At 42.5% G+C, this 57,671-nt stretch carries 52 protein-coding genes and 3 pseudogenes (1 of these 55 cut by a window edge); 31 read left to right on the top strand and 24 right to left on the bottom strand.

From position 1 onward, the window contains the following. From FW774_RS14440 to FW774_RS14400, 9 genes and pseudogenes are all read left to right on the top strand, one after another. Positions 1–1,204, top strand: the 3' portion of a protein-coding gene (locus FW774_RS14440; RefSeq protein ID WP_149348908.1) for a DNA polymerase/3'-5' exonuclease PolX. 449 nt of this gene lie to the left of the window's left edge; only the last 1,204 of its 1,653 coding nucleotides appear in the window; its start codon lies beyond the left edge, outside the window; its stop codon occupies positions 1,202–1,204. Between the two features lie 5 nt (positions 1,205–1,209). Continuing rightward, positions 1,210–2,196, top strand: coding sequence for a glycosyltransferase family 9 protein (locus FW774_RS14435; protein ID WP_149349054.1), 987 nt, complete (start codon positions 1,210–1,212; stop codon positions 2,194–2,196). 8 nt (positions 2,197–2,204) lie between these two features. Beyond that, positions 2,205–2,699, top strand: a complete 495-nt coding sequence (locus FW774_RS14430; RefSeq protein WP_149348907.1) for a SixA phosphatase family protein — start codon at positions 2,205–2,207, stop codon at positions 2,697–2,699. 98 nt (positions 2,700–2,797) lie between these two features. Next, complete coding sequence (locus tag FW774_RS14425; RefSeq protein WP_149348906.1) at positions 2,798–3,139, top strand: DUF6883 domain-containing protein; 342 nt, start codon at positions 2,798–2,800, stop codon at positions 3,137–3,139. Further along, complete coding sequence (locus FW774_RS14420) at positions 3,136–3,354, top strand: DUF4926 domain-containing protein (RefSeq protein ID WP_149348905.1); 219 nt, start codon at positions 3,136–3,138, stop codon at positions 3,352–3,354. The genes FW774_RS14425 and FW774_RS14420 overlap by 4 nt, the downstream gene beginning before the upstream one ends. 203 nt (positions 3,355–3,557) lie before the next feature. Continuing rightward, positions 3,558–3,656, top strand: a pseudogene (locus tag FW774_RS20910) (hypothetical protein); the annotation flags it as partial. A 160-nt stretch (positions 3,657–3,816) separates the two neighbouring features. After that, positions 3,817–3,915, top strand: a pseudogene (locus FW774_RS20905) (hypothetical protein); the annotation flags it as partial. Positions 3,916–4,148: 233 nt separating this feature from the next. Then, positions 4,149–4,397, top strand: coding sequence for a hypothetical protein (locus FW774_RS14405; RefSeq protein WP_149348903.1), 249 nt, complete (start codon positions 4,149–4,151; stop codon positions 4,395–4,397). A gap of 48 nt (positions 4,398–4,445) precedes the next feature. Further along, positions 4,446–4,859: a PIN domain-containing protein gene (locus FW774_RS14400; protein ID WP_197739867.1), complete on the top strand. Its 414-nt coding sequence runs from the start codon at positions 4,446–4,448 to the stop codon at positions 4,857–4,859. Positions 4,860–5,189: 330 nt separating this feature from the next. Here FW774_RS14400 and dprA read toward each other — a convergent pair whose 3' ends face one another. Genes dprA through FW774_RS14380 form a run of 4 tightly spaced genes read right to left on the bottom strand, consistent with a single transcriptional unit; the run spans position 5,190 to position 8,542 of the window. Beyond that, the gene (dprA, locus tag FW774_RS14395; protein ID WP_149348902.1) at positions 5,190–6,281 is read right to left on the bottom strand and encodes a DNA-processing protein DprA; all 1,092 of its coding nucleotides are present in this window, start codon (positions 6,279–6,281) and stop codon (positions 5,190–5,192) included. Further along, on the bottom strand, positions 6,281–6,910 hold the full coding sequence (gene rsmG, locus FW774_RS14390) for a 16S rRNA (guanine(527)-N(7))-methyltransferase RsmG (protein WP_149348901.1): 630 nt from the start codon (positions 6,908–6,910) through the stop codon (positions 6,281–6,283). Before rsmG ends, dprA begins: the two co-directional genes overlap by 1 nt. Further along, positions 6,900–7,511 (bottom strand): RNA polymerase sigma factor, encoded by a 612-nt coding sequence (locus FW774_RS14385; protein ID WP_149348900.1) that lies wholly within the window; start codon positions 7,509–7,511, stop codon positions 6,900–6,902. Before FW774_RS14385 ends, rsmG begins: the two co-directional genes overlap by 11 nt. Further along, positions 7,502–8,542, bottom strand: a complete 1,041-nt coding sequence (locus tag FW774_RS14380; protein ID WP_242457840.1) for a glycosyltransferase — start codon at positions 8,540–8,542, stop codon at positions 7,502–7,504. The genes FW774_RS14385 and FW774_RS14380 overlap by 10 nt, the downstream gene beginning before the upstream one ends. A gap of 210 nt (positions 8,543–8,752) precedes the next feature. Between FW774_RS14380 and tgt the strand changes: the two genes are divergently transcribed. The 5 genes from tgt (at position 8,753) to FW774_RS14355 (ending at position 15,910) form a co-directional block, all read left to right on the top strand. After that, positions 8,753–9,883: a tRNA guanosine(34) transglycosylase Tgt gene (gene tgt / locus FW774_RS14375; RefSeq protein ID WP_149348898.1), complete on the top strand. Its 1,131-nt coding sequence runs from the start codon at positions 8,753–8,755 to the stop codon at positions 9,881–9,883. 128 nt (positions 9,884–10,011) lie between these two features. Continuing rightward, complete coding sequence (locus FW774_RS14370) at positions 10,012–11,109, top strand: LptF/LptG family permease (protein ID WP_187774909.1); 1,098 nt, start codon at positions 10,012–10,014, stop codon at positions 11,107–11,109. Positions 11,110–11,195: 86 nt separating this feature from the next. Beyond that, complete coding sequence (locus FW774_RS14365; protein ID WP_149348897.1) at positions 11,196–12,107, top strand: DMT family transporter; 912 nt, start codon at positions 11,196–11,198, stop codon at positions 12,105–12,107. Positions 12,108–12,766: 659 nt separating this feature from the next. Then, positions 12,767–15,619, top strand: coding sequence for a TolB family protein (locus tag FW774_RS14360; RefSeq protein ID WP_149348896.1), 2,853 nt, complete (start codon positions 12,767–12,769; stop codon positions 15,617–15,619). 6 nt (positions 15,620–15,625) lie between these two features. Further along, complete coding sequence (locus FW774_RS14355) at positions 15,626–15,910, top strand: hypothetical protein (protein ID WP_149348895.1); 285 nt, start codon at positions 15,626–15,628, stop codon at positions 15,908–15,910. A gap of 483 nt (positions 15,911–16,393) precedes the next feature. Here FW774_RS14355 and sucC read toward each other — a convergent pair whose 3' ends face one another. Beyond that, positions 16,394–17,584, bottom strand: a complete 1,191-nt coding sequence (sucC, locus tag FW774_RS14350; protein WP_149348894.1) for an ADP-forming succinate--CoA ligase subunit beta — start codon at positions 17,582–17,584, stop codon at positions 16,394–16,396. A 322-nt stretch (positions 17,585–17,906) separates the two neighbouring features. On the opposite strand from sucC, the gene FW774_RS14345 reads away from it, so the two are divergent. From FW774_RS14345 to FW774_RS14330, 3 genes are all read left to right on the top strand, one after another. After that, the gene (locus FW774_RS14345) at positions 17,907–18,806 is read left to right on the top strand and encodes an AraC family transcriptional regulator (RefSeq protein WP_149348893.1); all 900 of its coding nucleotides are present in this window, start codon (positions 17,907–17,909) and stop codon (positions 18,804–18,806) included. A 90-nt stretch (positions 18,807–18,896) separates the two neighbouring features. Next, a complete protein-coding gene (locus FW774_RS14340) occupies positions 18,897–19,133 on the top strand; it encodes a hypothetical protein (RefSeq protein WP_149348892.1) in 237 nt (78 codons plus the stop codon). A 469-nt stretch (positions 19,134–19,602) separates the two neighbouring features. Then, positions 19,603–22,455: a sugar-binding domain-containing protein gene (locus tag FW774_RS14330; protein ID WP_149348891.1), complete on the top strand. Its 2,853-nt coding sequence runs from the start codon at positions 19,603–19,605 to the stop codon at positions 22,453–22,455. A 13-nt stretch (positions 22,456–22,468) separates the two neighbouring features. Here FW774_RS14330 and FW774_RS14325 read toward each other — a convergent pair whose 3' ends face one another. Next, positions 22,469–22,576 (bottom strand): hypothetical protein, encoded by a 108-nt coding sequence (locus FW774_RS14325; RefSeq protein WP_149349052.1) that lies wholly within the window; start codon positions 22,574–22,576, stop codon positions 22,469–22,471. 36 nt (positions 22,577–22,612) lie between these two features. After that, the gene (locus FW774_RS14320; RefSeq protein ID WP_149348890.1) at positions 22,613–22,987 is read right to left on the bottom strand and encodes a VOC family protein; all 375 of its coding nucleotides are present in this window, start codon (positions 22,985–22,987) and stop codon (positions 22,613–22,615) included. An 85-nt stretch (positions 22,988–23,072) separates the two neighbouring features. Here FW774_RS14320 and FW774_RS14315 point away from each other — a divergent pair, with 85 nt between their 5' ends. The 3 genes from FW774_RS14315 (at position 23,073) to FW774_RS14305 (ending at position 26,290) form a co-directional block, all read left to right on the top strand. Then, on the top strand, positions 23,073–23,882 hold the full coding sequence (locus tag FW774_RS14315) for a hypothetical protein (protein WP_149348889.1): 810 nt from the start codon (positions 23,073–23,075) through the stop codon (positions 23,880–23,882). Positions 23,883–23,972: 90 nt separating this feature from the next. Further along, positions 23,973–24,911 carry an ABC transporter ATP-binding protein gene (locus FW774_RS14310; RefSeq protein WP_149348888.1) on the top strand — a complete coding sequence of 313 codons (939 nt, stop codon included), beginning with the start codon at positions 23,973–23,975 and terminating at the stop codon, positions 24,909–24,911. A gap of 65 nt (positions 24,912–24,976) precedes the next feature. Further along, positions 24,977–26,290, top strand: a complete 1,314-nt coding sequence (locus tag FW774_RS14305) for an ABC transporter permease (RefSeq protein ID WP_149348887.1) — start codon at positions 24,977–24,979, stop codon at positions 26,288–26,290. A 69-nt stretch (positions 26,291–26,359) separates the two neighbouring features. On the opposite strand, the gene FW774_RS14300 is transcribed toward FW774_RS14305, so the two are convergent. From FW774_RS14300 to FW774_RS14255, 10 genes are all read right to left on the bottom strand, one after another. Continuing rightward, entirely contained in the window at positions 26,360–27,865 is a 1,506-nt protein-coding gene (locus FW774_RS14300; RefSeq protein WP_149348886.1) for a M20/M25/M40 family metallo-hydrolase, read from the bottom strand. A gap of 5 nt (positions 27,866–27,870) precedes the next feature. Further along, entirely contained in the window at positions 27,871–29,481 is a 1,611-nt protein-coding gene (locus FW774_RS14295; RefSeq protein WP_149348885.1) for a T9SS type A sorting domain-containing protein, read from the bottom strand. Between the two features lie 76 nt (positions 29,482–29,557). Beyond that, positions 29,558–30,235 carry a hypothetical protein gene (locus FW774_RS14290; RefSeq protein ID WP_149348884.1) on the bottom strand — a complete coding sequence of 226 codons (678 nt, stop codon included), beginning with the start codon at positions 30,233–30,235 and terminating at the stop codon, positions 29,558–29,560. Next, positions 30,236–31,420 carry a hypothetical protein gene (locus FW774_RS14285; RefSeq protein WP_149348883.1) on the bottom strand — a complete coding sequence of 395 codons (1,185 nt, stop codon included), beginning with the start codon at positions 31,418–31,420 and terminating at the stop codon, positions 30,236–30,238. It lies immediately after the preceding gene. 39 nt (positions 31,421–31,459) lie between these two features. Further along, positions 31,460–32,785 carry a DUF4302 domain-containing protein gene (locus FW774_RS14280; RefSeq protein WP_149348882.1) on the bottom strand — a complete coding sequence of 442 codons (1,326 nt, stop codon included), beginning with the start codon at positions 32,783–32,785 and terminating at the stop codon, positions 31,460–31,462. Between the two features lie 13 nt (positions 32,786–32,798). Continuing rightward, positions 32,799–33,674, bottom strand: a complete 876-nt coding sequence (locus tag FW774_RS14275) for a substrate import-associated zinc metallohydrolase lipoprotein (RefSeq protein WP_149348881.1) — start codon at positions 33,672–33,674, stop codon at positions 32,799–32,801. Positions 33,675–33,682: 8 nt separating this feature from the next. Beyond that, complete coding sequence (locus FW774_RS14270) at positions 33,683–35,146, bottom strand: RagB/SusD family nutrient uptake outer membrane protein (RefSeq protein ID WP_187774908.1); 1,464 nt, start codon at positions 35,144–35,146, stop codon at positions 33,683–33,685. A 10-nt stretch (positions 35,147–35,156) separates the two neighbouring features. After that, positions 35,157–38,756: a SusC/RagA family TonB-linked outer membrane protein gene (locus tag FW774_RS14265; protein ID WP_149348879.1), complete on the bottom strand. Its 3,600-nt coding sequence runs from the start codon at positions 38,754–38,756 to the stop codon at positions 35,157–35,159. 19 nt (positions 38,757–38,775) lie between these two features. After that, positions 38,776–39,747, bottom strand: a complete 972-nt coding sequence (locus FW774_RS14260; RefSeq protein WP_187774907.1) for a FecR family protein — start codon at positions 39,745–39,747, stop codon at positions 38,776–38,778. 92 nt (positions 39,748–39,839) lie between these two features. Then, positions 39,840–40,430 carry an RNA polymerase sigma factor gene (locus tag FW774_RS14255; RefSeq protein ID WP_187774906.1) on the bottom strand — a complete coding sequence of 197 codons (591 nt, stop codon included), beginning with the start codon at positions 40,428–40,430 and terminating at the stop codon, positions 39,840–39,842. A 122-nt stretch (positions 40,431–40,552) separates the two neighbouring features. Between FW774_RS14255 and FW774_RS14250 the strand changes: the two genes are divergently transcribed. Continuing rightward, a complete protein-coding gene (locus FW774_RS14250) occupies positions 40,553–41,488 on the top strand; it encodes an exopolyphosphatase (protein WP_149348876.1) in 936 nt (311 codons plus the stop codon). Here the strand turns inward: FW774_RS14250 and FW774_RS14245 are convergent. From FW774_RS14245 to uvrA, 3 genes are all read right to left on the bottom strand, one after another. After that, positions 41,478–42,362, bottom strand: a complete 885-nt coding sequence (locus FW774_RS14245; RefSeq protein WP_149348875.1) for a polysaccharide lyase family 7 protein — start codon at positions 42,360–42,362, stop codon at positions 41,478–41,480. The two genes, FW774_RS14250 and FW774_RS14245, sit on opposite strands and share 11 nt — an antisense overlap. A 235-nt stretch (positions 42,363–42,597) precedes the next feature. After that, positions 42,598–42,924 carry a DMT family transporter gene (locus FW774_RS14240; protein ID WP_149348874.1) on the bottom strand — a complete coding sequence of 109 codons (327 nt, stop codon included), beginning with the start codon at positions 42,922–42,924 and terminating at the stop codon, positions 42,598–42,600. Positions 42,925–43,231: 307 nt separating this feature from the next. After that, positions 43,232–46,042 (bottom strand): excinuclease ABC subunit UvrA, encoded by a 2,811-nt coding sequence (uvrA, locus tag FW774_RS14235; protein WP_187774915.1) that lies wholly within the window; start codon positions 46,040–46,042, stop codon positions 43,232–43,234. 235 nt (positions 46,043–46,277) lie between these two features. Between uvrA and FW774_RS14230 the strand changes: the two genes are divergently transcribed. Continuing rightward, on the top strand, positions 46,278–46,865 hold the full coding sequence (locus tag FW774_RS14230; RefSeq protein WP_149348873.1) for an RNA polymerase sigma factor: 588 nt from the start codon (positions 46,278–46,280) through the stop codon (positions 46,863–46,865). Positions 46,866–46,990: 125 nt separating this feature from the next. On the opposite strand, the gene FW774_RS14225 is transcribed toward FW774_RS14230, so the two are convergent. Continuing rightward, the gene (locus FW774_RS14225) at positions 46,991–47,197 is read right to left on the bottom strand and encodes a hypothetical protein (RefSeq protein ID WP_149348872.1); all 207 of its coding nucleotides are present in this window, start codon (positions 47,195–47,197) and stop codon (positions 46,991–46,993) included. A gap of 46 nt (positions 47,198–47,243) precedes the next feature. Further along, complete coding sequence (locus FW774_RS14220) at positions 47,244–47,747, bottom strand: DinB family protein (protein WP_149348871.1); 504 nt, start codon at positions 47,745–47,747, stop codon at positions 47,244–47,246. 212 nt (positions 47,748–47,959) lie between these two features. Between FW774_RS14220 and FW774_RS14215 the strand changes: the two genes are divergently transcribed. From FW774_RS14215 to FW774_RS14180, 8 genes are all read left to right on the top strand, one after another. Next, a complete protein-coding gene (locus FW774_RS14215; RefSeq protein ID WP_149348870.1) occupies positions 47,960–48,289 on the top strand; it encodes an ArsR/SmtB family transcription factor in 330 nt (109 codons plus the stop codon). A 1-nt stretch (position 48,290) separates the two neighbouring features. Continuing rightward, complete coding sequence (locus tag FW774_RS14210; protein WP_149348869.1) at positions 48,291–48,779, top strand: SRPBCC domain-containing protein; 489 nt, start codon at positions 48,291–48,293, stop codon at positions 48,777–48,779. Between the two features lie 224 nt (positions 48,780–49,003). Beyond that, a complete protein-coding gene (locus FW774_RS14205; protein ID WP_149348868.1) occupies positions 49,004–49,387 on the top strand; it encodes a DoxX family protein in 384 nt (127 codons plus the stop codon). A gap of 36 nt (positions 49,388–49,423) precedes the next feature. After that, the gene (locus FW774_RS14200; RefSeq protein WP_149348867.1) at positions 49,424–50,002 is read left to right on the top strand and encodes a YdeI/OmpD-associated family protein; all 579 of its coding nucleotides are present in this window, start codon (positions 49,424–49,426) and stop codon (positions 50,000–50,002) included. A 10-nt stretch (positions 50,003–50,012) separates the two neighbouring features. After that, positions 50,013–50,579, top strand: a complete 567-nt coding sequence (locus tag FW774_RS14195) for a DUF4256 domain-containing protein (protein ID WP_149348866.1) — start codon at positions 50,013–50,015, stop codon at positions 50,577–50,579. A gap of 59 nt (positions 50,580–50,638) precedes the next feature. Next, the gene (locus FW774_RS14190; RefSeq protein ID WP_149348865.1) at positions 50,639–52,288 is read left to right on the top strand and encodes a murein L,D-transpeptidase; all 1,650 of its coding nucleotides are present in this window, start codon (positions 50,639–50,641) and stop codon (positions 52,286–52,288) included. 65 nt (positions 52,289–52,353) lie between these two features. Beyond that, positions 52,354–53,457: a PorT family protein gene (locus FW774_RS14185; RefSeq protein WP_149348864.1), complete on the top strand. Its 1,104-nt coding sequence runs from the start codon at positions 52,354–52,356 to the stop codon at positions 53,455–53,457. Between the two features lie 329 nt (positions 53,458–53,786). Further along, on the top strand, positions 53,787–54,710 hold the full coding sequence (locus FW774_RS14180) for a Dyp-type peroxidase (RefSeq protein ID WP_149348863.1): 924 nt from the start codon (positions 53,787–53,789) through the stop codon (positions 54,708–54,710). Between the two features lie 116 nt (positions 54,711–54,826). Here the strand turns inward: FW774_RS14180 and FW774_RS14175 are convergent, their stop codons facing one another. Continuing rightward, positions 54,827–55,930 (bottom strand): D-TA family PLP-dependent enzyme, encoded by a 1,104-nt coding sequence (locus FW774_RS14175; RefSeq protein ID WP_149348862.1) that lies wholly within the window; start codon positions 55,928–55,930, stop codon positions 54,827–54,829. A gap of 148 nt (positions 55,931–56,078) precedes the next feature. After that, a pseudogene (locus FW774_RS14170) lies at positions 56,079–56,834 on the bottom strand (fumarylacetoacetate hydrolase family protein); the annotation flags it as partial. Here FW774_RS14170 and FW774_RS20790 point away from each other — a divergent pair. Further along, positions 56,765–57,625: an HAD-IC family P-type ATPase gene (locus tag FW774_RS20790; protein ID WP_149348860.1), complete on the top strand. Its 861-nt coding sequence runs from the start codon at positions 56,765–56,767 to the stop codon at positions 57,623–57,625. The pseudogene FW774_RS14170 and the gene FW774_RS20790 overlap by 70 nt on opposite strands. Positions 57,626–57,671 lie beyond the last annotated feature (46 nt).

Genomic DNA, 57,671 nt, shown 5'->3' with positions numbered 1-57,671 from the left:
CAGCAACGGCTGCTTTTTATATGCACAAATTGAAGCTTACGCAACCGATTTACTGCAAGCACTGAAAGCCAGGCTAAATACCGAACAGGTTGCATTCACCGGGCAGTTCAGGCGTTGTTGTGAGGTAATCACCTCGCTGGATATACTTATTGCCGGTACAGAAATGCCTGCTATTGATGACCTGTTTCCCGATGCTGAAATTAGTCTGAAAGGCGATACCGAATTGCAGATAACAACTATTTCAGGGCTAAATACCTGTATCAGAACCTGTCCGGCCAACGAGTTCAAATACCAGCTTTTTGTACAAACGGGCAGTGAAGAGCATGTACAGGAAGTTTTAAAACGCATCAGTACGCCTGTACAGTTGTTGAGCGAAGCTGAAATCTATAAAGCCGGGGGGCTGGCATATATTGAGCCTGAGCTACGCGAAGGACTAACCGAAATCCGCGAAGCCGAAAACGGCACGTTACCGCAGCTAATTACATTTGCCGATTTGCAGGGAACCTTGCACAATCACAGTACCTGGAGTGATGGTGTGAATACCATTAAAGAAATGGCGCTGTTCTGTCGTGATGAATTAAAATTACATTACCTGGGCATATCAGACCACTCCAAATCGGCGTTTTACGCAAACGGCTTAACCGAAGAACGCGTACTGGCCCAGCAGAAAGAAATTGACGAACTAAACCGTGAACTTGCCCCGTTCAGGATATTTAAGGGTATAGAATCTGATATTTTATTTGACGGTTCGCTGGATTACCCGGATGAAATCCTGGCTACCTTTGATTTTGTGGTGGCATCAGTACATTCTGTATTGAAAATGAACGAGGAAAAAGCTACCAGTCGCCTGATTAAAGCTATTGAGAACCCATTTATTACCATTTTAGGGCATCCTACCGGAAGACTTTTATTGAGCCGTAGCGGATACAGCATTGATTACAAAAAGGTAATAGACGCTTGTGCCGCTAATGGCGTAGTTATGGAGATTAACGCGAATCCGCTTCGCCTTGACCTGGACTGGCGCTGGCATCGCTACGCGACAGAAAAAGGTGTATTATTATCGATAAATCCTGATGCTCACCGTACCAGCGGATTTTATGACATGCACTATGGTATTCTGGCTGCCCGAAAGGGTGGTGTTAGTGCATCAAACTGTTTAAACGCATTTTCGTTGGATAAGATAACGGCGTTTTTCAATCGTTAGAAGTGATGAAGATATTGGTGATACGTCTAAGTTCTATGGGAGATATTATTTACACCACCCCCATAGTGCGTTGCCTTAAAAAGCAGCTACCCAATGCCGAAGTTCACTTTCTTACCAAGCCTGCTTTCAGTTACCTGTACGATAACAATCCTTATGTTGATAAGCTGCTTCTGCTGAAACCATCCCTAAAGGAAACGATTGAAGAAATTAAAAGCGAGCATTATGATTACCTGGTCGATTTGCACCGGAACCTCCGGACAAGTATCATTAAACTGCAAACACGTATTCCTTCAAGCACGTATAATAAACAATCACTGCTAAAGTGGCTTAGCCTGAAATTCAAAAAAAACCTGGTTCCACCGGTGCATTTAGTTGACAGGTATTTTAAGGCTGTAGCTCCCTTAGGCATTATAAACGACAATAAACCGATTGATTATTTTTTCAAACAGGAGCATAACCTTTCAACACTGCTTCCCCCGGCTTTTTCAAACGGTTATATAGCTTTTATCATTGGGGCAACTCATTTCACCAAAAGGATGCCTAACGAAAAAGTGATTTCAATTTGTAACCGGCTAAATTATCCTATTGTGCTGTTGGGAGGAAAAGATGTTGTGCATAATGCCCGTGAAATCGAAGAAAAGAGTACTGCTTCCATTTTTAACGCATGCGGCACACTAACATTGGATGAATCTGTATTCCTCGTTTCCCAAGCAAGCACTGTTATTGGTTTTGATACCGGGTTAACGCACATAGCCGAAGCTTTTAATAAGCCCATTGTTTCCATCTGGGGCAGTACCGTACCCGAATTATTGGGCGTACAACCCTATAAAGTTGATCGTGTTTTGGAAGCTGGTGTTACATTGCCCTGTCGCCCCTGTTCTAAATTTGGCTTAGCGAAATGCCCCAAAGGACATTTTAAGTGCATGTGGCAGATAGACGAAAAAAACATCATAAATTTTGTAACCACTACAGTTAATCCTGCTTCTTTATAACTCTGATTATGAAAAAACTTCTCATTATACGTCATGCTAAATCCGACTGGGATAACATGGAATTATCTGACTTTGACCGTCCGCTCAATCATCGTGGTGAGAAAAACGCTCCCGAAATGGCTCAACGGTTACTCAAAAAGCATATTATTCCGCAGCACCTGGTGAGTAGTCCGGCGCTACGGGCCATTAGTACCGCCCGCTACTTTGCGGATATTTTGGGTATCAACCCGGAAGAAATTCAGCAGGAAAAGGCCATTTATGAGGCTTCATTCACAATCTTGCTTAACCTGATTAACACGTTTGATAACCGGTTTGATTTTATCGCGTTGTTTGGTCATAACCCCGCGGTAACCAACCTGGTTTACCATTTATCGGGCAAGCAGGTATACAATATGCCTACATGTAGCATGGCGCTCATTGAATTTCCTTTTGATGAATGGGAATACATCAGCGGCAATACGGGCGACTTGCTTTGGTTTGATTTTCCGAAGAGTAATGGGTAAAGGCCTGATTGAGTCGTTTTTTAAAAGGTAAAATTGAGGGCTTCGCCGTTAAAAATCTCATAGTCTCTTATTAAACAGAATAGTTTTTAAATTTGAGAATGAGCTTATTACCGAATTACGAATTAGCCGAAATACCTGATGAAAAAATTTATGATCATTGTTTAAACCCTTACCACGAAAGAGGGCAACATAAAGCAAAAATATTTAGGCAGGTTTTCGGCATTACCATTGAACATGGCGAACTTTTAAAAATGGCAATATTCGCTCAATTGGGTAAGTTTGAAGTAACAGCTATTCGAAAAAACAGCTTTGGCGTAATATACACTGTACCGTTAAAAATTTCTATATTTGATAAAGAAGCCGAAATAATAACAGCACGGATTGTTGAAAACAATAGCTTAATACCACGATTCTTAACCTGTTATGCAGATAAAAAATGAAAGACGAGACAATAAAAATATTGGATATAGTCGCCCTATTAAAAGATTTGCCCAATGAAAAATTATTGCGTGGGCAAATAGGTACTGTAGTAGAACGCTACAGCGATACAGATTTTGAAGTGGAATTTTCTGACAACAACGGCAAAACCATTTTTATGCTCACTCTTAACACAGGCGATATTATGCTGCTGCATAATGAGCTTGTGAGCGCATAATAATTTTGGTTGGTTTCTTTTTTAAAGGTAAATCGTTTAAAAACCTCATAGTCTCCACAAAATCTAATTATAGCACTGCCACTGCCATTTAAACCGAATGGTAGCGGATACCGGCCTTGTGACCAATGCCCCGGTTCGTGTCTTCACGAACCGGAAAGAAAGCTCCGTGAAGACACGAAGCTTGGCTTGGCGATACAGACTTTGAAGTAGAGTTTTCTGATAACAATGGTAAAACTATTTCTATGCTCACTCTTCACACAGGCGATATTATGCTGCTGCATAATGAGCTTGTGAGCGCATAATAATTTTGGTTGGTTTCTTTTTTTTAAAAGGTAAAATTGAGGGGCCTTGCCGTTAAAAACCTTATAGATACCTGCTTACCCAATGCCCCGGTTCGTGTCTTCACGAACCGGAAAGAAAGCTCCGTGAAGACACGAAGCTTGGCCTGGCGATACAGATTTTGAAGTGGAATTTTCTGACAACAACGGCAAAACCATTTCTATGCTCACTCTTCACACAGGCGATATTATGCTGCTGCATAATGAACTTGTGAGCGCATAATAATTTTGGTTGGTTTCTTTTTTTTACAAGGTAAAATTGAGGGGCCTTGCCGTTAAAAACCTTATAGATACCTGCTTACCTAAGGATTATCAAGGCTCTTTATTTATACTTCGAGGAAATTCTTAAAGACTGCTATTTCTTATTTTCCTGAAAGAAAAATTGTATATTTACGAGACAGGAACAAATTTTCTGTTCACAGATTTATCGGGTGTAAAAAAAATAACAGCCGTATTATGACAACAATAACCATTACAAAAGGCACAAAACAAGGTGTTGATGCCTTGCTGAACGAAGCCCGGAGATTAGGGTTAGAAGTTTCTGTTTCAGAGGAAAACAAGGAAAAAACGCCTAAAAAACTAACCTATTATCAAAAACAAAAGCTGATAAAACAACTTTCGCAAGAAACCAACCGCAACTTAACAAAGCGCCTTTACGCCGAACACGGAATGCCCTATCCTGATGATAGTAATAACGGACAGTAATATTTTTACAGTGCGTTAATCACACCCAAAGGCGCAGTAGCAGAAGTATTGTTGGAAGGACGCACCATACAGTTTATTGCACCGAGTCACCTTATCGACGAAATTAAAGAACATACAGAAAGACTTACAAGCGCTATCGGCAAAACGCCAAAAGAAGTTTCAGCGATGTTTAAAAAACTTTTGAATGGAGTTAAAATAATTGAAATATCAGCAATTCCCAATGAATACATCAGATTAGCCGAAGACATTGTAAAAGATATTGACCCTGATGACGTTTTCTTCGTAGCATTCCATTTCTACAAAAAACACAAAATATGGATAGGAGACACAAAACTTGTCCTCGGCCTTAAAGCCAAAGGATATAACATCTGCGTAACCACTGCACAACTGAAGCGTAGGCTTTACAAAAAACAAAGAAGTAAGTTCCTGCTTCCGGTAAAACTATGCTATCCCGCCCGGTAGCGCTAAGCTCCGGCTTAGGTTTATAGGTCATTACCGCACAGACAGCGTTCTGAACGCTGTCTGTGTTGTACCGACAGTTTACAGCACTGTCCCTGCCATTTAAACCGGATGGAGCGGATACCGGCCTGCGACTAAGGCCTTGCAGGCGTATGAGCGTACAGCCGGACTACCGGTATCAACAATTACAGAACCCTGCTTTTCTAAAGAAATAATAGCATAGGAACCAGCGCCACTCCTCTCCTCCACAGGAGTCTTTTGGATAAAGGGAGAGAGTTAGTACCTATACTATCGTCTTGTTTCTTGTCTCTTTGTTCCTGCTTCTATCTCCCGTCAGTTCGCCAGGCGATAAATTTTACCGGGCATGGCAATGATAATTTCCTGCATTTCAAGTTCCAGGATAAGCATGGCCAGCTTGTTTTGAGGGATATTGGTTTTTAGCGCCAAATCATCAATACCGATCAACCCACTGGCTTCGATACAATCGACAATGGTTTGCTCGTCGCCTGACAGGTTTAGATTCAGTACTGGTTTCGGCTCAGGTTTTTGTTCCGGCAGTGTCCAACCTAAAATATATTCCAGGTCTTTTATCCCCGAAATGAGCGCAGCCCGGTTGGTTTTAATCAGGTAATTGCACCCGGCAGAATATTCATGATAGACATCGCCGGGAAACGCGAATACATCGCGATTGTACGAATTAGCCAATTCGGCGGTAATCAACGCTCCGCCTTTCAAAGCGGCTTCCACCACGATGGTGGCATCGGCCAGACCGGCAATAATCCGGTTTCGCTTGGGGAAATTTTCCCTGTCGGGATTTGTACCCGACATAAATTCGGTAAGCAATGCGCCATTTTCAAGCATTTTTACAGCTAAATCACGATTTACTGCCGGGTAAATGCGGTCGAGCCCATGACCTAAAACCGCTGCCGTTTGTACATGATGTTTGATGCAGGCCCGGTGTGCCAGGCTGTCAATTCCATGCGCTAATCCACTAATTATCAAAACATTAAATCGCTGTAAATCTTCAATCAGCTTATCACAGATTTCGCGACCGTAAGCCGTGGCATTACGGGTTCCGACTACGCTTATAATGTGCTTGGCATTAAAATCCACATCGCCCTTGTAATAAAGCAAAACGGGCGTATCATAACACATCCGCAAACGCTGCGGAAATGCTTTATCAGCATAAAAAAGGGTCTTGATACCGTTCTTCTCGACAAAAGCTACCTCTTCTTCGGCACGGGAAAAACCTTCTTTTTGCACAATGGCCTCGGCCAGTGGTTTCCGTATTCCGGCATCCAGCAAATCTGCCTTTGGCGTATTAAAAATCGCTTCGGCATTACCAAATCGCTCCACGAGCAGCCTTGCGGTAACAGCGCCACAGCCCGGCAAACCGGTTAATGCTATTTGGTGAAGCAACGACATCAGTAACGGGGGATGTAAACAATATATTTGGTATCAAAAAAATCTTCGCTAAAATAATCAGAAAGTGGAATCAGCTGTGCTTTCAGCCCACTCTCGGCGATTTCTTCCTGCAAGTCTCCCCCTTTCAGGTATAATATCCCGTTAGGAATAGCATTTTTAGATTCTTTGCTGAATTTATGCTGAATCCAGGGGTAAAAATCGTTAAGTCGCGTTACCGCCCGCGATACAATGAAGTTGAATTTATCGTTTACCTGTTCGGCCCGGGAATGGGAGGCTTCGACATTTTTAATTCCGGCCCCAGAGATTACTTCCTGCACTACCTTAATTTTTTTCCCGATAGAATCTACCAGATGAAAACGGGTTTCGGGGAAAAGAATGGCCAGCGGAATACCGGGAAAACCGCCGCCTGTACCTACATCCAGTACTTTTTCACCGGGAAAAAACGATACGAATTTTGCAATGGCCAGCGAGTGCAGAATATGATGCAGGTATAAGCTGTCCATATCTTTGCGGGATATGACATTAATACGGGCATTCCAGAAACGGTATAATTCATCCAGTTGTGCAAACTGTGCTTTTTGGGTTTCTGTGAGATGCGGAAAATAATGAGCTATCAGTTCAGAAGTCACTTCGCGGGTTCTTCTTTTTACGGTTCAATATATTAAATAACAGGTCTCTGGCTCTGAAAAGTTGCGCCTTGACGGTCCCTAAAGGCAAATCTAATTCCTTTGCTATAGCCTCATACGATAATTCATCGTAATAACGCAATGTAATAAGCAGCCGGTAACGGGTAGGCAATTTATCAATAATCAGCTTTAACTGCTCAGCCTGCTGCTTCCGGATAGAATGTTCTTCCGGATTCAGGTCATTGGTTTTAATTTGTACCGGAACAAAATCAGAGTCATCGGTTTGTGCATCAATCGATACCAGATGAAGCTTTTTCTTCCGTAAAAAATCGATACAATTATTGGTAGCTACTTTAAAGAGCCAGGTGCTGAATGCAAAATCAGGTTTATATTTATCAATATTTTCAAAGGCTTTGCCAAACGTTTCAACGGTAAGGTCCATAGCATCATCGCGATTGTTAACCATTTTAAGCGCCATAAAATAAATAGCGTCTTTGTAGCGCTGCATAAGCTCTGCATACGCTTTCTGGTCTCCTTCCCGGGCCTTTTGTACCAAATTAAAATCATTTTTCGCGTTAGACGAAAAACCGGGGTTTACTTCCATTGAACTTTCTTCTTAAATACCGAAACAATACCGAGAGTAAGGACATAAAAATAGTAAATGATGTCTAAAAACAACAATCCATAAACTAAATCTTTATAATGCAGCTGTTTCAGCGCCTTCCCGTAAATAACAAGCTGGCTGATAAACCGGATGAGGAATATGCCCAGCAGAACCCACCATTGAGCTCTTAAAATAATTAAAATGACCAGGAATATATAGAAAAATACTGCTGATAATACCTGGAGTGTCAAAATGCGTTTATGTTCGGTACGATAGGCTTTGCCAGCTCCCTGGTGTCTGATTTTTTGTTTAAAGTAAGCCGAATATAATGTCTTGGCATCGCTGTAAACAAAGGCTTCTTCTTCGGTTTCAACCGCGGTATTGCCGGCATTGGCATTCTGATTGACAAACAAATCATCATCGCCCGAAGGGATATGCATGTGTGCAGCAAAGCCTTTATTTCTGAAAAATAAGGATTTGCGGTAAGCCATATTCCGCCCAACTCCCATGTACGGGTTTCCGGACAGGGCAAATGATAAATAGTTTAGTGCCGTAATAAATGTCTCGTAACGGATGATGGCATTTAGTAAGCCCTTGGCTCTACGATATGGCGAATAGCCGAGCACAATTTCCGTGTTGTCTCTAAAATTGCGCTGCATTTTGGCAATCCAGTTGGGCGATACGGGTTCGCAATCGGCATCAGTAAACAATAGTATCTCGTTTTTAGCGGCTTTAATGCCCAGTGTAACCGCGAATTTTTTACCATGCTTAAACCGGGCATGCTCCGTGATAGTGACGGTTTTAAGATGCGGATAGCATTGTGATAACTTGCGAAGAGTCTCATCAGAACTATCTGACGAACAATCATTTACTACAATAACTTCAAAATCAGGATAATTTTGTTCCAATACCGACGGCAAATAGCGTTGCAGGTTATGCTCCTCGTTACGGGCACAGATAATAACCGACACGGGATTAAACACCGTAACCGCTTGCTCCGCCGGTTTGTACGCCGCCAGTTTTGACTGCACAACCACAATAAAATACAATTGAATCAGGAAACAAAGCTGGAATAAAATGAAAACAACAATATAGCTATACTCTGTCAAAGCGTTGTGAGATTAAGACGGCAAATTTCTGATTTTTAACGAAACATTCAGCGATGTTGAAAAAATATAAACATGCCCGCCGCCCATATTTTTCATATTTTTGCAGGCCGCTATCGCGGTTAGCGTTTATACATGAAGTTTACACTACAGGCCACAGATAAATTCAGTAAAGCCCGTGCCGGCGAAATCATTACCGGGCATGGCACCATTAATACCCCTATTTTTATGCCTGTAGGCACAGCCGGGTCAGTCAAAGCGGTTCATCAGCGTGAATTAAGGGATGATATCAAGGCGCAGATTATCCTGGGTAATACCTATCACTTGTATCTCAGGCCCGGGCTGGATGTTTTGGAACAGGCCGGTGGATTACACCGTTTTAATGGCTGGAATAAACCTATTCTTACCGATAGCGGCGGCTACCAGGTGTATTCATTAACCGAGGTACGCAAAATTCGCGAAGAAGGTGTCACATTTCGCTCACATATTGACGGCTCAAAGCACTTATTCACGCCCGAAAACGCCATGGATATTCAGCGCACTATTGGAGCCGATATCATTATGGCTTTTGATGAATGTACACCTTACCCCTGCGATTATCAATACGCCCGCCGCTCAGTTGATATGACGCACCGTTGGTTAAAACGCTGTTGCGAACGCTTTGATACCACGGCACCGAAATATGGTTATGAGCAAAGCCTCTTCCCTATTGTACAAGGTTCGGTTTACAAAGACCTGCGAATAAAGTCTGCCGAGACCATTGCCTCGTTTGAACGTGATGGAAATGCAATTGGCGGCCTGTCTGTCGGCGAACCTGCCGAAGAAATGTATGCCATGACCGAAGTAGTTTGCTCGATACTACCCGAAAATAAACCGCGTTATCTGATGGGTGTAGGCACACCGGTAAACATTCTCGAAAATATCGCCTTGGGTATTGATATGTTCGATTGTGTAATGCCCACCCGGAATGCCCGGAACGGCATGTTGTTTACCAAAAATGGCATTATCAATATCCGCAACGAAAAATGGAAAAATGATTTTTCGCCCATAGAGAAAGACAGCGATTTGTTTGCTGACCGCGAATATAGTAAGGCATATTTACGTCACCTGGTACACGCTAAAGAAATTCTGGGGGCGCAGATTGCAACGCTTCACAACCTGCACTTTTACCTGTGGCTGGTTACCGAAGCCCGTAGCCAGATTATTGCCGGCGATTTTTATGAATGGAAAAATAAAATGGTAAGACAATTGGCGCAACGGTTGTAGCGTGAAAATTTCAAAATTAAAAGTCAAAAATCAAAAACTGCACAACCGAATGAATGATTGCCAAAGAGTAATAACATGAACCAGTCTTGCATAAACTTTTTACTTTTGACTTTTAACTTAACGCAGGGATGAGCAATTTTGACTGGCATATAAAAACTATCGACTGGTATATTATCAAAAAATACCTGGGCACGTTCATATTTACCATGGCCGTGTTTACGGTGGTAATCGTCATCTTTGATATATCAGAAAAATTGGACGACTTTTTAAAGCACAATGCCCCACTTTCCAAAATTGTTTTTGAGTATTATGCCGGTTTTATTCCATTCTATCTCAACTTTTTATCACCGCTTATCAATTTTATTGCGGTTATATTTTTTACGGCAAAAATGGCCGACCAAACTGAAATTGTACCTATCCTGAGCGGTGGCGTTAGCTTTACGCGATTTTTATATCCTTACTTTATATCGTCATTCATTATTTTCATTGTCACGCTGGTATTTAATATTTTCATTATCCCCGAAACCAACCAGCTAAAAATCAATTTCGAGAATACATACATTGACCCGAAATCGGATAACTCCAAACAGGAAACGCACATGCAGCTGGATAAAAACACCTATGTGTATGTGCAGAATTTTGACAACAACCTGAAAACAGGCTATAAATTCTATCTGGAAAAATTCAATGGCGATGTATTGAAATCACGTCTCATTGCCGACCAGATTGCCTGGGATTCGGTTAAACATCAATGGAAAATCAGGAATTATTCTATACGCACAGTAAACGGACTCAAAGAAAAAATGGCGTCGGGCACTGAAAAAGATACTATTTTAGATATGCGTCCCCAGGATTTTGAGGTGTACGACAACATTTATACGGCAATGAACATGCATGAGTTGAACACCCATATTGAGAAGGAAAAAATACGCGGAACGGGTGTTATGGTCAATCTGCTATTAGAAAAATATAAGCGCTTTGTCTACCCGCTTTCCACCTTTGTGCTTACCTTGATGGGTGTAGCCCTCTCGTCAAAAAAGGTACGCGGAGGCGTGGGATTATCATTAGGGGCCGGTATTTTTTTGAGCTTTACCTATATCCTGTTCATCCAGTTCTCTACCATGTTCTCGTTAAAGGGTGGACTCCCGCCGCTCATTGCCGTATTTATTCCGAATGTCGCCTTTGGGATATTGAGCATTTACCTCACACGTAAAGCACCTAAATAAGGCTGATTATAAGCCCGGTGTAAAATGATTTGCAACGCCAACCGGCGAGGCTTAAATCCTTGTATTTTTGTGCTTTACTTCTCTTCATGACACAACATCATTCGCTGAAACGCAACTTATTTATCCTGCATTTTACGGTATTTATCTGGGGATTTACCGGCATCCTAGGCGCATTAATATCGATATCTGCGGTTCACCTGGTCTGGTACAGGGTGCTCATCGCTTTTACTACCCTGTTTATTTATTTTAAGATAGTAAAAACACCCATACGCATGTCGTGGCAGGATTTCGCGAAATTATTCTTTACAGGCGCTATTGTCGGGCTTCACTGGATACTATTCTTCCAATCCATAAAGCTTTCCACCGTTTCGGTAACACTGGTTTGCCTCTCGTCCATGACACTGTTTACGGCCTTCTTAGAACCGCTTATCAAACGCCAGAAAATAGCCCTTATTGAGATATTGGTAGGGCTGATTATTGTTTTTGGCATTTATCTCATCTTTAAATTTGAAACAAAATACACATTGGGCATTATATCCGGTCTGGTAAGCGCTTTATGCGCCAGTCTCTTTTCAATCATTAATTCCAGGCAAATAAAACGTCACGCCGCCCCCATAATAAGCTTTTACGAGCTATTGGGAGCCTGGGTCTGGATAAGCCTGTATATGGCTTTCACCAACGGTTTTAATCAAGGCCTGAACCTGCAATTTACAGACACGTTATATCTGCTGCTTTTGGGCGTTATTTGTACGGCTGTAGCATACGTTGCAGGGGTATCTGTAATGAAAGAAATATCAGCGTTCCGGGTAGCATTGATAACCAACCTTGAACCCGTTTACGGGATACTTTTAGCCTTCTTGTTTTTTGGCGAACAGAAGCAGCTGACATCCGGGTTTTACGCCGGGGCCGTCATTGTGTTATCGGCAATTTTCATGTACCCGGTTATCAGGAATAAAGTAGAAAAAAGAAAAATACAAAAGCGAATCCCTTTAGGATAAATCGAGTAATAAATACACTAAGTTTATCTAAAAATCTACATCTTCAAATCATTCTACAAAATAGCCGGATACCATTTCTCTGCGCTCATTCTCATACTCACGTTCTATTACGAAGGCAAACCGGATTCAGATTTCCCAACCGAAGCATTGTTTTTTGAGAGCTGCTTAAAATCTAAATACTGCAAAAATGACAGTATAAATTGAGAGCTGGTTTTCCCCAAAGAAAATTGCCAAACATCCAGAACCAGAATCCTACTATCGGCAACAGCCAGTCAAAATCAAAACCCGAAAAAGAAGTGTTGTCAAACACTTAGCTCCTGTAAAAAATTGGCAGCAGTACATCCTGAGTCAGCAGGAGCGGAGCGCCGAATTCTATATACAGCCCTTAGAATTTTCATCAACTTTTTTCAGGCTTCCTAAGAGCCATAGTCAGATTAAAAGTGATGCCGGTATAATTAGTAAAAAATCACAACGCAGAAATCTTCGCCATACTGAATTATATCATATTTTTTACGTATTTTCACCATATTATATAAACATTTCGGTCAATAATATTTTAACATAAAAAACTTAAAGCCAATTTTTTACAAAATTTAATTGACACATATATTTAAATAAAATAAAAATCCGGCAATTCAAAATACCAACATTTTTAGCAAATGCTTTACAGAGAACAAAAAATATACAACAAGATTCTAAAAATCAGTTTTTTAATAGCACTTATATCAACTGTAAATGCACAATTGATTTTTGCTCAGATTTTTGATGCTGCACAGAACCCTCCATCACTAAAATGGCGGCAAATTAGCACCGAAAATTTCCAGGTGCTCTACCCTTCCGGCTTTGAAAACGAAGCGCAGCGAATGGCAAACACGTTAAGCTCCATCATCAGTCGTGTAAGTTTTTCGTATAAAATCAAGCCTCGTAAAATCACTGTTATCCTGCAAAACCAGGGCACCTCCTCTAACGGTTTTGTGCAGTTGGCCCCACGCCGGGTCGAGTTCTTTTCTACCCCACCCCAGGATTTTGATTACCAGGATTGGTTAAATAGTCTGGCGGTACATGAGCTGCGACATGTAGTCCAGTTTGACAAATTGACAGGCTATCTTCGACAGCCGGTATTCGAAGAATTGGCCCTGGCAATTTTCGGCATCACCCTTCCGCCCTGGTTTTATGAAGGCGATGCCGTTACCATAGAAACCGCCTTATCTCCGGCAGGCCGGGGCAGGCTGCCGGAATGGGATGTTACATTAAGGACAAATACACTAAGTCATTCCACATTCAGCTATTCAAAAGACATCATGGGTTCGGTAAAGAACATCACACCCGGCTATTACCAGATGGGATTTTACATGACCTCGAAACTTCGCCGCGATTATGGAAGTGGCATCATGGATAGCCTGCTGACACGTATTTCGCATAACCCGGTGAGACCGTATAATCTTAGCAATTCCTTAAAGAAATTCACCGGTTTAAGTACCCGCAAACTGCACGATTCTACCGTTGCAGAATTACGCACAAAATGGAGCAAACAACTGGCCGATGCGGGGGCAAAAGATTACCCGTTATTACCGCATCAAAACAATAAAGGTCCGGCAGATTATTTGTATCCCGCAGCCATCTCACCTACCGAAATCCTGGCCTTGAAAACCGGGAAAACATCCGTTCCTAAAATTGTCCGGATAGATTCCTCCGGAAACGAAAAAACGGTGCTCAAAATCGGTTTACAGGAAGACCCTTCTTTCAATTACGCGGCTGGCAAAATCACCTGGGATGAGTTCAGGTATGACAAACGCTATCAAAAACGCTCATTCAATGTCATCAACGTTTATGAGCTATCCACCGGGAATTACAGGCAACTTACCCATAAAACCCGCCTCTTTGCTCCTGCCCTTTCTCCCGATGGCACTAAAATCATCGCCGTACAGATTTCATACACCAACCAGATTTCGCTCCTGGAGCTTGACGCGACAAACGGTAAAACCATCCGGGAGTTTGCTTCGCCGGACAATATCATGTTACAAAAACCACGTTATAATCCCCGTGCAGATAAAATTATTGTAACCGGTGTAAGTCAGCAGGGAACAACACTGCTTGAACTGAACATAACAACCGGGCAATTTACCCGGCTTCTGCCGTATCAGCCGCAGCTGATTGCCAACCCGGTTTACACCAGCGAAAACCAGGTAGTGTTCAAGGCCCACTTTAACGGTATCGATAATTTATACCGGCTTAACACACAAACCCGGCAAACCGAACAAATCACATCTGTTAAATTCGGCGCTTATAACCCTTCGTACGATGAATCATCGCACCGCATGCTGTTTAACAATTACCAGTTTAACGGCAATGAAATCACATCGCTAACCATGCCCCGAACAGCAATACCCATACAACAGGTAAAAAATACGTCCATCCATTATATTGCTCCCATAACCCGGCAGGAAGGTAATTCCAGCGTTTTCGACAGCATCAGCAACCGGCATTACGCCTCAAAACCCTACCGGGAACTGGAACATCTCTTTTACTTTCACAGCGTTTACCCGGTAATTGAAGAGAACGAATTTTACGACGATTACAATTACGGCTTACAGCTCCAATCAGACAATAAGCTGAACACCATGAGCTTTTACGCGGGCTACCGGTTTAACAATGCCCTGAGAAAGAGCGAATATTTCGGCGGTATAACCTACAGCCGTTTTTATCCCGTTTTAAGCCTTAACTATCAAAACCAGGCCCGGCTGTATTACCAGAAAACCATGACGGGCTATCAGCCGGTTTCATGGCGTGAAAACGTGTGGGAAGCCAAAGCCGAAATTCCCTTTACCTTCAATCGCTTAAATTATACGTACAGCACCGGTACGCGAATCAGCACCAGCTATGTTTCACGGTACAATTCCAATATGAGCAACCTGGTATCGCACCTTGATTTTCCGATGCTTTACGAAGTGTATTTCAGCCGGAATAGCTCACGAAGCCCCCGCCAGCTGGCGCCCAGATGGGGGCAAAACCTGCTGCTGTCTTACCAGGATGTACCTTTTGAGAAAAACCTTGACGGAAATATACTGGTATTAAAATCCACATTTTATTTCCCGGGCTTCGCCTTGAACCATTCGTTCAGGGCATCGTTCAATTACCAGGACGCGGCCGGCGATTTTATCGGGACGGTGGATATTCCCAAAGTGAGTGGCTACTCCAACCTCAGTATGCCCACGGTTAATTTGAAAAACACGCTGCTCACCGCCTACAGTTTCCCGCTTTTTTATCCCGACTGGGAATTAGGTCCGCTGGCTTATATCAAGCGGTTTAAAGGCAGCTTATTCGCCGATTTCGAGAACATTGGCTATGGTAATGCCTTTGCCCCTAAAACCTACGGATTGCAGCTCTCTGCCGACATGAACCTGCTCCGGTTTTACCTGCCCAACTTTGATGTGGGCGGAAAATTAATTTTCGTTAATGATAAATCGCACCAAAACCCGATATTAGAGGCCAATGTAACCTATAGTTTTTAATTTACCATGAGCGCAAAAAGCATTTTCATCATCGTAGTGAGTGTGTTGGTGACCATTATTTTAATGAAAAACACCGACGAGGTACAGTTCTGGATTTTCGGCGAAGCCAATATCCCCAAGCTGGCCATATTAGGCGTAATGTTTGCCTTAGGATTTATTGTAGGCGCACTGGCGGTACGTCCACGCAAGAAAGTACAGATTGTAAAACATTACGATGAGGAAGATGAAACTGCTGTTCAAAACCCTCCTAAACCAACATTAAGCGACGAAGACCGGGATTATATTAACTAATTGGTGTCATCCGCTTCGTTAATTTATTTTAGGTTACTTTAACCGTCTAATACTTCATCCCGAATTACCCGGAAAGGGACTTCCGCAGGCACAAGACTCAATCCCGAATAGTCGGAATTTCGCTGTGCTCAACTTTTTACTTTCAACTTTTCACTTTGAACTTATAAGCATTTGGGCGTTCCCCTGCGGGTCGGGCTTTCCGTTTCAATCTTTTGCTCGTACCTCGCAAAAGGATTTTCACTGCAATCCCTAACGCAAACAACGGCACTGCAAAAATGAACCCGGTCTCTGCTAATTTTAACGATACCTCTTAATTTTCTTACAGAACGTTTGTTGTCCGGGGGACAAGCGCTTATCCAGTGCTGGTAACACACCGTCCACGGCCATAGAGCAATAAAAAATTTTATTGGTAAAAATTAAACAGGTTTCTAAATAAAAAAGGCCCTCTTTTCAGAAGGCCCTTTTTATCAAAAGAAAACCGATCTATTTTAATACTTTAGATACCAGGTCGGCGGCTTCTTTAAGCAGAATGGCTGAATATACCTGTAAGCCTGATTCATCTATCAGTTTTTTAGCTTCTTCGGCATTGGTACCTTGTAAACGTACAATGATAGGAACAGGAATATTGCCGATTTCTTTATACGCGTCAATAACGCCCTGCGCCACCCTGTCGCAACGTACAATACCGCCAAAAATGTTAATGAGGATTGCTTTTACGTTCGGGTCTTTAAGGATGATATTAAACGCGGCTTTTACGGTTTGTGCGTTGGCTGTACCTCCTACATCCAGGAAGTTAGCGGGCTCACCACCGGCAAGTTTGATGATATCCATTGTTGCCATGGCCAGACCTGCACCATTAACCATACAGCCTACGTTTCCGTCGAGCTTTACGTAGTTCAGGTTTGATTCGCTGGCTTCTACTTCGGTAGGGTCTTCTTCGGAAGTATCGCGTAAGGCGGCATAATCCGGGTGACGGAATAAACCGTTATCATCCAGGTTTACCTTGGCATCGACTGCCAGTATTTTATTGTCGGATGTTTTTAAAACAGGGTTAATTTCAAACATCGACGAGTCTGTACCTTCGTAAGCTTTGTATAAAGCGGCAACGAACTTGGTCATTTCTTTGAGCGCCGGACCGCTTAAACCTAAGTTAAAGGCTATTTTATTTGCCTGGAAAGGGCGCAGGCCAACTTTGGGATCGATCTCTTCTTTAAATATGAGGTGCGGTGTATGTGCCGCTACTTCTTCAATGTCCATACCGCCCTCGGTAGAGTACATTACAATATTGCGACCTCTTGCACGGTCTAACAGCACGCTCATGTAGAACTCTTTGGTTTCGCTTTCGCCGGGATAATACACGTCCTGGGCAATAAGCACTTTATTTACTTTTTTACCTTCAGGGCCGGTTTGCGGCGTTATCAGCTGCATGCCAAGTATCTGGCTTGCTTTCTCTTTCACTTCACCCAGGTTTTTTGCCAGTTTAACACCACCGCCTTTTCCGCGGCCGCCGGCATGGATCTGTGCTTTCACCACAACCCAGTCGGAATTAAACTCTTCTTTCATTTTTTTTGCGGCTTCTACTGCCTGTTCAGGCGTATCGGCAACAATGCCCTCCTGAACGCGTACGCCGTAACTTTTTAGAATGGCTTTACCTTGATATTCGTGAATGTTCATTGCTTTTTTTATTTGGCCGTAAAACTACCAATTTGCTTCTATTTCTGAAACATTTTGTGGATTTAAGACAAAAACAATACAGAGGGATAAAAATTACTTTAAAGCAGGCACCGGCCCTGAAACATAAACCCGGTAGCAGCGGCAGCCCCGAATGCAATGAGGGCTATAGCGGATGACGGGACTACACCGGCATTGAAACCACGGCCATTGCTTTACAATTATCTATAATAGATTTTTTTACGATACAAATTAGTAACAAAACAAATATTTATGCTGATTTTAGCCTCTATGTATTCAAAGGATTTTTTATTTTTATATCCTGATGGACAATATTACAACCGAACGCAAAAAAATAAAGGAAGGTTTTGTAGGGCAGCAGATGATTGTGCTGCCGCCGGATATTAAAAAGCATGTGGTTAGAAACCCACTTACCCAGGGTCTGTATCTTACCGCCATTGGGTATTACCCGAAAGCCAGTTTACATGATCGTGAGCGTAAATCGGGAAGTCCGCAATACATTCTTTTATATTGTATTGAGGGAAAGGGCGAGGTTGAGGTTTCAAAACAACGTTATACGCTGACACCCAATACCTGGTTTATTATTCCTAAAAATGTGGCTCACCATTATAACAGTGACGTTGCCGAGCCCTGGAGCATTTACTGGGTACATTTTACCGGCGATCTGGCCGATGTTCTTTATTCGCGATACACCCGGGAGGTTGGCCCTGCAGTATATGCCGTACCGTACGATGAGCAGCGTATTGTGCTGTTCAACCTGATATTTTCTGCGCTTGAAAGCAGCTTCAGCACACGGAATATGGAACTGGCCAATATAAAGCTGCTGCAGTTTTTATCGTCTTTTATTTATCATGAAGAGATGTACCCTTCATACTATGCGGTTAACCAGATAAGCCAGTCGATTGAGTTCATGAAGAAAAACATGGACCGCTGTTATACTATCGGCGAGCTGGCGGCCCGGCTTAATTATTCGGTTTCGCATTATTCCGACCTGTTTAAGAAGAAAACGGGCTTCTCTCCTATTCATTATTTCAACCAGCTTAAAATCCGTCAATCGTGCCAGTACCTGTATTTTACGGATATGAATATTAAGGAAATATGCAGCCGCGTTGGTTTTGACGATCCGTATTATTTTTCGCGGATGTTTAAGAAGGTCATGGGCATGTCGCCGGCTAAATACAGAAATGTTTATAAGATGCGGTGATTTTAAAACCGGGGGCATTCATATTATAGTTTACAACTATGAGGCTTTTTGATTAAATTTGCTTTATCAGCTAAGTAAGCCGGCATTAATATGAAATTACAAATCATACAGGATAGTAAAGGTAAAGCTACAGGTGTTTATATCCCTATCAATGAATGGAAGGAGTTGAAAAGGCAATATAAGGTTCTCGGGGATCTTGAGGCAGAGGTACCAATTGAGAAAGATCAGTTATTACAAGAACTTAAGGAAGCTATCAGGGAACTCAAATTAATTGAACAGGGTAAACTAAAGGCCCGGCCAATACAAGCGTTGCTGGATGAATTATAATATCTCCTCTATCCCACTTTTTGATAAACAAGCCAAAAGACTGGTCAGAAAATATCCATCTCTAAAAAAAGAGTTAGGGGAGCTCGCAAAAAGCCTTTCTCATAGCCCGGAAACAAGGTAAAGCCCTCGGTAATGGGTTTTATAAAATCCGCGTGGCTATTGCATCCAAAGGGAAAGGAAAATCAGAGGTGCACGAGTAATCACCTATGTAAAAGTTACAGCTACTACCGTTTTTTTAGCTTCTATTTACGATAAATCAGAAAAAAGTACTATTACAGACAAAGAGTTGGAGTCCCTTTTTCAGGTAATGTTTTAATTTACTCATAGTGATGTAAATCGTCTATCCTAACTTTTAACAACCCATTCTCATATTGTGCATCTTTTTCGTAAAAATGTTCATTCAAAAAATGAATATTATGCCACACTTTTGAGGCAATCAAGTTTGTAAACCAATTATTGTCCTTATAGTATGAAAAGCCGTATCCTGTTAACAGCGCTCATTGTTTTATTGTTACATACCGCTTATGCCCAGCTTACCAAAAACCGGCCTGCCGGAAACCAGATAGACCTTTCGGGAAAGTGGTCATTTCAAATCGATTCGCTGGATAAGGGTGTTTCTGAGCAGTGGTTCAGCAAAACATTACCGGATAACATACAGCTTCCGGGCTCAATGACCACCAACGGAAAGGGCAATGACATTACATTACATACACCGTGGACGGGTGGAATTGTCGATTCGTCCTGGTTTTATAAACCGGAATATGCCAAATACCGTCAGCCCGGTAACATTAAAGTTCCGTTCTGGCTGCAACCGGTAAAATATTATAAGGGAGCGGCCTGGTACCAGAAAACAGTAACTATTCCGGCCGACTGGAAAGGTAAATACATAGAATTGTTTATTGAACGCAGTCATTGGGAAACCAGCGTGTGGATAGATAATAAACCGGTTGGCATGCGAAACAGCCTCGGTACGCCGCATATTTTCAGCTTACCGGAAACCCTGAGCCCAGGTACCCACCGGCTAACCATACGGGTTGACAACCGTGTTAAAGATATTAACGTAGGGCAAAACTCGCACAGCATTTCAGACCATACGCAAAGTAACTGGAACGGCATGATCGGTAAACTGTTCATTACCGCTCGTCCTGCTTTATACGTGGATGATATTCAGGTGTACCCGGATATCAGGAACAAACAGGTTCGGGTGAAACTAAAAATCAATAATCTCACACACCGGGCCACTACGGCAAACCTCCGGCTATTGGCCCTGTCGTCTGATGCTAAGGCTGAAAAACTACAGGCAGTAAACCAACCGGTTAACATCGGCGAAAACGGCCTGGAGACTGAACTGGTTTACCCGATGGGTAAGCAGCCATTATTATGGGATGAATTTCATCCCAACCTGTATACGCTGCAGGTGGAGTTAAACAGCAAACAGGGCAATGAAACACGTGCAACAACGTTCGGTATGCGTGAGTTTTCAACCCGGGGAACGCAATTTACCATTAACGGAAATCTTACTTTTTTGCGGGGCACGTTAGAATGCGCTATTTTTCCTAAAACGGGCTATCCGCCAACTGATGTGGATTCCTGGATGCGTATTTTCAGAATTTGCCGCTCGTACGGATTGAACCACATGCGTTTCCATTCATGGACGCCGCCCGAAGCTGCTTTTGAAGCCGCAGACCGCTCCGGTTTTTACCTGCAGATAGAAAACAGCTCGTGGGCAAACCAGGGCGCTACTATTGGCGATGGAAAACCATTGGATCAATATATTTATGATGAAAGTGAACGGGTAGTTAAAACGTATGGCAATCACCCTTCGTTTTGCATGATGGCTTATGGCAACGAGCCCGCGGGCAAAAACCATAAAAAATATCTGACAGATTTTGTCACCTTTTGGGAGAAGAAAGACTCCAGAAGGTTGTACACTACGGGAGCCGGCTGGCCGATAGTTCCGGAAAGCAACTATAACAGCACACCCAATCCCCGCATACAACGCTGGGGCGAGGAGCTGAAAAGCATTATTAATGCTCAGCCACCCCGCAGCGATTACGACTGGCGTAATATTATTTCAAAATGGCAACATCCTACCGTTAGTCATGAAATTGGTCAATGGTGCGTGTATCCCAACTTTAAAGAAATTACCAGGTATGACGGCGTATTGAAAGCGAAAAACTTTGAGATTTTCCGCGACAAGCTGAATGAGCACGGCATGGCCAGCCTGGCAGACAGCTTCCTGCTGGCATCGGGCAAATTACAGGTTTTATGTTATAAAGCAGACATTGAGGCTGCTTTGCGCACACCGGGCTTCGGCGGTTTTCAGTTGCTTGATTTGCATGATTTCCCCGGACAGGGAACCGCGTTAGTGGGTGTTCTTGATCCGTTTTGGGATGATAAAGGCTATGTTACCGGAGCTGAATACAGCCGTTTCTGCAATTCGACTGTACCGCTGGCCTTGTTCCCGAAAATGATTTATCAAAACAATGAAGAACTGGCTGTTCCGGTAGAAATCGCCCATTTTGGGGTAATGTCATTAAAGGATGTTGTTCCCACATGGACCATAAAAGACGCGTCGGGAAAAGTATTATCTGAAGGCAAATTGCCCAAAACAGATATACCCTTAGGCAATACTATTCCGCTTGGCGAAATCAGGCAATCGCTTAGCGCCATTAAACAGGCGACACAGCTATTGGTTACCGTTTCTGTAGGTAAATATGAAAACAGCTGGGATATTTTCGTGTATCCATCGGCCCTTCCCGAAACCAAAGGCAATATCCTGATTACCCAGCAACTGGATGACAAAGCCATTGCAACACTAAACCGGGGCGGCAATGTGCTGCTCACGCTTAAAAAAGGCTCGGTTAAACCGGATAAAGGCGGCAATGTGAAACTTGGGTTCTCCAGTATCTTCTGGAATACGGCCTGGACACGCGGACAGGGACCTACTACACTCGGAATTTTATGTAATCCAAAACATCCGGCACTCCGCAATTTCCCGACTCAATATCACAGCAACTGGCAATGGTGGGATGCCGTTACCCACGCCAGCACTATAAAGCTCGACGAAGTTTCACCTGATCTGCAACCTATTGTCCGCGTGATAGACGATTGGTTTACCGCCAAACCCCTGGGCTTAATCTTTGAATGCAGGATAGGCAAAGGCAAGCTCCTGGTATCGGGTATCGATCTGCTAACGGATGCGGAAAACCGTCCCGAAGCCCGGCAACTGCTTTACAGCCTGAAAAATTATATGGCAGGCGGGCAATTTAACCCGGCAGCACAAGTAGACTTACAACGGATCAAGGCGCTGGTTGAGTAAAGCAGAATAACGATTAGCGATGTAGCTGGCGTTTCCGGAGATATTCGAGCAGTTCATGGGGCCGGTCGGTTTGGATGATGTTTACACCTTTACTGATAATCCAGTCCCAGCTGTCTTTCAGGTTTCCTTCTCATAACTGGTTAAATTCAAACAATGGCTATTGTATGGAAGTTATCCACCAGATATTTCCGCATGGATCTGCAACACCACCGCTTCTGCCATATTCCTGATTCCGGAGTTCCAGTATCACCTCAGCGCCAGCCTCAATAGCTTTATTAAACGTCTCGTCCGCATTATCCACGTAGATAAACAGCGTAGCCGTATGTTCTTTCCATTGCTCCGTAGCTTCGGCAAGCATCACTGTACTGCCGCTAATTTGCAGTTCGGCATGCATAATGGTTTTACCATTGTCTCTTAAATGTTTTGAATTTAAATTCGCATTAAATACCTGCTGTGCAAAATCAATCAATTTTTCTGCATTCTCTACAATCAGGTAAGGCATAATTGCCTGATGTCCATCCGGAATTTTCATAGTTCTTCAATTTGATATTGTACCGCTAAATATAAGGAGTTTGATATAATTGACATTTACTTTCAATTTATACTATATTAGTTACATGAAACACAGCAGTTTAATTATAGCAATGCTGATAACATTTACCGCTTTTGCTCAAACAAAAACTAACCATCCTGCACAATTAAGTGCTTCAGAAATCATTAGCAAATCTGAGGAGGCATATAAGAATCTTAAATTCTATCTTGATTCGGGGAAAGTAATCTCTGACCATAGTGATTCTAAATTTCCCAACAAATCAGTGATCTATTTTAAAACGGCCTATTCCAACACGGGCAACTTTAACTTCGAGTTTTATGCGCCCGGAAAATCAAATTCATTGTATGTTATTAATCGTACAGGGAATGATATTAAATCCTGGTGGGGAGTTACTAATAAAATCAAATCTCACACTAAAATAACCGAACCTCTCAACGCTGCTGCCGGGGTTTCTCATTTATCCTCCAGAATGATTCCTCTATTACTCTTAAAGGAGCCTTTTACAAGCACAAAAAATATTTACCAATCATTAGATTCTGTCGCTGTAACCACAGAGGCATTAAACGGATTAGCTTGCTACAAGCTTTCAGGAGTGTCAAACGGAGGAAAAGCTACGATATGGATATCTGAAAAAGACTTTCTGATTCGAAAAATTACAATGATTAATGTTATAAGCGAATCTCAGGCTCAAATGTTAAATCAGCTTGCCCTAAGTAAAACGAAAGATAAAAATCCACGGGCATACCAAATACTAAAAAATTATAAAGCTACAGGCCGGACCCTTAAAAAAGCTTACGAGTTTTACCCATACACTCCAAAAACCATTGATAAAGCATTATTTACCTTCCGGCCTAACCGGAAAGTGCCGTTGTAATTCTGTTTAGTTTTAATCATCTACCTTTTTGCCTGTTATACTTTGTAACTTAGGGCGCTGTTACCTATCCAAGTAAATAAAGGGATAAATATGCTCAGTATCCGTCATATCGTAAAGCAATATGCCAATCATACGGCGCTGGATGATGTCAGTCTTGAAATCAGTAAAGGCAGTATTTTTGGCTTGCTGGGGCCTAACGGGGCCGGAAAAACATCCTTGATCCGCATCATTAACCAGATCACCGCTCCCGATTCGGGCGAGATTTATTTTAACAATGAAAAGCTGAACGCTTCGCACATTAACCGGATAGGTTATCTGCCCGAAGAACGCGGTCTGTACAAAAAAATGGAGATTGGCGAACAGATACTCTACCTGGCTCAGCTTAAAGGCCTGTCGCGCCATGAGGCTGTAAAACGGGTAAGGTACTGGTTTGAGCGATTAGGAGTTGAAAGCTGGTGGAAGAAAAAAGTGGAAGACCTGAGCAAAGGGATGCAGCAAAAGATCCAGTTTATTGCAACCGTTGTACATCAGCCTGAATTAATTATCCTGGATGAGCCCTTTTCGGGATTTGACCCGGTTAATGCGGCACTCATTAAAGACGAAATCCTGGAGCTTAACCGACAGGGCGCTACCATTATTTTTTCCACGCATCGTATGGAATCGGTTGAACAACTTTGCGACCACATTGCGCTGATCAACCAATCGCGGAAAATACTGGACGGGCCGCTTAAAGCGATACGCGATTCATACCGCAGTCAAACGTTCAGCCTGGAATATTCCGGAGTGCTCAACGATGTAACCGATACGCCGCTTTTTGAAGTAAAATCACAGCAGGTTGATGATAACGGAGGCAAAATAACCGTTAAGCTGAATGAGGGAGTCACTCCCAACCAGTTGCTTTCTTACTTTATACCACGGGTTACTATTCATGAGCTCCACGAAGTTATTCCAACTATTAACGATATTTTCATCCGGAAAGTAAAAAACCTGGATCCGCAAGCGGAGACTAATAACATAGGCCCCAATTAATGTTTTTGAATTTTAATCCCGAATAGTCGGGATTTCACTATGTTCAACTTTTGACTTTATAAACCATGCGCAAAGTTCTGCTGATTATTAAACGTGAATACCTGAGCCGGGTGCGAAAAAAATCATTCCTGGTAATGACTTTCCTGGTTCCTGCGCTTATTATAGGCATGTATGCGCTCATTATTGCACTATCCATCCGTGGAGGTGATAAACAAACCAGCATCCGGGTGCTGGATGAAAGCGGCATTTTCGCGGGAAAATTCAAAAATACCAAAAGCGTTGAATTCCAAACAGCCGCCTTACCGCTTGCGCAGGAAAAACAGCTGGCCGCTAAAGAGAATGGCGGATTTCTGCTCATTATTCCCAAAAACATTGAACAAGGCGGTAATATCGAGCTGTATTCCCGGAAAAAGGCCGGTATGCTCACTATCAGCGCCATTGAAGATCAGATGAACGATATCCTGCGTACTAAGCAATTAAAAGATGCCGGCATCGACCCCGAAATGCTGAACCAAATTAATCCGAACCTAAGCATAGAATCGAAAGAGCTGACGGCGGAAGGTGAAAAAGACAGTAGCGCCGGGGCCGCGTATGGTGTAAGTTTTGCTGCCGCGATACTGATTTACCTGGCCTTATTTATTTATGGCGCACAGGTGATGCGTGGCGTAATTGAGGAGAAAACCAGTCGCATTATCGAAGTGGTCATCTCGTCGGTAAAGCCATTTCAGCTCATGATGGGGAAAATCATTGGTATTGGTCTGGTCGGACTTACCCAGTTTATGTTGTGGATTGTACTGTCCACCACGCTTTCTACCATCACCAGCCAGACCATGACCGTTGCAGCACCGGAGCAGGTACAGCTAACCCAACAGGATAAAAAAAGCGCCCGGGTTGCTATTCCTCCGGCAGGTGAAAGTCCCGTTGCCACCATTTTTAAAGCAATGGATACCATTGACTTTAAATACATTTTAACTATGTTCCTGGTTTACTTTCTCGGCGGATTTATGCTTTACAGCGCTTTGTTCGCTGCTGTAGGCTCCGCTGTGGATAGCGAAACGGAAACGCAGCAATTTATGCTTCCTATTACATTGCCGCTGCTGTTTACCTACATTATGGCTTTCAGTTTTATTGTGAATAACCCCGATAGTACCTTGTCATTCTGGCTCAGCATCATCCCGTTTACATCGCCGGTTGCCATGATGGTACGGCTGCCATTTGGTGTACCGGCCTGGCAACTCACATTATCCATCGGTTTACTGGTAGCCGGTTTCGTATTCACCACTTGGGTAGCTTCCCGCATATACCGCGTGGGCATACTGATGTATGGGAAACGCTCCAGCTATAAGGAACTGGTTAAATGGTTTATGTATAGGGAGTGAGCTGCGTATTGCAATAATTGTTGTATTGTTTAATTACTGAATTTGTCATGAGGCCTCTGCCTCTCTCTACTATTCCATTTTTTTACGGGGTATTTTAACCGGATATTGAGCCGTGTTAAATACAAACGCTGCCAATACCACAGAGGCTTGCCGCAGATCATCTGCTATCAGCCGGTCATACGTATCCTGGTTTGAATGATGGGTGCGAGGAAAGTATTCCAGCTTATCCTGTACAAACTGAAATCCGGGAATACCTACAGCATCAAATGGAATATGGTCTGTTGATATAGCAATACGGTTAGCAACAGTAACAGCACCCAGATCATGAAATGGCTCAAGCCATTTCTCAAAAATAGGTTTAACTGCAGGGTTCGCCTGCATATATATTCCTCTTATTTTGCCAGCACCATTATCAAGGTTGTAGTAGGCTGAAATAGAATAATATTCTGGCTTTGGATGATCTTTATCTCCAAAATGGTTAGCAACATATCCTTTAGAGCCCCAAAGACCTTCTTCTTCCCCGCTCCACAATGCCAGCCTGATAGTACGTTTCGGAGCAATATCAAGCTTTTTCAAAATGCGCATAGCCTCCATAACTACAGCTACGCCGGCTGCATTATCTGTAGCACCTGTGGCGCCATGCCATGAATCAATATGCGCTCCCAGCATAACAACTTCGTGCTTAAGCTTTGGATCTGTACCTGGTATTTCTGCTATAACATTATACCCGGTGCTTGTTTCTTTATTTAAACTGGTCTGTATGTCCGCCTCTACTGTCACCTTATGACCGGCTTTAAGTAATCTGACCATCCGTAAATAATCCTCTCCGGAAACTTCCATATCAGGTAAAACAGGATGCGCATCAACGGCATAATCTGCACTCCAGCCTGTAAACACGGTTCCATGCTTTCCCCAGGCTTTTCTTAAAACAATACTGGCACCTGTTTCAAATAACAGATCATCGATACGTTTTTTATCCGCCCATGTTATTCGTCCTTTTGAGGTAATATGATGTACAACCAGTGGCGTATCCATTGCCGCTATATCAGCAGCTGTTAAACGATATGCATCCGGTGTAAAACTTGTTGATAAGGTATCATTAGTATCGAAAATAATGGCTTTATCCCGTAGTTTATCTTTATATTTCTTTATTTCCGAGGAATCTGGTGATATCAATACTACATCTGATTGAGTAAGCCCTTCAGTGCTTCCCGACCAGGCTCTTGGCACTCCGATAAGAGCATGATAATATGGTGCAGTCATGGCAATATATGAACGCCTGATCTGCCAACCATATCCATAGTCTCCAAAAGGTTCAAGATTCACATTTTTCAGGCCCCATTGTTTTAGTGTTTGAACGGCCCATTCTTCCGCTTTTTTCAATCCCGGCGAATTAGTGAGCCGGGGCCCGTTAACATCAGTTAAATAAAAAGCATGCTCCATTACCTTAGAATGGAGCATGCCTTCGGCCTTTATTTTTTGAACAATGAGCGAATCTGTTGTCTGAGCACAAAGCCCATGGATTGTTCCGCAACAACCAAGTAATACAAAATATCTGATTATTTTTCTAAACATGCCTATTATTTAACAACTGTAAATGTTTTGGTAACAATGCTTTTATCGCGTTCTATAACTGCCAGGTAAGTTCCAGAATTTAACTGCTGTCCCAACGAAAGCGATACCAACTGATTATTGATCTTATAATTATTATTCAACACTACTTTTCCACTCAGATCCAGAATTTTAATGCTGGCAGTATTATCGCCCTGAGCATTAAATTTTATATTAAGCTGCTCATTAGAAGGAACCGGATAAATTACAACGGCATCGCCTGTATTGAAACTACTTGCCTGTTCGGCAATCGCCAGTATTTCTTTATGGCCATCTTTATCAACCTGGCTTAACCTGTAATAGGTAGTTCCGGCAAAGGGTGTACGGTCTATAAAAGAATATGCACTTTCTTTATCTGTACTGCCTGCGCCATTGGCTTTTGTGAGAAACTGGAAATTATAGCCATCTGATGATTTTTCCAGGATAAAATAATCATTATTTCTCTCTGCTGCAGTTTTCCAGGTCAGCAAAACATAACCTGCTTTATCTGCAGTTGCTTTAAATGAGAGAAAGGTAACCGGAAGCGATGTCTGACCAATAGTAAACGGCTCACCTTCAGTATAAGCTGTTTCATCTGCCATTCCGCTTAATATATCTGTAATGCCAGTGCTGGCTTTTTTATCAAGGCGCAAGGTTCCTGCACCCGAAATGGATGAGACCGTAACATCATATTCATTATCAGCAATTTTTGTTACTCCCGAAATACTTCCTGAGCCCGTCCCTGTAGCAAACACCTCAAAATCGGAGGCATCTACGCCGGTAACATTTTTTGTAAACTTTGCTTTAAATACCACTTCGGTAGAAGAATTAATAGCCGAGGGTGCCGTTTCAACAGTAAGTGGGGTTCGCAGATACGTAATAAAACCTGCATTATTGCCAGGCTCGCCGGTACCGAATGTTGGTGGCACACCCGTTCCTCCCCCTACTCTAACATTCGTTACATACACATCATCTGAGCTATTAAAATCAGATAAACCAGGGTTAGTGCTATTGAAATTAGGTAAAGACGGGTATACGTATCCCCCATTTCCATACAATAATAAAGAGGTACGAATCTTAGGTGATGTAATATTTGTAAATACAGCAGGCGGCGCCGTATTACTCATGCCTACGCCAAAAGCATGGATTGCCTGTGTAGCATAATTAACGTCATCTCCGGAACGGGTTAATACAACTAAATCATTGTTAGTTAAATTTATGGTGGTTGTTCCGGATAATCTTGTTATGTATACCGGGTCATCAAATGAGATAGATAAAATTTTATCTGAGGGATCGATATCTGTAGAAGCAGCGCCGGTTCGCCTAATCTCTATGGTAGTTCCAGAAGCTAAACTACTCCAGAATTCAATATTATTAAACTGAAAAAGGCTGGATGGGGCATGATCAGTATAATTACTTGCGGTATATTCTTTTATATAAAGATTCCGCATATCCATCTTATCTTTTATTACTAATAGTTCAATAGCATCGTTTACGCCATTGCTATTGCTCACATTATGTAGTTTATTGATCACAACATCCTGAGCTCTTAAAAAGGCTGTTATTAACAGCATAACGATAATTAGTAATGTTCTTTTCATCTTTAAATTCAGTTTTAATGTTTAATGTTATAAAAAGCAGTCATGGGTTATTCATACTCATGATCTGCTTTCGTAATCAACTATTAGGGTTTTCTTTAGAGTGCGACCATCGCCACAGTATATTACGCACAATTCCACCCACACGGTAAGCCACATCATTAGATCGTGAATGTTCACGACTGTGATAGTAACCTACTATGTGGCAGTATTCATGTGCCAGATGAATGGCATATTCTTCTGAGAGCGGTTGCCGCCGGTTATTTTTAAGCCACCAGGAATACGAGCTTATTTTATAGATACAGGCATCAGACCAGCCATAGCTTCCGGTTTTTCCTTTGGGATGTTTAATTGCCAGATTAAGTGTAACTACCTTTTCCATTAACAGATCTTTATAAACTGTATTACCATGAACCCGATGATCCGTAGAATCGCATTTATTTATAATTTGATTACCGGGTGTTTTACAGGGTTTATACCAGCCATTAGAACAAGGAAAATCATACTTATCGAGTGAATCTCTGAACTCCTCTGAAGAAAAAACTTTAGACATTAAGTGAAGCGCTTTTATTGCCGTATCACGAAAATTATCAAGCTCGCTGGAATATTCGCCCAATTTAAACTTCACTTTTTTGTGTTTAACAGCACGATCTTTAGTATTTACAGATAGTCCGGGAGCATAATGATAAATGCTTTTACCCCGGATATCTGCAAAACACGTAACAACAAGAAGGAAAAAAACAATGAGGATCTTCATTTAATCTGCCATTACACCGTAAACAAACGAGGAAGAGTTGGCTACATCTGTAAAAGAGCCAATAATTGAGCTGGCCGGCGCTGAAACATTCGTCATAAAATCAGCAGTAAAACTTGTACCTGTAAAGTAATTTCTTAGCGCCGTGGTTTTTGTAACATTAGCCGAATTTGCATTCGTGCTGCCAGTATATGTAAACGTTACTACATTATTATTAATTGTCATATTATACTCGAAATTGAGGATATAATAGGCTCCTGATGAGTTTATTACATAAAAGTTGAGCTTAACCTTGTTGCCTGGCTCAAACTTTAAGTAGATATATTTTAATGACTGACCAGAAGCGGTATATTGATTGGCAACCGTATCATACGCCGTCATAAAGGCCGGAGAAAGACCGGCCAGTTGGTTAGGTTTAACATACATATAGTTAAACCCGGTTGTACGTAAACATTGTAAAAATGAGCGACCATTGATCAGTTCTTCATTCTTTCTGCGCTGAAGAATATTTTTTACGATACCGGCAACGGTATATGCCACATCAATTTCACCAGCCGGGCGGGTAGAATCGTGCATATAGCCCAATGTATGGCAAAACTCATGGGATATGTTCAACGCGTATTGATAAACAGCATCAGTACCCTGCAAAAACCAGTCGTACGATACAATATACCCACAAGGCACTGCTGAACCGTAACCGCTGCTTCCGCTGGATGCTAAGATGTGTAGCCGTATATCTGCCACACTATCTGCCATTAAATCCGCGTAAACGGTTGAACCCAGAACCCGTCCGGTTACCGAATCAATTTTATTAAGAATACGGTTTCCATAACCTGAGACCTGGCAAGAGTGTTGCTGCGTATATAAGCTCCAGGCATTCGTGCTATGAAAATCATATTTATAAATAGAATCTTTAAACTCCTGCGAAGAAAAAACATCGGCTACAATATCCAGAGCTTTGTCGGCGCTATCCGCAAAATTTGGAATTACACTTTCAAATTCGATCAGGTTGAAGCGCATGGTTTTGTGATCCAACACCCTGGCCGGCCCAGGCTTTGTGGAGGCACCTGTATCAACCTCGGTGTTTTCAATAAAATGTTTCTGACATGCCCATATCAGGCATACAGACACAATTCCAATTATGGATAAAAACAGCTTCCCATAACTTGTTTTCTTTGGCTTTTTCATCTGTTTAAGTTTAAATATGAATGATTGAATAAATTGACACTACCAATTACTCCACACAGCTTCAAATCTTCCATAAAAGGAAACATCGGGTTCTTCAACACAGGTCATCCCACCCATTATTTTTCCGGTAGGACTTGGCTCATCGCTGTAGTCTATTTTAAATGTATGGCTTTCAAAATAGGCCCGAAGTGTTTTAGAATAACGAAGAGTTGCCGGAATCGATCCATTATTCCCAATAAAGGTAAAACGTACTATCCCTACATCTTCATCAACATACTCCATTTTATAATAATTGTATTCTATCCAATAGGATGAACTCGCGGTTGTAACGCCAAACACTACATTAGCGCCATTTGATAATCCTGGTTGAAAGTTAAAATAGAAATGATTATAGGTCCGCCCTGCATCTGTAGTAGCCTGTATATCTGCCTGTAACAGATCATTAAACTTACCATACTGGGGCATGGTTGGCGGATCCACAGCCAAATATTTGTATTCAGGCTGATCCAGTAATGTATGTAAGGGTGGTGGAGCAACAGCAATAACAGGCACCTTTGCGCCATTTATCATCAGGTAAAATTGCTTATTTGTGCTATCCCAGTATACTTTGCTAAAAGGCGTATTATTATATAACAATGGTGATACCAGATCAAGACCATCGGCAGCAAACGTAAATGCCGAACTTGATATTACCTCATTGTTATTAGCATCTGTACGTGTTAAGCTAAAGGTTTTAAGCGCAAAGCTTAGGTCAACACTAACCTGGCTGCCATTTTCATCTACATATAATCTGGCACGGTTTAAGGCACTTGTCGCTTCGGATATGGTTTTTGATATTCCACCATTTTTATAAAAATCAGCCTCCTCTTCTGTAGCCTTTTTCAGGATCATTACATTTTGATTCTTAACCCCTATAAGCACAATGCTATCTGCAGAAACAGACTTAAAATAAAATTCATAGTCAGATTGTCGTCCCTGGCCACCAGTGCCACCACTTATGGGATTATAAGGATGTGATAGAATATGCAGGTAATTATAGGTATCAAATATCAGCGAAGGCTGACCTGTAGCTCTTAGGACATACGAGCTTGTATCTGGTACAGTGGTATTTGAATTAAGATCTGATACCATTAATACACGATTATCAGCCTGAAACTGCATATAAAATAAATATGTTCCACCTCCTTTAGGAGAGAAGATAGTTTTCCAACCATAAGGCGATGCCAGCAATGCTTTATTACGGATGTTGAGTGTATCTTCAATCCGCTGATTAGGTTCACCGAATATTAAGTCTATATCATGTTTCTGGCACGAAACCAGACCTAACAATATAATCGGGATAATGTAAGAGAGAATCTTTTTCATAATGAGTTAAAGATTATTGAGTAAGTGCGGCTTTTGCTGCCGAGGTTTTTGCCTGAAGCTCACGAAAATCTATGTTCCAAGCCTGCAAAAAATAGGATATAATGATATTCTCTTTCTGCCGGAGACGATCACGACCGATATTCGTACCATCCGGATCATCCGGAATTGAAGCCAGTATAGCATCAAACTCTTCTTTGCTATTACTAAGCATGGTTGAAACCATTGTGGCAAAATCTTCATTAGGGGCTGTCATACCGTATCCTCCCGCGAACCCAAGCTTCCGGGCATCTGCGGTAGATACACTTAATCCGTTAGAATTATACGATCCGGCACATACCTGCTCAAATTCTGCAGGATACATTATATTTTGGTGCAATACGTGGGCCAGCTCATGATGAATAGTACCTAATATCTGGGAGATATCTCCTTTGCCTTTCAGGTTTAACTGGTTAACACCAAAAATATTAACCACTAAACCCTGATCCGCGGAGCCCAATACAATATTACCGCTACTTGTGTAAGCGTAGCTTCCAATCAATACATATTGCTTGGGTATATATCTTTTAACGAAATCTTCGCCTACCACTTCTGAGAAGGGCTCTATCCATCCTTTTTTCAGAATGTTCATTACAGGTAATACTTTTGACTCATCGGCTGGTACCAGTACCGTGGTATATCCCATAGCTCCTGCATCCCAACGATATTTCACATCAATATTATACGGCTTGGTATAGGTTTCATAAATTAGAGAATCAACATGAGTCCGCGGAACACTAACGCCTCCCAAACCATAAATTGGCTTGCTTAAATCTTCTTTATTATCTGAACAACTGTTCAATACGCTTATGGCGAGCGTCCCAATTAATGCATATAAATAAATCTTTTTCATAATTATAATTATCTTGGATTGGGTTCTAAACCTGCAAGTACGGTTAAAGGAGGCAGCTGAATTTGCCTGCGGGGGTCGTCAGGCCCCAGAACGGTATTAAAATTGCCGGTTATACTCATATCGGCAACAGGATGCACAACAGTTATTCCCTTGCGCAAAATATCAAACCACCTAAGCCCCTCATGCATAAACTCAATTCGTTTAAGCTCAAGCACTGCATTTACCATAGCCGTTCTATCATCCTGACCCGGATAATGGCTTCTTACCTTTTGCAGGGTAAGATTATGAGTAGCCGGGTTATATGATTTAATTTTTTTGCTGAGAATAGTATTTAACAGATCAAGGGCTTCGGTGTATTGATCTTGCATAGCATACGCTTCTGCTTCATTAAATACTACTTCATCTGCTGTTAGCAGGGGCAATGACAGGTAATAGTTACCTAAGTTAGAATTGAGCGGACTTATGAAGTTGGCAAAAAACTTTGATACGTATATACTGCCATTACTATTTACCGTAACGTAGGCCAGATCTGTGCCAACCAGGTTATTATACGATTTAAGGGTTAAAGAATACATGGTTTGAGGCAAAACACTAAACCTGTAAGTTGAACCATAATTGAAACTCCAGCTGCTTATTTCTTCAACTAATAAGAGGTTAGTCTTTTCTGATGAGCTATTATACAACCTGGTTCTTACAGAAGTGGTATATGAAGCATACGCAACCCAATCACGCAGATAACTAAGCCGGCTATTGTTGGGAAACACGAACTCTGCATACTGAATAGTTTTTTCATAGTCCTGCTTAAACAAATAAAAGCGGGTAGCAAATGCATAAGCCGCACGTTTATTAAAATGGAACGCAGGCTTTTTGTAAGAAGCATCATTTATCAGCGGCAAACCTTCAAGCAGATCTTTTTCTATATGTTCATATACATACGCTACTGTTTTACGTTCATAGCGTTTCATCACTACCTTTTCGGGCTCCAAAACGTAAGGTATACCAGGATCACTCTCTGATGTAGTTTTATTATATGGCTTACACCAAAGGTTCACCAACATAAAATGTGCATATGCACGTGCGAGTAGGGCCTCTCCCTTTTGTGCCGCGTATGCCTGCGGATCATTTGCCTGCGAAATAGTTTCCAGGGCTTGATTAGCGACCGCAATAGCTTCATAACATGCATTCCAGTAATTAATCTGCCAATCAATGCCTGTAGCTTCTACGGGTTCCCATTTGTAGGCTGTTAGATTAGAAAGTGAAGGTGCTATTTCTGTATTTTCAGATACATTATCTGACATAGCCTCGCAGGTAGGCATGTAATTGGCGTGCGGGTACGCATTTACCAATAGCTCTGAAACAGATTCGGGAGTTGTAAGCGAAGCCCTTTGATCGGGTATCGTTGAAAGGTACTTTTCGCAACCCGTGCTTAATAATACAAACGTACTGGTTGTATAAATAAGTAGTTTTTTCATTATTCCCATATTAGATACCAACTTTTAAAGAGAGTGTAAACTGTTGTGCCAGGGGTGAGGCTACACCGCCCGAGTTGTAAAATTCCGGATCCTGGCCATGTAATCGTTTATCTGCATAAATGAGCCACAGGTTTGTTGCATTTAATGCGACAGCAAAATTTTTCAGTCCAATACGACTTCCCAACTTGGCAGGTGCATATTCAACAGAGACATTTTTTAACCTTACAAAGCCACCATCCACGGTTCTTATATCCGTATAATTATAAGAAGAATAAGGATAGCCGTTTACAGTAGAATACGTGCGATCGTCTACTATAGCGGGTATATTGGTATAAGCCTCATCGCCAGGCATTTGCCAACGGTTCAAAAACTCATTAGGCATTGCGCTGAAATCATTATAGGTTCCACTAAAGGCGTTAGCCAGTCTTATCCTGTTTCCGGCCTGGTAGGAGATCAGAAACGCCAGCGACAATTCTTTATAACGTATGCTGCTTGAGAAACCACCGGTAATGGTAGGATCTGTGGGTCCTTCATATTTAAGATACGTTGTTGTGAGACTTTGCGGATTAATATTCAATGTCGGGTTTCCGTCAGTTCCTATACCCAATGGCAAGCCTGTATCATGATCGAGCCCGGCAAATACAATTGAATATAACCCGCTTACAGGATAACCGTTTTGAGCACCACCTTCTGGTCGTACCAGATCAATGATCCGGGGTTTATCTTGCATATTCTTTATCCGGTTTTCATTATAGGCAAATGTTAAGGTGGCAGACCAGTTTACATCTTTATTTCGAATAAAACTATTGGTTAATGTAGCCGCAATACCATGTGATTTAAGATCGGCATAGTTTGCTGTTTTAACGCTTTCGCCCCCAATTCCGGAGGTTTGTACGGCACTGATCAGGTCAAAGGAGCTTCGATCATAAAGGTCTAATGTAAAGTTTACTTTATTTTTGAATAAGCCAATATCAAACCCCAGGTTCATTTCGTGCTGCTTTTCCCACGTTAGATCTGAATTTTCTAAACCCGCAATATAGATGCTCGACTCAACATCAGCATACGGTCGCGGTGTATTGGAATACCCTAACCTTACCGTAGAATTTCTGGCATTACCAACACTGGCAGTTAAGCCGTAAGTGGCCCTGATTTTTAAATAGCTAATAGATGGTATTCCTTTTATAAATGGCTCTTCGTCCGCGTTCCATGCTGCACCAACTGTCCAGGTGGGTAACCAGCGAGCTGTGCGTGACGCCCCCATACGATTTGACCCATCATACCTTGCCGAACCATTAATAATATATTTACCGTTATATGAATAGGTTGCTTTGGAGAATAGTGCCACATAGCGATCGTAATCCATGCTCATTCCATAATAGTAATCGTTAGATTCCAGGTTCTTTTTAACCAGGCGGTAATCAATAAAGGGAATACCACCTTTATCATATTGATAGCCATAACCATTACTAAATGAATTTTGCCTGTCGGTATATTTGATCTCCTGCCCTGCCAATACATCTATGATGTGCTTATTGGCAAAAGTTTTTCGGTAAGTAAGTAACTGGCGGCCGTAATAATTAATCATATAGTCATCTGTACGATCATAAAATCCCCCTTGTGGCAATACAGTAGTTCGCTCAACTGCTTCAGGGTCATCAGGATCCCGGTACAAATATTTATTGGCACTTCTTATAGCGCCGTTATAGTCTGCCCGATAGGCTTCTGCCGCATTTGCACTTTCTTTAATAATATGCTCATTAGTGGTTTTAACATGCCGTACCGAACCAAGTATCCTGTATTCAAGCCCTTTGATAATTTTATATGAAATTTCTGCCTGAGCACTTACATCCTGCTGGGTCAGGTTCATATAATTGTTATCAAGTTCATACAAGATGTTAAACGGGGCATAATTCTTAGTAAAAAACTCCAGGTTGCCATTCTCATCGTAAGCTGTTAAAGCTCTGCTGGTGCTGAGCGCATAGCTATACGGGTTAATATCAAAATCGCGGGAATATGCTCCTAACACCAGGTTGGTTATCCGGTTTACAGTACCGGGAGACCGTTGCTTCCGTATAGAACCGTTAAGCATCATATCCAGAGAAACCTTTTTTGAGAATTGATAGGTAGATCGGTTCCGTGCGGTATATAACTTTAAATTATTGCCTACTGTCCAACCGTCATCATTGGTCAATGAAACAGAGAGGTAATTGGTTGACTTTTCATTACCGGATTGCACATTAAATGAATGTTTTTGTAACAATGAATTCTTAAACAGAATGTCGAACCAATCAGTATTAGCCTCCGCGTAACGCTGCAGAAATGACGCTCTGCCCTCGGGCGTATTTTCTACAGCAAAATTTCCATTAGCATCTGGCGTACTAATAAGGTTGGCCATTTTGGTAAAGATTCCCCCGGTAGCCTGGTTCTTTGCAGGGCCATATTTCAGGTAATATTTATCCTGCATGCTTTGATAAACTGCCATCTGATCGCGTGAATTCATTATGTTAAGGCTATTGTAAGATGGCTTTAGATAAGTGGAATAACTTCCTGTGTACGATACAGATGGTTTCCCCTGACGGCCTTTTTTAGTGTTTATCACCACTACCCCATTCATAGCCCTTGCGCCGTATAAAGCTGTTGCCGAGGCATCCTGCAATATGTCAAAGCTCTCAATGTCTTCCACATTAATTCCAGCTACCGATGATCCTAATAATGTTAGTGCATTACCACTGGCAAGCTGATCATTGGTTACATTCACCACATCTTCTAAAATCACACCATCAATAACCCATAGTGGCTTATTATCACCCGAAATTGAGGTAACGCCCCTGATCCTGATTTTGGGCGCTGAGCCAAAAGTTCCTGAAACGTTCTGAATATTTAAACCAGCTACCCGTCCCTCAAGCATACGGCTTATGTCTGTAATTCCCTCTTGCTTTACTGTAGAGCCCTTTATAGTGGCAGCCGCCCCGGTATATAATTTTTTATCAATACTTTGATAGCCATCCGATACTACGATCTCATTCAAGCTGATCACATCTGTTTCAAGAACCACAAGGAGATTATCGGTAGCTGGTACCTCTTTAGGTTTGAAGCCAATCATGGTAAAAACCAACACGGCATTGCTACCAACCGATATACGAAACTCCCCGGCAGCGTTAGTTACGGTGGTATTCTTCGTTCCCTTTTCGGTAACAATTACCCCCGCCAGGATTTCCTGCTCACCATTTGTGGAAGTTACCACGCGTCCTTTAATAGTTTTTTGTACCGGTGCCGTACTTTTGGATGCAATTTTCTTTAAGACTATGATGTTATCAAGTATTTCATACCCTATACCGATAGCAGAAAATTGTTTTAATATTTCTTCAAGCGATGTTGCAGTTTCATTAAACCTTACAGTAGTACTTAAATCAATAGTTGAAGCTTCATAAACAAATGTTTTGTGATACTTCTTTTTTAGCATGTCTAACACATTAACAAGCTTCTCTTCTCTTACCCGCCCTGAGCCAGCCTGTGCCAGGCCAGAGTTTAAAGCAAACGACAATGAGAGAAAACACATTAATGCCAGCGCCTTTAGCCTGGTTTTGTTTCCCGAACAGTTTGTAGTCATAGTTTAATCATGTAAGTATTTATTTGTTCCTTATTATTATTTCATCTCCCTGTCTGTTGATATCTACCGGATAAACTTTCCGTAATACCTTCAAAACATTCTCTAAGCTTGTATTTTTAAATTCGGCATTGAACTTGTTAAATGTTCTGATTGAATCTGGTACAACAAACTTTACATTGTATGCATTTTCAAGACTTTTGAACACTTCGGTAAGCGAGGCATTTTCAAAGTTCAGCTCTTTATTCATCCAAAAGGTATTGTTCATATTGACGGATGAAAAATGCCTGACAGCATGAGTTACCCTGTTATAAGCTACTGCCATGCCATGGGTAAGCAATGTTTTACTGTTATCATCATTCAAGAGCTCAAAAAGTACTTTTCCTGTATTTACGCTGAGTTCAACATCCTGCGGCATATTCCTGATATTGAATGATGTACCTAATACCGTAACTTTAGAATCATTAATTTCTACAGAAAAGGGCCGGGTAGTATCTCTGGCTATCTTAAAAAAAGCTTCACCTGCCTCTAAAAATACTTGCCGCTGTTTTCCGGTAATATGTTCCGGATAACGTAATTTACTATGCAATGACAGGTAAATAACTGATCCATCGCTCAAACGCACTGAATCTATCGTTGAGGTTGTTGTCTTGGTAAGATATACAATCCGGTGCCGCTGGTAATAAATAAAACAGGCAATACCTACAACAAGTATTGCAGCCGCAATTTGCCGCGACCATACAACCAATTTTCTGACTGCTGATTTTTTATTCTCACCAATGCGCAACCTCGCCCTAACCTTTTTAAGTGCCTGTTCCGTTTCTTCGGCAGAAACAGGTACACGGCCCTTATTCCAGATGAGGTTTATAGCTTGAAAAGTACGCTTGTTATCTTCGGATTGTTCAATCCATTGTTCTATTACCTTATTTTCTTCATCGCTGGTATGTGAAGCCAGGTAACGTGTAATAAGCAAAAAAATCTCTTTTTCTTCCATTGTCATTTTTACAGTATACAATACTTGTATATTGTAATGACAATTCTTTTGAAGAACCTCGTGACAACTTTTTTATTTTTTTTCTGAATATTTTACCAAAATGCCTGTAAAGCCAATAAAATGGTATAAAAAGCTGATTTTAAAAATCGAAGCGCCCGAAACATGTGGGTTTTTACCGTATTTATCGAGATATTTAATGCAGAGGCTATTTCCTCATAAGTTAAATCTTCATCCCGGTTCATAATAAATACCTGCCGCGTACGCTCAGGCAGTAAATTTATTAATTCAAGGATGCGTTTATCAATTTCTTTATAGGTCATTAAATCATCAGGCAGTTGATAATTTACATCGGCTATTTCATTTACCGAGTCTTCCATTTCAAAAAGTATAAGCTTGGCCTTTTTATGTTTATTAAGAATGTGGTTACGCGTGGCTGTGTACAAATATCCCGCTACTGATGAGTGTATATTTATTTTAGCTCTATTTTCCCACAGATTGCAAAAAACATCCGATATTATGTCTTCAGCTTCATCGCTTGGATGAGGCAGTAGTGTCCTTGCAAAACGCAACAAACCTGGATAAAATTTTTTAAAAAGTAAATCAAAAGCGCCCCCATCGCCATTTATCAGACGTTCAAAAACATTCCAATCCTCTATTTTCTGCTTATTTGCTTTATCACTCACAGAAATCACGGGCGTTGTTCAGTATAATAGACTACTTTTATTAAAACAAAGACCGTTTTTTTATTAAAACATTAAAAAGCCTATTTTAAGCCCTTATTTTTTACCGAACCGTTATTAATTTTATGAGAGCCGCCATATTAGACCTCGGAACCAACACTTTCCATCTGCTGATTGTTGAGATTGACAACGATAACCGCATCCGGGAACTGGTAAAAACTTCCGCGGATTCTCGTCTCGGTGAAGGTGGAATTAATGCAGGAATCATTAACGCTACAGCTTTTGACAGGGCTTTGCGTATCCTCGAAGGCTTTGCCGACAAGATAGCGGAATATAATGTAGACAAGGTTCGGGCTTTTGGAACAGCCGCTTTGCGGACTGCGACCAACGGTGCTGAATTTATAGCCGCCGTTAAACAAAAAACGGGCATCAGCATAGAACTCATCACTGGCGACCAGGAAGCTGAATACATCTGGCATGGAGTGAAACATGCTGTCAACATTACTCAAACATCGCTCATTATGGATATTGGCGGCGGAAGTGTGGAGTTTATTATCTGTAATCCCTATAAGATCTTATGGAAGAAAAGCTATCCTATCGGCGCTGCCAGACTCATGGCGGCATTCCATCATTCAGACCCTATTTCTGAACCGGATATCAGCGCCATTCATCATTTTCTGGATAACACGTTACAGGATCTGCGACAGCAAATCACTTTATACAAACCACAAATCCTTATCGGCTCTGCCGGGACATTCGAGACCTATGCGACATTAGTTATTCGCAAGTTTCAGCACCCGACGCCGGATGTTAAAGCGACTTCTTATTCCTTTAGCATACAGGAATTTGATGCGATAGCAAACTACATCATACGCTCCAATCATCAGCAACGTGCTGCTGACCAGGACATCATCCCCGTAAGGGTTGATATGATCGTTGTAGCAACGGTGTTAACTTCCTATATCCTGAAAACAGGGCATATCAATCACATTGTACTTTCGCTGTTTTCTTTAAAGGAAGGTGTTTTATACAATATGCTGTCCAATAGCCCTAATGTGTAATTTTCAGGCTGTAAACGTTCACTTTAGAGCCTTGTGAGTCCGGAGCATTCGGATCATGATCCTGTAAATAGTTTCCTGCCGAAAACCGCACCTGTACATGTCGCCAGTTTGCAGGCACATCGGTATTCCACTGACCGGTTCCTGTAGCCCCGGGAGCAGAAGCTTTAAAATAAAGTTTGTTATTTGTGCTGTCTGTTATAGAAAAGGTAATTTTAGCTCCTAATGCCACATTTTTCAACAACACATTTTTTACTGTTCCGGCATTTCCTACCGTATCGCCTTTTACGTATACAATAACGGTATCATGCCGTGCATGCAGCATGACAAACGGATAGCTGGAAGCAATTGTCCCGCCTCCATGAATCTGCCCGATAATGATATCGCCGGTTGACGAAAATTGCTTTACGGCTACCTGAGCATCCAGCCGGCCGCCAATAGTTTCACCGCTAATGCCACTCTGATCCTGGGTATACCACAGCAACGGATATTCAATTAATTCTGTACGGGGATGATCTGAACCGGAACCGGGCGACGTTGTCGCTCCGTTTACCGGACACCATAAACGCACCACGTTATTATAAGGGGAATCAATGGTATAAAAATATTCGGAAGTGTACCCATTTTTCAATTTAGTGTTAGAGATAGTAGTTGCCGCTCCTGTATTGCCCCCGTTGGCATCAACCGGAACAGATAATTTCCATATACTGCCCAGGTTTAACACATCATACGGTGACGGATTGGTATTAACCGTTGCCGGAGATGAAGTATTATTAACAGGAATAAGGTTTTCTGCTGATTTTGGTTTAGAACATGCTGCTGCCAGAAAAACAAAGCATACCAGCGGCAGAACTACATGAGTGAGATTATTTTTCATGATTCGCTTAATTTTGGTTATCCAATAATTGGTATACCAAAATTACAAATCGGTTTTTATAAAAACAAGTACATAGCAATGAGGGTGTATAAAAGTCAACTATGGTCATTCTGAGCTTGTCGAAGGATTGGTTCATCATGGCTACAGACGCTTCCCCCGAGAATTCGGGGTTAGCGTGACTGTAAATTGATGGTTTTGTTGACTTTTTAGACACCTATTTGCAGTTCACAAAATTTTAGTGTGATACCAGTTTCAGCCCGGCGATAGAAGCGATAAGTGTAACGATAAAGAACAATCGCCAGAAATCAGCCGGTTCTTTAAAGAAGATAATACCCACCAGTACCGTTCCAACCGCTCCGATACCGGTCCATACGGCATAAGCGGTACCCATGGGCAACGTTTGCGTAGCCTTATACAGAAGAAGCATGCTTATGGTAAGCGAGATAAAAAAGCCGGTTATCCAGAGTCCCATTACGGTACCAGTAGTCTCTTTTGCCTTTCCAAGGCATGTAGTAAAACCAACCTCAAATAAGCCGGCAATAATGAGTAATATCCAGTTCATTGTTTGTGTTTCAGCCTCACCCCAGCCCTCTCCAAAGGAGAGGGAGTTTGGCAATGCTATTTTGTTATATCAGTGTTTTAACTAACTTTCAACTTCTTGTTTCTTGCTTGGCCTCACACCCAACTCATCTCCGAGGGAGAGGGCAGCTGGACCGTGCTACTTTGTTCTATCCATGGTTTTTGCTTTGAGCCTTCTGCTTTCAACTTCTTACTTCCTGTCTTTTCTGACTTTACCGACTTCCGGACTATGCACTATGAACCATAAGCCATTAGCTACCTTACGCCTTAAACCTTCTACCCTCAACCTTCTACCTTCTACCTCCCCTAAACCGTTCTTTCAAAAACTTACCGGTGTACGATGTTTCCTGCCGGATGATATCTTCAGGAACACCTTCAAACACAATATTACCACCCTGATCGCCGCCTTCGGGGCCAATGTCAATAATCCAGTCGGCACATTTAATCACATCCATATTATGCTCTATCACAATAATGGTATTGCCCTGCTCAATTAAGGCATTAAATGATTTCAGCAGCTTTTTAATATCGTGAAAATGCAAACCGGTGGTAGGCTCATCGAAAATAAAAAGCGTTTTGCTGCTGTTATTACCCTTGATCAGGAAAGAGGCCAGCTTAATACGCTGCGCCTCGCCACCCGAAAGCGTGTTGGACGATTGCCCCAAATGCACATATCCCAGGCCAACATCCACCAGGGGCTGTAATTTATTGATGATCTTATGCTCATCCTTAAAAAACTCCAGCGCCTCATCGATGGTCAGGTCAAGCACCTCGGCAACATTTTTATCCTTATAGGTAACATCCAGTACATGCTGCTTAAAGCGTTTGCCGCCACAGGCTTCGCAGGGCAGGTAAATATCGGCCATAAACTGCATCTCAATCTTTACCTCGCCTTCGCCCTGGCACACATCGCACCGGCCGCCTTCTACGTTGAACGAAAAGGCCGCGGGCTTCAGCCCGGCAGATTTGGCCGCAGGCTGCGAAGCGTACAGGTTGCGGATCTCGTCCCAGGCCTTTACATAGGTTACCGGGTTAGAGCGTGATGAACGCCCGATAGGATTCTGATCCACAAGCTCTACCTGCTCCACTAACCGAATATCGCCTTCCAGGCTGTCGTAGGCGCCTGTTTGCTCGCCGGAATAATTGCCCAGCGCCTTCTGTAAAGCGGGCTGCAAAATACGCTTCACCAGGCTGGTTTTCCCGGACCCGGAAACACCGGTAACACAGGTTAGCACATTGAGCGGGAATTTAACATCCATATTCTTCAGGTTATTTTCGCGTGCCCCTTTAATCTCGATAAAATGATTCCACTTGCGACGGGAAGCCGGCACAGCAATCTCATCTTTCCCACTCAGGTAACGGCCAGTGAGACTATCCTCATCAGTGATGATCTGCTGATAGGTTCCGGTAAAGATCAGGTTCCCGCCATGTGTTCCGGCTTCGGGGCCAATATCAATCAGGTGGTCTGCCGCTTCCATAATTTCTTCCTCGTGCTCTACTACCAGCACGGTATTTCCCACATCCCGTAAAGATTTCAGCACACCGATTAACCGTTGTGTATCGCGTGGATGCAGGCCGATGCTGGGCTCATCAAGCACATATACCGACCCTACCAGCGAACTGCCCAGCGACGTAGCCAGGTTAATGCGCTGCGATTCGCCGCCGGAAAGCGTATTGGATAAACGGTTCAGCGTTAAATAGCCCAGGCCAACATCATTTAAAAAACGGATACGGTTGGTAATTTCAAGCAACAGCCGCTTACCTATTTTTTGTTCATTATCAGTTAGTTGCAGGTTGGTAAAAAACTCCAGCGCTTTATCCAAAGGCATAAGCACCAGGTCGGTAATAGATTTGCCGCCAATCTTAACATACGAAGCATCCTGCCGCAAACGGCTTCCCTTACATTCGGGACAATTGGTTTTTCCGCGGTAACGCGATAGCATTACCCGGTATTGTATCTTATAGGTCTGTTCTTCCAGATGCCTGAAAAAATCATCCAGGCCACCGAAATAACGGTTACCTTTCCATAACAGCTCACGCTGCTCTTCGGTAAGCTGGCTGATGGGCCTGTGCACCGGGAAATCAAATTTTGAAGCGTTCTTTATCAGCGTATCAGCCCACTCTTTCATTTTTTCGCCACGCCAGGGCGCAATGGCGCCGTCGTAAACCGAGCGGCTTTTATCCGGTATCACCAGGTCTTCGTCAATGCCGATAACCTTGCCGTAACCTTCGCAGCGCTTACAAGCGCCATACGGGTTATTAAAGCTGAAAAAGTTGGGTGTAGGCTCTTCAAAGCGGATGCCATCCAGTTCAAAACGATCGCAGAAATGATGTGTCAGGCCGTTCTCCTGCACCAGGCAATCGCCTTTACCTTCAAAAAAAGCAGTCTGTACCGAATCGGCGATGCGGCTAAGCGTTTCTTCTTCCTGGTTCACGCTTACACGGTCAATAACAATGCGGGTACGGTCAGGTTCTGACGGTGCGTTGCCCATGGTTTTATCATTCAGCGCATCTTCTATTTTATAAATGGTATCGTCTACCTGGATGCGCAGGAAACCTTTTTGCAGCAACACGGCCATTTCCTCGTTTAACGACCGGTTATTATGCGGGTACAACGGGCAAAGAATGGTTACCGAAGTATCTTCGGGCAAAGCGGTAATAAAATTCACCACATCGGTTACCGTATCTTTTTTTACCTGCCTGCCCGATACCGGCGAAATGGTTTTGCCAATCCGCGAAAACAGCAGCTTCAGGTAATCGTAAATCTCGGTTGATGTGCCTACCGTCGACCGCGGATTGCTGGTAATAACTTTCTGTTCAATGGCAATGGCCGGGGCAATACCTTTAATGTAATCTACATCCGGTTTGTTCATACGGCCTAAAAACTGCCGGGCATACGCCGAAAGACTTTCTACATAACGCCGCTGACCTTCGGCATATAAGGTATCAAACGCCAGCGATGACTTGCCCGAGCCGGACATGCCGGTAACCACAACCAGCTTGTTTTTGGGTATGGCCACATCAATATTTTTGAGATTATGAACACGGGCGCCTTTTATAATAATATTTTTCCGGGGGTCTTTATCGGCTTCTTTAATCATAGTTACAGGTAACAAATCTTCAGCGGTATGCAAATTATATCCTACAAAAATACGGTAAGGTATTTCTTTTACAGATATTTTTAGAACCAATTCTTTGATATTTACTTTTTTTTTACTTGCTTTGATATAGCAAAAAGTAAAACGCTCAGTAAAAACCGGAGGATCAATATAGGATAAAATCTACTTAAATAGTCTTAAAAAACAATTTAGAGGGGAATTTAACTGTAGAAATCCTATGAAGTTTGAACATAAAAGCGACCAGGAATTAATCCATCTGTACGTATCGGGGCATGAAAAGGGACTCGAGGAATTAATTACCCGGCACAAATCCAAAATATTTACATCTATCTATTTACTGGTAAAGGACGAATACCTGGCCGAAGATATTTTCCAGGATACCTTTATCAAAGTTATACACACACTTAAAGCCGGCAAATACAACGAAGAAGGCAAATTTCTGCCCTGGGTATTGCGCATAGCACATAACCTGGTTATCGACCATTTCAGGAAGGATAAGCGTACACCGGTTATTACCAACGGCGATGGCTTCGACATTTTTGATGTGCTTAAATTTTACGACGAAAGCATTGAAGACCGCATGGTGCGTGAGCAAACCCACAGGGAACTGAAAGCCCTGATTCACCTGCTGCCATCGGAACAAAAGGAAGTGCTGATCATGCGCCACTACGGCGACCTGTCGTTCAAAGAAATTGCCGATATTACCAATGTGAGCATCAATACGGCGCTCGGTCGCATGCGTTATGCCTTAAACAATCTGCGTAAAATGATGGAAACCCGGGAACTGAGCCTCAAGCAAGGTTAAGGCCGAGATTGAGGTTGAGATTAAGGCTGAAATTGAGCAAACCTCCGGTTATTCGGAATTCAACGTAAAAGGCCCGACAGTTGCAGGCTTATGCCTTTGAGCGCATTGATATAACATTATTTTCATTAGAAAAGCAAAAGCCCTGTTGCATAGGTTCCGGTAGCCCGGTGCTCTGCTTTAGTCCCGCTCATGCGGGAGCTATCGCTGCCGCCCCGGTTTAGCTTACGCGGGGCAGTGCTGCTATTAAAAGGGTTATTTTCCATATAAAAACGGATAATACTTGGCACGTTACGAATATTTATAAATTGCTGTGCATATTTGGACAGTTCCATTTATTTCCGGTAATCCATAAAAAACAACTTGCAGAGAGTGGCTTTGTTATTTCCCCTGAGATGCTTCATAAGCCGGCCCATAAAGACCCGGCACTTTATTCCCCGTAGCACGGAGATGGGCGACCAGTTCACCACGATGGTGATACAGGTGATTGTAAAGAAATCCGCGGATTGCAGACATTTTCGGCATCGGGCCGATGAAAATCTGACCTCCCGCTTTCAATATCCAATCGTTGAAATAGGTAGATTCGTCGGAATCTTCAATGGCTTTTTGAGCTTTTGCCACATTCTCTTCAAATTTCCTGACGATGTTTGCCGCTTTGGAAAAATCTTCCCTTTCGTAATGATAAGTTGCAAAATCAAATTCATCCACATTGAACGTTCCGCTATACCAACCGTAGATTGCGGCAATGTGCGAAGCCAGCTCCGCAACTGACCAAAGATGCGGCTGAGGACGGTAATCCAGTGCAGAATCGGGAACCATATTCAGTAATTTTCTTGTATTTTCGGCTTCGTGAAGAAATTCGCCGAGGAGACCCTGTTTTATCATCTTGTACAAAATTTATCGGGCCAAATTAGTTAAAATTTTGCTACAATAATTTTTCCTATACGTCCAGAATTAGATCCGCACCTTGCACCTTAGCATCTTTGTGGCATACAGGTCTTTCAAAAAATTTCAGAAATATTTGCGTAGTTAAATAACTTCATATAAATTTGTAGTCAAATAGCTACATATAGATTTAAAACTATCAAATTATACAGATGAATCTAAGACGAGATGTTTTTCAGGCCATTGCCGACCCGACAAGAAGGGCTATACTGCTGCTGCTTGCTTCGCAATCTATGACAGCCGGTACAATAGCGGCAAACTTTAATACCGCCAGACCAACCGTTTCAAAACACCTGCAGATACTTACCGAATGCGAATTGCTGGATCAGGAGCAGAACGGCAGGGAAATTTACTATCATATCAATGCTAAAAAAATGAAAGAAGTAGCCGACTTTATTGAACCCTTCCGTAGTATATGGGACGACCGGTTTAATAAACTGGAAGCCGTTATGAAAAATTACAGATCAAAAAACGCAGAATAATATGGAACAGAAAACAAAGATCCATGCCGAGGACGGTAAACAGGAATTAATGATCATCAGGGAATTTGACCTGCCGTTAGAATTACTTTTTAAAGCATATACAGAAGCTGAAATTGTTGAGCAATGGATGGGAACCAAGGTGCTGAAACTGGAAAACAAAGCGCATGGCAGCTATCAATTTGAAACATCCGATGCCCGGGGAAATGTAGTATTCCGGGCCAACGGGGCAATTCATGGATTTAGCCCGAACCAGAAAATCACCCGGACATTTGAGATGGAGAATGCGTCTTTTGGTGTACAGCTTGAGGTTTTGAAGTTTGAGAAGCTGACCAACGAAACCAGCAAATTAACCATTCATACTATTTTCGAATCAGTTGCACTCAGAGACCAAATGCTGGCTTTGCCCTTTGCCCAGGGCATCAACATGGCGCATAACCGTTTGCAGAATATTGTTATGGATAGATTTGCCACAAAGATACCAGGACGCTAAGTAATAATTAATTATGACTGCGTATCTTAGTGGTATAACCTAAATAAAATGCAGTATAACGAACTTTCACAACAAGAAGAGCGCATAAATATATTCATCACAAAGGCGCAAAGACACTAAGAAATCTTTAAAAGAAAACCCTTCGAGACTTAGTGACCTTGTGGCGAGACCACACTAAGAAATCTTCGAGGCATTGTGCCTTCGTGGCTTAAAAAATTTAAATTATGACAAAGAAAACTAAAATTATTTATTGGGTTTCTACCCTTTGGCTTGCATTAGGCATGCTATCTACCGGAATAGTACAGCTATTCAAAATGAAAGAGGAAGTTCAGATGATGACCCACTTAGGTTATCCGGCCTATTTTCTTACCATTATAGGCGTTTGGAAAGTTTTAGGGGTTACAGCAGTGCTCATTCCTAAATTCCCTTTACTAAAGGAATGGGCTTACGCAGGTTTCTTCTTTACTATGTCGGGAGCTGTTTTTTCTCATTTAGCCAGCGGCGATAGCGCCAAGGACTTTTTTGGGCCCACATTATTGTTAATCCTGACCACAGTATCCTGGTATTCCAGGCCTTCGGACAGAAAAATCAGTTCAGAGAATCAATAAGCATTCATAACTTACTTCATATCCATAAGCTGTTATATGAACCCTAAAGTTGATTTCTACTTCAATGAGGCCCAAAAGTGGCAGAAAGAGATAGCGCAACTGAGAATGATCGTTCTTGATTGCGGGCTCACCGAAGAATTGAAGTGGGGTTGTCCCTGCTACACGTTTCAGAAAAAGAATATTGTCCTGATCCACGTATTCAAGGAATATTGTGCACTTCTGTTTTTCAAGGGAGCTTTGTTGCGTGATGCCAAGGGTATTCTGATCCAGCAAACAATGAATGTACAGGCGGGACGCCAGATCCGGTTTACCGGCGTTCAGGAAATAGTTGAGCTGAAACCCATCCTGAAAACCTATATCTACGAAGCCATTGAGGTAGAAAAAGCAGGCCTGAAGATAGCATTGAAAAAGACCTCGGATTTCCAGGTTCCTGAAGAATTTCAAAGGAAGCTGGATGCAAATCCTGTCCTGAAAACCGCTTTTAACGCATTAACACCGGGACGGCAAAGGGGCTATCTCTTTCATTTTGCGCAACCGAAGCAATCCAAAACCAGGGAATCGAGAATTGAAAAACATATACCACAAATCCTTAATGGAAAAGGCTTAAACGATTAATACCATCGCCATGAACAACCACAAGAAAGAATTATCACCGGAACAACGTGAAGAGCTACTCAGGACATTAAAAAACCGTTTTGAGAAAAACATAAACCGCCATAAAGGTATGGCATGGGCTAACCTACAGGCAAAGCTGGAGGCTAATAAGAACAAGCTGTGGTCGCTCCATGAAATGGAACGGACGGGCGGAGAACCGGACGTGGTTGCTCATGATAAAAAGACCGGCGAATACATTTTTTACGATTGTTCGGCGGAAAGTCCCAAAGGTCGCCGGAGCCTTTGCTATGACCGCAAAGCGCTGGAGTCGAGAAAAGAGCACAAGCCCGAAAATAGCGTTATGGATCTGGCAGCAGCCATGGGAATTGAGCTTTTAACAGAAGAACAATACCGGGAATTGCAGGATCTCGGAAGCTTTGATACCAAAACATCGAGCTGGGTAAAAACACCCGATCCCATCCGGAAACTTGGTGGCGCTCTCTTCTGCGATCGCCGCTACGACACGGTCTTCCTGTATCATAATGGTGCAGACTCTTATTATGCCGCCAGGGGATTCCGTGGCTTGTTGAAGGTCTGAGTTTATCCCGGCACGTTTATTTCCAAAACTTCGCTATCTTGGGTTAAATATCTATTACTATGCACATAACAAGATTGCGGCATACATTCTTTCTTTCTATTATTGGTCTGCTGGCTGTTGGATGCGGTCAAACTGTAAAAAATGCTAAAAGCGCTTTAAAGGATTCCATTAAAACACAGTCTATCAAAGAATGGAATAAAACCATTCCCGGAAATTTCAGCACCCAGACCCAGACCATATTTGACAGCACGGCCATCGATTCATTTTTAAAACAATATCCTGAATTTAATGCCTGCGCCGGCGAGATACACAAATTTTACAACACACGAAAGTTTGCGTACGCATGGTTTGACAGCAAGGGCCTGCTTGAACAGGCAGGCAACCTGGCCGACCGTGTGCTGAACCTGAAAAACGAGGGTGTAAACAAAGATATCCCCTATAAAAGCCGTTTCGATTCGCTGCTTAACGAAGCCAATCATCAACCGTCAAAACATAACATTCAGCTGGAGCTGATGCTTACTGCACAGTATTTCACCTTCGCTCAAATTGCGTGGCAAGGCATGGATACCTCGGTAAGCAAATCTGCAAACTGGTACCTGCCCCGGAAAAAGATCTCATACGACCTGTATCTTGACAGCCTGCTAAAGAAACCATTTAATAAAGATGGCGCCAGCCAGGAACCCGTTTACAGGCAATATGAACTGCTCAGGGGTTTCCTATCCAAATATCGTGCATTAGCAGAAAAAGAGTCCTGGGATAAGATCGTCGCCGATAAAAGATCGTACAAACCCGGCGATTCTTCGGCTGTGATCAGCGCTATTAAGCATCGTTTGCATCTTCTTGGCGACTATAGCGGCAACAGCTTTGACGGGAAATATGATACCCTGACAGAAAAAGCAGTAGCACAGTTTCAGTATCGCCATGGTCTCCCGGCCGACGGCGCCATTGGCAGCGCCACATTAGCACAGTTAAATGTCCCTTTATCAACCAGGATCCGGCAGATCATAGTCAATATGGAACGCAGCCGCTGGTTACCCGTAAGCTTAAATACAAATTATATTGCTATTAATATTCCTGAATTTAAGCTGCATGTTTACCATGCCGACAGCTTGTTATGGAGCTGTAATGTGGTGGTAGGACAATCGGTGCATAAAACGGTAGTTTTTTATGGCGAGCTTCAATATATTGTATTTAGTCCGTACTGGAATGTGCCGGCAAGCATTGTTCGTAATGAGATCTTGCCTGAAATGCGGCGCAATCCAAACTACATCGCCCGGCATCGTATGGAAATAACCGGTTACACTAACGGCCTGCCGGAAGTAAGGCAAAAACCCGGCCCGGCAAATTCACTGGGACTGGTAAAGTTCCTGTTTCCCAACAGCTACAACATTTACTTGCACGATACCCCGGCCAAATCGTTATTTAACGAATCTTCACGGGCATTCAGCCACGGGTGTATACGCGTAAGCGAGCCAGCCCGGCTGGCAGCATTCTTATTAAAAAACGATCCCAATTGGGATGCACAGAAAATCAGTAAAGCGATGAATTCGGGGCGTGAGCAATATGTTACCTTAAAAAATAAAGTCCCGGTTTTTATAGCGTATTTCACCGCCTTCATAGACCGGGCCGGCCTCATGAATTTCAGGAACGATGTTTACGACCGGGATGACCGGCTGGCTGAAATGCTTATTGCCAGGCAGGGAAAATGATTACCGTGAGTATTTCGAACTCACGTTATTTTTTAGTTTATATTTGGCTACCTAAATCTTTATTCATGTCCAATATACGCATACTGTTTTCTCTTTTCTTTACTGTTCTTTCAATTCACCAGGTAGCCGGCCAGCTAAAAGACAACTATATTAAAAGCTCTATTCTTCTAAAAGATAACCGGGTTATTTCCGGTTACATCCGGCAGGACGAATTAGAAAAGATCAGGTTGGGGATATACTATAAAATGTTACCCACTGATAACCAGCGCACATTTTACCATTGCACCGATCTGCAACAGGTCTCTCTGGAGAACGGACGAATTTATGAAACAGTACACTGCATTATTCCTGTACGCACCGACTCGCTTACGAACGATACGGTTTCTATACTGGCTTCATTACTGTTAAAAGGTAAAGCTTCTTTGTACGAAACTTCTTATAAAGGTAAAGATGCTTATATTTTGGTTACTAACGGGCAGTCGCACTGGTTACAGGATGATGAGATCATAGACGGACAGCTTGTGCGATACCATTATCAGAATATCCTGTTTTCGGTTTTACGCCATGAAAGTATTACCGAAAACGATGCAGAGCGTACTTCTTTTAACGATAAGGATCTGCTCAGGCTGGTAACCCGGTATAACGAAGCGTATCATTCACCGGGTAAACTTATACAGGCTGACCATAGATCAATAAACTATATTATTGCAGGACTTGGCGGTATGTACCTGCGTGATACCCGCAACGAATTTTACCTGCAGGCTGTGTATCGCAGCTATTTTCCCGGGAACAGCAAAAGCACCTCGCTCAATATTGGTTTATCCTATTACAGGGATGTTCGTAAAACCGATATCGATGGCTATGCAAATGATGTTATTTTAACCCGGAACCTGCTTACTGTACCGATCTTTGTTCAGCAAAATTTGCTGAACAGGTCAGTTAGACCTAATATTCAGGCTGGTCTTAATCTTAGTCATATCACAGAAAATGATAACAATAATATATCGTTTACCCAGCACGGTCTTCAACGAAACTATGGTGTAGGCTTCCTGTTAGGAGCCGGTATCGAGGTAGATGTTCTGAAACATCTTCTGCTAAAAGCCGATTATAAATACGAGAACTTTGCGCACCTGGCCCTGGCCGGTATAGCCTACAAGTTGCAGTTATAAGGCGTTATACCATCCTTAAATACCCTGAGTTAGATTATGGAAACCATAGATAAGAGATTATACGCTGTATTTACTACGCTGACCAACCGGATAAAAGAAATCCAGAGTCTATCGCTACGTAAGCTATCAAAATGGCGAAAAGAAGAGATATAGTTTGGTAGATTTGTAGGCAACCAGAGAGTAACAGTGGAATTATTAAAAAAACAGCTATATACAGATACGCTCAGGCATTGGGGTTGCCAAAGCATTACACCACATTTTTTAAATATTGTTAAAATTGTATAGCTTTCCACGTAATTTTATAATTCAAATTATAAGCGTCTTTAGCTATGAGTATCAATTCACAAAATGTATTAGACTATCCAAATAATCATACCATTTTTATGGTATGGAATTTTAAAAAAGATGTGAATGTTAAAGATACTTTCAAACGTCTTTGTGCGCTGATGAGCAATCTTAACAATTCCGCCAACGTACGCTTCCCCGGTTCAAAAGCCAGTGTAGTAATGGGAATTGGTTACAACGCCTGGCATGTATTGGAGTTACCCGAACCGCTTCCAAAAGAATTTGAAGAATTTACCCCTATTGCGGGGGCCAAACACACCGCTGTGGCTACCAAAGGGGATTTACATTTTCATATCCGAGCCGATGAAAACAGTTTCTGTATTGATGCGGCATCAGCAATTTCAGAGATCATATCCGATGTTGCCGAAAGTGCTGAAGAAGTTCACGGATTCAGATACTGGGACAGCCGAAGCATCCTGGGTTTCGTGGACGGCACAGAGAATCCTCACGGCCCCGACAGGCAGTATTTTGGAATTATTGGCAATGAAGACCTTTATTATAAAGGCGGCAGCTATCTTTTTGTACAAAAATATATTCACGATTTAAAGGCATGGAGATCTTTACCGGTAAGCGAACAGGAAAAAGTAATGGGCCGCTCAAAAGCTGATGATATTGAGATGCCCGATGATGTGAAACCTTCCAATGCCCATTCGGCACTTGCCAATGTAGGAGACGATTTCAAGATTGTACGTGACAATATGCCTTTTGGAAATATATCCAATAACGAGATGGGAACTTATTTTATCGCGAATGCAAGCTCATTCAACACCGTGAAAAAAATGCTGACCAGTATGTTTATAGGTTCTCCTGAAGGTAATTATGACAGGATACTGGATTTTAGCACTCCTAAAACAGGGACTTTATTTTTTGTGCCAACTTTTGATATGTTGGATAAATTTGCAGGATAAATCACCGCCTGCAGAAATGCTCATTATACCCTCAAGCAAGCGGCTTCATGAGTCGAACAATATGACCATGACCGGCATAGCTTATACATTGCAGTTATAATGGATTGTGCAATGTCTTAAATAGTGATCTTTCTTCCCCGTGCTTCAATTTTCCATTGTGTTTTACACTGCCTGTTTGTAACGATATTGCCATCATCATACATGGCTACGGTTGGACAAATGTGTACGGGTAATGCAAAAAGCTCGTCGCCAATAGAAAATGTATGCTTTTTACCTATATCAATTACCATGTGCTCTTCGCTATGACTATACGGTTTCAGGTATGGGGCGTTGAGAAAATATACCCGGTTTTGCAGATCGTTTTCGGATGCAAGGGCTTTATACCCCAGGTCAATGCAGATCTTTGTTTCATCAGGCAGCGAGATTACCCGTGTAAGCACTACAGCGGCAAATAAAAATTCCTGCTCCGGAATGGTATCGTGATAGCCTTTATCCCAGAAAATAAATGTACCCGGACTGCATTCCACATTTTCCCGTTCGGCATGAATAGCAAACGTTGGCGATCCCCCGGCAATCAGCAAAGGAAACGCATAGCCTTTATCCCTGATCTGTCTGCGTAACGTTTCAACCGGCTCAAAATCACGGTTACAATGAGCCGTACGTTCTGCCAGGCCTTTATCCCTGATATGGCCGTCGTACGCATGAAAACCCTTCACTTCAATTCCCCGCAACTGCATTAACTGTTCAAACAACTCGAATGCCTTACCGGGATGAATACCGGTACGTCCCATACCTGCATTTAAATCGATAAAAACCGGCATCCGGATACTATTTTTCAGGGAAACCTCCGAGATCATACCGGCGGTTTCCACGTTATCTACCAGGCACGAGTAACTTGTTGCGGGATAAGCCTTTACAACATGCAGCAACCGCTCAAATTTTTGCAATGTTGGCTGATAGGCCAGCAAAGCATCCTTTGCTTCACACATTCCCAGCATTTCTGCCTCGGCAATGGTTGCGCATTTAAACTTGTGTATACCCTGCTGAATCATCAGCCTGGTTACCTGCGTACATTTGTTGGTTTTTACATGCGGCCTCAGCAACTGAGGCGACGAAACCATCCGCTTTAGGCGTTCAATATTTTCAATTACCCTGTCGGGATAGATCACTAACGCGGGCGTATCTATTTGCCCGGTATTATTGAACTGATACCATTCCATATCACTTTATTTCGTCAGAGCAAAGGACTGAAAATCCTTGTGTCCCTATATCATTCTTTTCCTATGCTGACTCAAGCGTGTCGCTTGTGCCTATATTTTTGACACACCCGCACCAACGACGATTTTTCAACAGTTTCCTGCCTGTCTCCTACTGGTACGCAACCGCCTTTTGCGTCGACGAGCCTAAACCCTCGATACCCAGTTCAACAACATCGCCGGCCTTAAGATAAACGGGTGGCTTAAAGCCTAATCCAACACCGTGCGGTGTACCTGTTGAAATGATATCGCCGGGATGAAGTGTCATAAACTGGCTCAGGTAATGAACAAGAAAAGGCACTTTGAAGATCATCTGGCCGGTTGAACTATCCTGCATCATTTGTCCGTTTACTTTAAGCCACATATTCAGATTGTTAACGTCTCCGGCTTCATCCGGAGTTACCAGGTATGGGCCCAGGGGCGCAAAGGTATCGCAGCTTTTGCCTTTTACCCATTGCCCGCCCCGTTCTATCTGGAATTCGCGTTCACTGTAATCATTATGCAGCATATACCCTGCAATATATTCGCTGGCCTGGCTTTCTTCTATGTACGATGCCTTTTTGCCGATCACCACGGCAAGTTCTACTTCCCAGTCTGTTTTTACGCTGTTTTTGGGAATAATAACATCGTCGTTAGGGCCGCAGATCGCTGACGTTGCTTTAAAAAATATGATAGGCTCCTGTGGGATCGGGGCTCCGGTTTCTATGGCATGATCCCGGAAATTCAGGCCAATGCAGATTATTTTACCGGGCCTGTACACAGGCGGGCCGAAGCGCACATCTTCGCCAACCTCCGGCAATGAGCTTAGGTTGTCCGATACGAAACCGGCAAGGTTGGCAAGGCCATTACCTGCAAAAGAAAGAGCATTTTGTAGCCATGACAGGCGATGGTGTTAATGATGCCCCCTCGGTTAAAATGGCAAATATCGGCGTTGCTATGGGTATAACCGGCACCGATGTAACCCGGGAGGCCGCTCATATAGTGCTTCTTGACGATAATTATGCCACTATTATTAACGCAATCAGGCAGGGCAGGCGCATTTATACAAACATCCGGAAATTTGTTCAGTACATTATAACGGGAAGCATAGCGGAGCTGTTCACTATCTTTTTAGCGCCTGTTACCGGCATGCCTATGGTATTACTGCCTGTTCACATTTTATGGATAAATCTTGTTACAGACGGACTGCCGGCTTTAGCCCTGGCCACCGAACCGGAAGAAAACAATATCATGAAACAGCCGCCACATCAATATGGCAGCGGCTTTTTTAGCCATAACCTGGGCTTAAAAATAGTATTAACAGGCCTTTTTATTGGCCTGCTTACTTCCGGCAGCCAGTATATGCTGCTAAACAATGGCATTCAACACTGGCAGACCATGGTTTTTAATATATTATGTTTCAGCCAGTTGTGGCAGGTTTTAGCCATACGGAGCGAAAAAGAGCTGCTCATTAAAAAAGGGATACTGACCAATTTATATTTACTTGGAGCCGTTCTGCTCACCGTTTGTTTACAGTTAAGCATTATTTACGTTCCTTTTTTAAGCGCTACATTCCATACCGATGCACTTTCTGCAAAGGAGTTCATCGCAACCGTTATCATTTCAAGCTTCGTTTTTACCGGCCTGGAGCTTATTAAGCTTTTCCGTCATAAACGTTAGCAGTAATTGTGCTATGATCACTGCTGCTGGTCTCTCCACCGGCAGA

Origin of the sequence: Pedobacter sp. BS3, from assembly GCF_008274585.1 — a bacterium.
Lineage (GTDB): Bacteria > Bacteroidota > Bacteroidia > Sphingobacteriales > Sphingobacteriaceae > Hufsiella_A.
This window is presented reverse-complemented; position numbering and strand designations above follow the sequence as displayed.

Bases quoted from the DNA above. Each gene is read 5' to 3' on its own strand.
- FW774_RS14435 (WP_149349054.1), top strand. From the start codon at position 1,210: ATGAAGATATTGGTGATACGTCTAAGTTCTATGGGAGATATTATTTAC.
- FW774_RS14430 (WP_149348907.1), top strand. From the start codon at position 2,205: ATGAAAAAACTTCTCATTATACGTCATGCTAAATCCGACTGGGATAAC.
- FW774_RS14425 (WP_149348906.1), top strand. From the start codon at position 2,798: ATGAGCTTATTACCGAATTACGAATTAGCCGAAATACCTGATGAAAAA.
- FW774_RS14420 (WP_149348905.1), top strand. From the start codon at position 3,136: ATGAAAGACGAGACAATAAAAATATTGGATATAGTCGCCCTATTAAAA.
- FW774_RS14405 (WP_149348903.1), top strand. From the start codon at position 4,149: ATGACAACAATAACCATTACAAAAGGCACAAAACAAGGTGTTGATGCC.
- dprA (WP_149348902.1), bottom strand. From the start codon at position 6,281: ATGTCGTTGCTTCACCAAATAGCATTAACCGGTTTGCCGGGCTGTGGC.
- FW774_RS14385 (WP_149348900.1), bottom strand. From the start codon at position 7,511: ATGGAAGTAAACCCCGGTTTTTCGTCTAACGCGAAAAATGATTTTAAT.
- tgt (WP_149348898.1), top strand. From the start codon at position 8,753: ATGAAGTTTACACTACAGGCCACAGATAAATTCAGTAAAGCCCGTGCC.
- FW774_RS14370 (WP_187774909.1), top strand. From the start codon at position 10,012: ATGAGCAATTTTGACTGGCATATAAAAACTATCGACTGGTATATTATC.
- FW774_RS14365 (WP_149348897.1), top strand. From the start codon at position 11,196: ATGACACAACATCATTCGCTGAAACGCAACTTATTTATCCTGCATTTT.
- FW774_RS14360 (WP_149348896.1), top strand. From the start codon at position 12,767: ATGCTTTACAGAGAACAAAAAATATACAACAAGATTCTAAAAATCAGT.
- FW774_RS14355 (WP_149348895.1), top strand. From the start codon at position 15,626: ATGAGCGCAAAAAGCATTTTCATCATCGTAGTGAGTGTGTTGGTGACC.
- sucC (WP_149348894.1), bottom strand. From the start codon at position 17,584: ATGAACATTCACGAATATCAAGGTAAAGCCATTCTAAAAAGTTACGGC.
- FW774_RS14345 (WP_149348893.1), top strand. From the start codon at position 17,907: ATGGACAATATTACAACCGAACGCAAAAAAATAAAGGAAGGTTTTGTA.
- FW774_RS14340 (WP_149348892.1), top strand. From the start codon at position 18,897: ATGAAATTACAAATCATACAGGATAGTAAAGGTAAAGCTACAGGTGTT.
- FW774_RS14330 (WP_149348891.1), top strand. From the start codon at position 19,603: ATGAAAAGCCGTATCCTGTTAACAGCGCTCATTGTTTTATTGTTACAT.
- FW774_RS14320 (WP_149348890.1), bottom strand. From the start codon at position 22,987: ATGAAAATTCCGGATGGACATCAGGCAATTATGCCTTACCTGATTGTA.
- FW774_RS14315 (WP_149348889.1), top strand. From the start codon at position 23,073: ATGAAACACAGCAGTTTAATTATAGCAATGCTGATAACATTTACCGCT.
- FW774_RS14310 (WP_149348888.1), top strand. From the start codon at position 23,973: ATGCTCAGTATCCGTCATATCGTAAAGCAATATGCCAATCATACGGCG.
- FW774_RS14305 (WP_149348887.1), top strand. From the start codon at position 24,977: ATGCGCAAAGTTCTGCTGATTATTAAACGTGAATACCTGAGCCGGGTG.
- FW774_RS14300 (WP_149348886.1), bottom strand. From the start codon at position 27,865: ATGTTTAGAAAAATAATCAGATATTTTGTATTACTTGGTTGTTGCGGA.
- FW774_RS14295 (WP_149348885.1), bottom strand. From the start codon at position 29,481: ATGAAAAGAACATTACTAATTATCGTTATGCTGTTAATAACAGCCTTT.
- FW774_RS14290 (WP_149348884.1), bottom strand. From the start codon at position 30,235: ATGAAGATCCTCATTGTTTTTTTCCTTCTTGTTGTTACGTGTTTTGCA.
- FW774_RS14285 (WP_149348883.1), bottom strand. From the start codon at position 31,420: ATGAAAAAGCCAAAGAAAACAAGTTATGGGAAGCTGTTTTTATCCATA.
- FW774_RS14280 (WP_149348882.1), bottom strand. From the start codon at position 32,785: ATGAAAAAGATTCTCTCTTACATTATCCCGATTATATTGTTAGGTCTG.
- FW774_RS14275 (WP_149348881.1), bottom strand. From the start codon at position 33,674: ATGAAAAAGATTTATTTATATGCATTAATTGGGACGCTCGCCATAAGC.
- FW774_RS14270 (WP_187774908.1), bottom strand. From the start codon at position 35,146: ATGAAAAAACTACTTATTTATACAACCAGTACGTTTGTATTATTAAGC.
- FW774_RS14265 (WP_149348879.1), bottom strand. From the start codon at position 38,756: ATGACTACAAACTGTTCGGGAAACAAAACCAGGCTAAAGGCGCTGGCA.
- FW774_RS14260 (WP_187774907.1), bottom strand. From the start codon at position 39,747: ATGGAAGAAAAAGAGATTTTTTTGCTTATTACACGTTACCTGGCTTCA.
- FW774_RS14250 (WP_149348876.1), top strand. From the start codon at position 40,553: ATGAGAGCCGCCATATTAGACCTCGGAACCAACACTTTCCATCTGCTG.
- FW774_RS14245 (WP_149348875.1), bottom strand. From the start codon at position 42,362: ATGAAAAATAATCTCACTCATGTAGTTCTGCCGCTGGTATGCTTTGTT.
- FW774_RS14240 (WP_149348874.1), bottom strand. From the start codon at position 42,924: ATGAACTGGATATTACTCATTATTGCCGGCTTATTTGAGGTTGGTTTT.
- uvrA (WP_187774915.1), bottom strand. From the start codon at position 46,042: ATGATTAAAGAAGCCGATAAAGACCCCCGGAAAAATATTATTATAAAA.
- FW774_RS14230 (WP_149348873.1), top strand. From the start codon at position 46,278: ATGAAGTTTGAACATAAAAGCGACCAGGAATTAATCCATCTGTACGTA.
- FW774_RS14225 (WP_149348872.1), bottom strand. From the start codon at position 47,197: ATGGAACTGTCCAAATATGCACAGCAATTTATAAATATTCGTAACGTG.
- FW774_RS14220 (WP_149348871.1), bottom strand. From the start codon at position 47,747: ATGATAAAACAGGGTCTCCTCGGCGAATTTCTTCACGAAGCCGAAAAT.
- FW774_RS14215 (WP_149348870.1), top strand. From the start codon at position 47,960: ATGAATCTAAGACGAGATGTTTTTCAGGCCATTGCCGACCCGACAAGA.
- FW774_RS14210 (WP_149348869.1), top strand. From the start codon at position 48,291: ATGGAACAGAAAACAAAGATCCATGCCGAGGACGGTAAACAGGAATTA.
- FW774_RS14205 (WP_149348868.1), top strand. From the start codon at position 49,004: ATGACAAAGAAAACTAAAATTATTTATTGGGTTTCTACCCTTTGGCTT.
- FW774_RS14200 (WP_149348867.1), top strand. From the start codon at position 49,424: ATGAACCCTAAAGTTGATTTCTACTTCAATGAGGCCCAAAAGTGGCAG.
- FW774_RS14195 (WP_149348866.1), top strand. From the start codon at position 50,013: ATGAACAACCACAAGAAAGAATTATCACCGGAACAACGTGAAGAGCTA.
- FW774_RS14190 (WP_149348865.1), top strand. From the start codon at position 50,639: ATGCACATAACAAGATTGCGGCATACATTCTTTCTTTCTATTATTGGT.
- FW774_RS14185 (WP_149348864.1), top strand. From the start codon at position 52,354: ATGTCCAATATACGCATACTGTTTTCTCTTTTCTTTACTGTTCTTTCA.
- FW774_RS14180 (WP_149348863.1), top strand. From the start codon at position 53,787: ATGAGTATCAATTCACAAAATGTATTAGACTATCCAAATAATCATACC.
- FW774_RS14175 (WP_149348862.1), bottom strand. From the start codon at position 55,930: ATGGAATGGTATCAGTTCAATAATACCGGGCAAATAGATACGCCCGCG.
- FW774_RS20790 (WP_149348860.1), top strand. From the start codon at position 56,765: ATGAGCTTAGGTTGTCCGATACGAAACCGGCAAGGTTGGCAAGGCCAT.